We start from the raw sequence: 57,176 nt of genomic DNA on the forward strand, positions 1-57,176 counted from the left end.
ACGACACCGCCCTGACTGCTGAGATCAGGTGTGCACCCGCTGCCCGGTCAGGGGAGGGGCTGGCTACCAGGGGGATGGCTACCAGGGACGGGGGAGGGTGAGGTCGCGCGGGTCGTCGACCGGCGCCCAGCTGCCGTCGACGTGGTGGTACGCGAACGCCGGCCCGTCCGTGGCCAGCCGCCGCACCGCCGCGAGCAGCCGGTCCACGTGCTCGAGGGTGTTGCCCAGTCCGACGCTGGCCCGCACCGCCGTGGCCGGGGCGCCCGGCCCGTCGAGCAGGGCGTCCACGAGCAGGTGGGCGCAGAACTTGCCGTCGCGCACCCCGATGCCCCACTCCGCGGACAGGGCCGCCGAGACCAGCGAGCTGTCCACGCCGTCGATCGTGAAGGTGGCCACGCCGACCCGGTCGTGGTCCTCGCCGAACACCGACCACGTGGTGACGCCCTCGATGGCCGCGAGCCCGGCGCGGAGCCGGTCCGCCAGTGCCGCCTCGTGGGCCTCGACGGCCGCCCGGTCCCGGGCGATCGTCGCGCAGGCGGCGGCCAGGGCGATGGCTCCGATCACGTTGGGGCTGCCGGCCTCGTGGCGGGCGGCACCGGCCTGCCACTCCACCGTCCGCTCGCCGACCCGGGCCGTCGCGCCGCCGCCCTTGAGGTAGGGCGCGGCCTCGTCCAGCCAGTCCGCCCGTCCCACGAGGGCGCCGGTGCCGAAGGGGGCGTACAGCTTGTGCCCGGAGAGGGCGACGTAGTCGACGTCAAGGGCGCTGATGTCGACGAGACGGTGGGGTGCGAGCTGCGCGGCGTCGAGGACGACGCGCGCGGCATACCGCTTGGCGATGGCCACGACCCGCTCGACCGGCCACAGCTCGCCGGTGACGTTTGAGGCGCCGGTGACCACGACCAGGCGGGGGCCGTCGCTGGTGCGGGCGTGCTCGGCCAGGGCGTCCTCGAGCAGGACCAGGGCGTCCTCGATACTGCCCGGCACCGGCAGGCGGACCGTGCGACGCGGGTCCCACGGCAGCAGGGCCGCGTGGTGCTCGGACTCGAAGACGAAGGTCGTCGTACGCCGCGGGAGCGCCCGGGCCAGCAGGTTGAGGGAGTCGGTGGTGTTGCGGGTGAAGACGACCAGGTCGTCCTCGCGGGCGCCGACGAAGGAGGCGACCTCCTCGCGGGCCTGCTCGTACCACGCGCTGGTCACCCGGGAGGCGTAGCCGTTGCCGCGGTGGACCGAGGAGTAGGTGCGCAGCGCGCCGTCGACCGCGGTCCGGACCGCTTCCAGGGCCGGCGTGCTCGCGGCGTGGTCGAAGTTCGCGTAGTCGACCACCGTCCGGTGCAGCGTGGGCACGCCCAGGTCCGCCTGGACCGTGGGCGGCAGCGGGGTCAGGACGTCGGTCGGCAGCGCGGGGACCGGCCGCAGGTGGTCCCGGGCCGGGGTGGCGGGCGCCGCGGGGGTGGTCGGGGCGGCGGGAGTGCCGGGGGTCGATGTGGCCGGGGCGGCCGACGTGGCGGGGACGCCCGCAGCCGCCGGCGGGGCGGGGGAGTGGTGGCGGCGTCGGCTGATGGTGGCGATCGACAACGAAGTCAGCTCCTCGCTGGTCCGGTGGACCGTCGAGGCCGGCTGGGGCCGTCAGGTCCGCGCTTGCCGGCACCGCGGGCGCGGGCCGACCGGGTCGTCACCCGGAGCACCCCGCCGCGAAAGGAGGGTTGCCGGCCAGCAAGCCGGGGCTTGACGCTGGCACTCATGACCTGCGTCGACCGTAGCGGGGCGCCATCGCAAATGCCCACCACTCGGGCACGACTTCCCGGGATGTGAGACCCGAGCGGGGTGGGCGGCCCGGTCGAGGGGTCGGCCGGGGCCGGCGCGGCGAGCCGGTCGAGGGACCGCTCCCTGGGCGCGACACCAGGTCCACGGAGGACGCGCCGCGCCGCGAGGCGCGTGTGACGCGTGATGTCGTCGGGGCGATCGCGTAGCCTGCGAAGGTGGCGACCCGCACGACTTCCTCCTCGCGCTCGAGCTCCTCGAAGCGCGCCGGCGCCGCACGCCCGGCCGCCAAGACCGCCGGCCGGCCCGCGGCCGGGACCGCTGCGGCCCGTAAGCCGGCGGCGCGCAAGACTGCGGCTCGCAAGCCGGCCGCGCGCCCCGCTCCGCGGGCCGGGGGCCTGCCGCTCCCGGTCCGTGCTGCTCGTGGCGCCTGGATGGGGCTGGCCCACCTCGCCGGCGGCGCCGTGCGCAAGGTCGGCCACAGCGCCCGCGAGCTCGAGCCGGAGCACCGCCGCGACGGGATCGGCTTCGCGCTCATCGCCCTGGCCATCGTGGTCGCTGCCCGCGAGTGGTGGGGCCTGCGCGGCCCGGTCGGTGACGTCGTCCACGCCGTCGTCGCCGGCACGTTCGGCCGGGTCGGCCTCGCCGTGCCCCTCGTGCTGATCGCCCTCGGCCTGCGCCTGCTGCGCGCCCCGCAGGAGGCCTCCTCGACCAACCGGATCGGGATCGGCCTCACCGCCCTGACCTTCGCGGCCGCCGGTCTCGTGCACCTCACCGCCGGGGTGCCGACCCCGCCCGACGGCGCGACCCGCATGCGTGAGGCGGGCGGCATCATCGGCTACCTCGCCTCGAGCCCGCTCGTGGCCGGTATCACGGTCTACGGCACGGTCCCGATCCTGCTGCTGCTGGGTGCCTTCGGGCTGCTCGTCACCACCGCCACTCCGGTCCACATGGTCCCGGCGCGGCTGGGCGAGCTGCGCGACTGGATGCTCCACCGCAAGACCGAGGTCGAGCCGGAGCCCGAGCCGGAGGCGCAGCCCAAGCGGCGCCGCCGCGCGGTCGCCGACGGCGGGCTCGACGGGGACGAGGCGTTCGAGCAGGCAGCGATCGTCGCCCGGGAGGCCAAGGCCAAGGGCTACCGGCCGGGGGAGAAGCGCCCCACCCCGCCCGGCACCCTCGCCCCCGGCGAGGACGCCGCCGCCGCGGCACTCGCCGCAGCCAAGGCCGGCGCCGGCGCTGCTGCCGCCTCGGCTGCGGCAGCCGGAGTGCCGGCCAAGGCGCCCCTGGAGCCGCCGCCCACGACCCCGTTGCCGCAGCGGGTGGAGCAGCTTGCCCTCGCCGGGGACGTCACCTACACCCTGCCGGACAACGCGATCCTGGCCCCGGGCTCGCCGCACAAGGCCCGCAGCGCGGCCAACGACAAGGTCGTGGAGTCGCTCACCCAGGTGCTCGAGCAGTTCGAGATCGACGCCCAGGTGACGGGCTTCATGCGCGGGCCGACGGTGACCCGCTACGAGGTCGAGCTCGGGCCGGGCATCAAGGTCGAGCGCGTCACCGCGCTCTCCAAGAACATCGCGTATGCCGTCGCCTCGGCCGACGTGCGCATCCTCAGCCCGATTCCCGGCAAGTCCGCCATCGGTATCGAGATCCCCAACACCGACCGCGAGAAGGTCAGCCTCGGCGACGTGCTGCGCAGCCAGACGGCGCGCAACAACGAGCACCCGATGGTCATGGGTGTCGGCAAGGACGTGGAGGGCGGCTACGTCATCGCCAATCTCGCCAAGATGCCGCACCTGCTCGTCGCCGGCGCCACCGGAGCCGGCAAGTCCAGCTTCGTGAACTCGATGATCACCTCGATCCTCATGCGCGCCACGCCGGACGAGGTGCGCATGGTGCTGGTGGACCCCAAGCGCGTCGAGCTCACCGGCTACGAGGGCATCCCGCACCTCATCACGCCGATCATCACCAACCCCAAGAAGGCCGCCGAGGCGCTGCAGTGGGTGGTCCGCGAGATGGACACCCGCTACGACGACCTGGCGGCGTTCGGCTACAAGCACGTCGACGACTTCAACAAGGCGGTCAAGGCCGGCAAGGTCAAGCCGCTGCCGGGCTCCGAGCGGCAGATCCAGCCCTACCCCTACCTCCTCGTCATCGTCGACGAGCTCGCCGACCTGATGATGGTGGCCCCACGCGACGTCGAGGAGTCGATCGTCCGCATCACCCAGCTCGCGCGCGCCGCCGGCATCCACCTTGTGCTCGCCACCCAGCGCCCCTCGGTCGACGTCGTCACCGGCCTGATCAAGGCCAACGTGCCCTCACGCATGGCGTTCGCGACGTCCTCGCTGGCCGACTCGCGGGTTGTCCTGGACCAGCCCGGCGCCGAGAAGCTCATCGGCCAGGGTGACGCCCTCTTCCTGCCGATGGGCGCGAGCAAGCCGATGCGCGTGCAGGGCGCGTGGGTCACCGAATCCGAGATCGAGCAGGTCGTCGCCCACGTCACCGAGCAGCTCAAGCCCAGCTACCGCGAGGACGTCACCGTCGTCGCGGCCAAGAAGCAGGTCGACGACGACATCGGCGACGACCTCGACCTGCTGCTGCAGGCCACCGAGCTCGTGGTCACCACGCAGTTCGGGTCGACCTCGATGCTCCAGCGCAAGCTGCGGGTCGGCTTCGCCAAGGCGGGCCGGCTCATGGACCTGCTCGAGTCCCGCGGCGTGGTCGGTCCCTCGGAGGGATCCAAGGCCCGCGACGTGCTGGTCAAGGCCGAGGACCTGCCCACGACCCTCGCGCTGATGCGTGGTGACGAGGTCCCCGACCGTGAGCCGGTCTACGACGGCCAGGCCGAGGGCGGTGCCTCCCCGGCGCCGCTGGGCGGCCCCACCCGGGACTCGCTGGCCCCCGAGGGCTACGAGGAGGTCGAAGCCGATGACGAGGACGCCTGGGGCCTGACCGGTCGCGACTGAGCCGGCCCTTGCCGGGGCCGACCTCGGCCCTGACGTGCGTGCAGGGGACGCCGGCACGGGGTGATGGCCCGACCACCCTCGGGCCGGCTGACGGCCCGACCGCCCCCACGAGGCGACGGCCCGGGAATACCGGGTCGGGGTGTCGGCCTTGGCTCCCTTGTGACCGCGACCGCCAGAGGACCTCAGACCGAGCCGAGCACCGCCGCGACGCCGGAACCGATGGCACCGTCGGCCACGGGGCCGGCGACAGCAGCGCCGGGTCAGCCGCCCACCGGTCGCGGCTACCTGCGACTCGTCCTCGTGCTCGGCGCGCTGATCGCGCTGGGGCCGTTGACGATCGACATGTACCTCCCGGCGCTGCCGAGCCTGACCGCCGACCTGCACACGACGGCGTCCGGCGCGCAGGCCACGATCACCGGGATGCTCATCGGCCTCGGTGCCGGCCAGCTGGTCATCGGCCCGCTCTCGGACGCCTGGGGCCGCCGGGCGCCGTTGATCGCCGGCATGGTCGTCCACCTTGTCGCATCGGTGCTGTGCGTGCTCGCCCCCACCGTCGGCCTGCTCGTGGCGGCCCGCGTGCTCCAGGGCTTCGCCGGGGCCGCGATCTCGGTGGTCTCCCTCGCGGTGGTGCGGGACCTGTTCTCCGGCAACGCCGCCGCGACCCTGCTGTCCCGGCTGATGCTCGTCACCGGCATCGCGCCCATCCTGGCGCCGAGCCTGGGCGGGTTCATCCTGTCGGTCACCACGTGGCGCGGGATCTTCGCAGTCCTCGGCGGCGCCGCGTTCGTCCTGCTCTGGGTCGCCGTCTTCGGCCTGCGCGAGACGCTGCCGCAGGAGCGCCGTCGCCCCGCCCGCCCCACGGCGGTGCTGCGGACCTACTCAGGCCTGCTGCGGGACCGGGAGTTCATGGCGCTGGTGCTGGTGTCCGGGCTCATCTTCGCCACGCTGTTCGCCTACATCTCCGGGGCGTCCTTCGTCCTGCAGGGCGTCTACGGCCTCAGTCCCCGGCAGTTCGCGCTCGCCTTCGGCGCCAACTCCCTCGGCCTGGTCCTGGCCACGCAGGTCAACCCGTGGCTCGTGGCCCGCTTCGGCCCGCGCCGGATCCTGCAGACCGCGGTGCTCGTGGCCACGGGCGCGGCTGTGGTCCTGCTCGCCGGAGGGCTGCTCGGGGTCGGTGGCATGGCGGCCGTCCTCGCGCCGTTGTGGGTGATCATCGCCTGCGCCGGCTTCTCGTTCCCCAACACGCCGGCCCTGGCACTGAGCCGCCACGGCGAGTCCGCCGGCACGGCAGCCGCCCTGCTCGGGGCGGCGCAGTTCGTCATCGGCGGCGTCGCCGCCCCGCTGGTCGGTGCCTTCGGGACCGGCTCGGCGGTGCCCATGGCCGCGGTCATGGTCGTGGCCACCACCTTGGCCAGCATCCTGCTCCTGACCGCGGTGCGCGGCGGGGCCGCCGAGCCGGTCGCGGCCGCCGACGTCGAGGTCGACGCCGCCACCGCGGAGGCCGAGCTCGCCTGCGCCGGCGTGTGACCGGCATACCGGCTGGTGGGTCACGGGCTGGTGGGTGACGGGCTGGTGCGTGGCCCGGGCGCGCCGTGGTGCGTTGACGCGACCTTGACGCGATGTTGATTCCTTGGTCCCTGTCGGAACGGGCTGCGCGGGCCTAGAACGAAGGCATGACCCGTGAGCTTGCCCGTGAGCGCCTGACCTGGCTGGGCGCGGTCGTGGTGCCCTTCCTCGTCTGCCTCGCCGCGGTGCCCTGGCGGGACACCCTCGCGAACACCAGCGTCGCGCTGGTCCTGGTGATCGTCGTCGTGGCGGTGGCCAGCCTGGGCCGGCGCTGGCCGGGCATCGTCGCGGCCGCCTCGGCCGGGATCTGGTTCGACTTCTTCCTGACCCAGCCGTACCAGCGCCTGACCATCGTCTCCGGTGATGACGTCGAGACGTTCATGTTGCTGCTCGCCGTCGGCGTCGCCGTCACCGAGGTGGCGCAGTGGGGTCGTCGCCAGCAGTCTGCGGCCTCGCGTCGCGAGGGCTACCTGCAGGGGCTGGAGACGATCGCCCGGGCCGCTTCGGCGGGGACCAGCTCGCCCTCGTCCCTGGTCCAGGACGCGTGCGAGCACATGGCCGACGTGCTCCACCTCGACCGCTCCCGCTTCGTCTACGACTCCGGCCTGGGCCGCCCCCGCATCGAGGCCGACGGCCGGCTGCGCATCGGGTCGGCCACGCTCGATGCGGACGTCCTCGAGCTTCCGGTCGAGGACGAGACCGAGCTGGTCGTCGAGAGCGGCGGGCGGTTCATGGGCCGGTTCCTGATGACGCCGCTGGCGGGCGCGGCGACCACGCGCGCCGAACGGCTCGTGGCGGTGGCGCTGGCGGCCCAGGTCGGAGCCACCCTGCGCGCCTACGCCGACAGCCACCCCGCCCGGTGAGCCGCGGGGCCAGGTCGGGTCCTGGGGCCGGATACGTCCGGTCGGTCAGAACCCTGAGCCCGATCAGACCGTGAGCCCCTCAGACCTTGAGCCGGTAGCCGATGCCCGGATCGGTGATGAGGTATCGCGGGTGGCTGGGGTCGGGCTCGAGCTTGCGCCGCAGCTGGTTGGCATAGACGCGCAGGTAGTTGGACTCCCGACCGTAGGCGGGACCCCAGGCTGCGCGCAGCAGCTCGGCGTGCGGCACCAGTCGCCCCGGGCTCTGGGCGAGCGCGGCGAGCAGCCGCCACTCGGTGGGGGTCAGCCGGATCTCCTGCCCGTCCCGGGTGGCGCGGTGGTCGCCGAAGTCGAGAGTGAAGGCGTCGGTGACGACCACCGGGGCCTCGGGCTCCTCGCCCGGGCCGCGGCGGACCGCCGCGCGGATCCGCGCCAGGAACTCGTCCATCCCGAACGGCTTGGTGACGTAGTCGTCGGCGCCGGCGTCCAGCGCCTCCACCTTGTCGTCGGACTCCTGGCGCGCCGAGAGGACCACCACCGGCACCTGTGAGTTCTGGCGGATGCGCTGGAGCACCTGGACGCCGTCCATGTCCGGCAGGCCGAGGTCGAGCACGACGACGTCGGGGGTGCGCTCATCCATCACCTGCAGCGCGGAGCGCCCGTCGCCGGCGGACTCGACCTCGTAGTCACGCGCCCGCAGGTTGATCGTCAGCGTGCGCACGATCTGCGGCTCGTCGTCGACCACCAGCACGAACGTCATGAGGCCTCCCTGCCCACGGCGCCCCTGGTCGGGGCAACCTCCGGTGCCAGCTCTGGTGACATCACCTGTGCCTTCTCCGGTGCCTTCTCCGGTGCCTTCTCCGGTGCCTGCTCCGGCGGCAACGTGCCAGCGGGCTGGTCGCCGGCCACGGGCAGCTCTATGACGATGGTCAGCCCGCCGCCGGGGGTGTCCTCGGCCGTCAGCGTGCCGTTCATCGCCTCGGCCAGGCCACGCGCCACGGCCAGGCCCAGCCCGACGCCGGTGCCGCGGGGCACGTCACCGAAGCGCTGGAAGGGGGCGAAGATGCCCTCCTTGGCGCTGTCCGGGACCCCGCTGCCGCGGTCCACCACGCGCAGCTGGAGGTGGCCGCCGATCCGGCTGGCGTTGACCACGACCTCCTGGCGGCCGGGGGAGTGGCGCAGGGCGTTCTCCAGCACGTTGGCGAGGACCCGGTCCAGCAGCCCGGCGTCGGCCAGCGCCGGGGGGAGCTCGTGCGGGATCCACGTGCGGACCCGCTCGCCGTCGGGCAGGGCGGCGACCGTGCCCGTGACCACCTCGTCCAGGTGCACGGGAGCCAGGTGCGGCGCGATGGTCCCGGACTGGAGCCGCGACATGTCCAGCAGGTTGCCGATCAGGGCGTTGAGCCGGTCAGCCGAGGTCTCGATGGACTCCAGCAGCTCGGCCTCGTCCGCCGCCGACCAGGTGACGTCCGTCTGCCGCAGGCTGGACACCGCCGCCTTGATGCCCGCCAGCGGCGTGCGCAGGTCGTGCGACACGGCCGCGAGCAGCGCGGTCCGGGTGCGGTTGTCCTTGGCAAGGGCGCTGGCAGCCCGTGCCTCCTCGACCAGCTCCTCCCGTGTCAGGATCGCCGCGGCGTGGGAGGCGAAGGCGGAGACCAGTCGCCCCTGGCTGGCCGGGGGCACCCGCCCGGTCATGATCAGGAACGTCGTGTCGTTGACCCGCGAGCGCACCTCGGCGCTGTCGACCAACGTCACCTCGAAGCCTTCGGTGGCGGCCAGCACCTCCCACGGCTCACGCACCGAGTCCCGTCGCACCACGGCGGCGGTCCGCATCGAGAAGGTGTCCCTGGCCTGCTCCAGCAGGGTGGGCAGCTGTTCGGGCGTGCCCAGCAGCGAGTGGGCCAGCTGCGCCAGGATCCTCGACTCCCGTTCTGCCGCAAGGGCTTTGGAGGCGCGCAGTGCGCTGAGGTGCACCACTGACGCCACGGAGACTGCCACCAGAACGAACACGACGACGGCCAGCGCGTTGGCGGGGTTGTCGATGGTGAACGTGTGCAGCGGCGGCGCGAAGTAGTAGTTGAGCAGCACGCTGCCGGCGACGGCGGTGAACAGGGCCGGCCAGATACCGCCCACGAGGGCCGAGGCCACGGTGAGGGTGAGGAACAACAACATCTCGAACGGCAGGTCGTGGTGCGCGCGGGTCGAGGCAAGGGCCCACGTCAGGAGCGGCAGGCCGACCAGCGCCATGAGCCATCCGCTGATCGTCCGACCACGGCTGACCGTCCAGTCCGGCAGGACCTGCTGAAGGCCCCGGTGCCGCAGGTCGTGGCTGACCATGTGGACGTCGATCTCGCCCGACCCGGAGACGATGGACTCCCCGACACCGCGCCCGAGCACGGACTGCCATCGGGGGCGGCGACTGACGCCGATCACGATCTGGCTGGCGTTGACGCCTCGGGCGAACTCCAGGACGGCCTCGGCCACGTCGTCCCCGGTGACCGTGTGGAACGTCCCGCCCAGCTCCGCCGTGAGCCGGCGTTGCTCGGCCAGCTGCTCCAGGCTCGCCCCGACCAGGCCGTCCGACCGTGACACGTAGACCGCCACGAGCTCGCCGCCGGCGCCCCGGGAGGCGATCCGGGCGCCACGCCGCAGCAGGGCGTCGGACTCCGGCCCGCCGGTCAGCGCCACGACCACGCGCTCGCGCGCCGGCCACGTCTCGGAGATGCCCTGGTCGTGGCGGTAGCGCTCGAGGGCCTCGTCGACCCGGTCGGCCACCCACACCAGGGCGAGCTCCCGCAACGCCGACAGGTTGCCGACCCTGAAGTAGTTGGACAGCGCCGCGTCGACCTTCTCCGCGGCGTAGACGTTGCCGTGTGCCATGCGGCGGCGCAGGGCCTCGGGGGACATGTCGACGAGCTCGATCTGGTCGGCGGACCGCACGACGTCGTCGGGCACCGTCTCGCGCTGACGCACCCCGGTGATCGACTCGGTGACGTCGTTGAGCGACTCCAGGTGCTGGATGTTGACTGTGGAGATGACGTCGATGCCGGCGTCGAGGACGTCCTCGATGTCCTGCCAGCGCTTCTCGTGTCGGGAACCCGGCACGTTGGTGTGGGCCAGCTCGTCGATCAGCACGACCCGGGGTCGCCGGGCGAGGACAGCGTCCACGTCGAGCTCGCGGAAGGAGGCTCCTCGATACTCGACCTCGCGGGTCGGGACCACCTCGAGCCCCTCGAGCAGCTGGGCGGTGAAGGCGCGCCCGTGTGCCTCGACCAGGCCGACGACGACATCGGTCCCGCGCTCCCGGCGCCGGTGGGCCTCCGAGAGCATGGCCACGGTCTTGCCCACCCCGGGGGCCGCCCCGAGGTAGATGCGCAGTGTGCCGCGTGCCATGGACTGATTCTCGCCCTACACCGCGGCCCGCCGCGCGCGCGAGGCGGCGGTGGGTCGCGGCATACAGGGCTGTTCGGTCACCGGGGAGCTGTCCGTGTCACCTTGAGCCGGGCGAGGCCAGCGAGTCGAGCGCGAGGTTGAGCTCGAGTACGTTGACCCGCGGCTCGCCCAGGAAGCCAAGGCTGCGTCCCTGGCAGTGCGCTCGGACCAGCTTCGTGACCTGCGCGCTGGTCAGCGACCGGGCGGCGGCGACCCGGGGCACCTGCCACAGCGCGTAGGCGAGGGAGATGTGCGGGTCGAGTCCACTGGCCGAGGCCGTCAGGGCGTCGGCCGGGATCGCGCCGGTCGCCTGCGGGTTGGCCTCGAGCAGCGCCGACCTGCGGTCCGTCACCGCCTTGACCTGACGTGGGTCGTCGGCGGGCAGGTTCGACGCAGCGCTCGCGTCGCCGGCGTAGTCGACCGCGGACGGACGGCCCTGGAACCACTGCGCCCCGGTGAAGCCCTGGCCGACCAGGCTCGAGCCGATGACGCTGCCGCGGCGCTCGACGAGGGAGCCGTTGGCTGCCGACGGCGCCACGACCTGCCCTACCCCCCAGAGCACGGCGGGGTAGAGCACCCCGAGCGTCAGGGTGAGCAGGAGCATCATCCGGGCCGAGGCGCCCAGCTGTCGCAGGAAGGAGGTCACGTCAGGTCAGCCCAATCCGGGGAGGTTCGAGACGAGCAGGTCGATGAGCTTGATCCCGATGAACGGGGCGATCACGCCCCCGAGTCCGTACACCAGCAGGTTGCGCCGGAGCATCGCCCCCGCGCCGACGGGTCGGTAGCGAACTCCTCGCAGCGCCAACGGAATCAGCGCCACGATGATGAGGGCGTTGAAGATGACCGCCGACAGCATCGCGGACTCGGGGCTGTGCAGCCGCATGATGTTGAGGGCGCCCAGCCCCGGGAAGACGGCCAGGAACATCGCCGGGATGATCGCGAAGTACTTGGCCACGTCGTTGGCGATCGAGAACGTCGTCAGCGCACCACGGGTGATCAGCAGCTGCTTGCCGATCGCCACCACCTCGATGAGCTTGGTGGGATCGGAGTCGAGATCGACCATGTTGCCTGCCTCCTTGGCGGCCGACGTGCCGGTGTTCATCGCGACGCCGACGTCGGCCTGGGCCAGGGCCGGTGCGTCGTTGGTGCCGTCGCCCATCATGGCCACGAGGCGGCCGCCCTCCTGCTCCTTCCTGATCAGTGCCATCTTGTCCTCGGGCGTGGCCTCGGCGAGGAAGTCGTCGACACCGGCCTCCTTGGCGATGGCCGCGGCGGTGAGCGGGTTGTCGCCGGTGATCATCACGGTGCGGATGCCCATGGCGCGCAGCTCGCGGAACCGCTTGCGCATGCCCTGCTTGACGACGTCCTTGAGATGGACGACGCCCAGCACGACCGCCGGCCCGTCACCGTCGCGGCGGGCGACGACCAGCGGGGTGCCGCCGGACTCGCCGATGTGGTCGACGACCTGCTGCAGCCCCGCCGGCACCCGGGCGCCGCTCTCGAGCACCCACTGCGAGACCGACGTGGTGGCACCCTTGCGGATCCGCACGCCCGAGGGCAGGTCCACCCCGCTCATGCGGGTGGCCGCACTGAAGTCGACGAACTGCGCGCCGTCGGTGGCCAGCTGCTCACCGGAGACCGCATCCTGCTCCGGCAGGTGCGTGCGGGTCAGGTCGACGATCGAGCGCCCCTCCGGAGTCCCGTCGGCCAGGCTGGCCAGGTATGCCGCGTGGGCCAGCTCGGTGTTCGTGGCCCTGCCGATGGTGACGATCTCCGTCGCGTGCCGGTTGCCGAGCGTGATGGTGCCGGTCTTGTCGAGCAGCAGCGTGGAGACGTCGCCGGCGGCCTCGACCGACCGGCCGGACATCGCCAGCACGTTGTGCTGGACGAGGCGGTCCATGCCGGCGATGCCGATGGCCGACAGCAGGGCGCCGATGGTGGTCGGGATGAGGCAGACCAGCAGCGCCACCAGGACGATGATCGACTGCTCCCTGCCGGAGTACGCCGCCAGCGGCTGGATCGCCATCACCGTGACGAGGAAGACGAGGGTCAGCACGACGAGCAGGATGTTGAGCGCGATCTCGTTGGGGGTCTTCTGCCGAGCGGCGCCTTCGACCAGGGCGATCATCCGGTCCAGGAACGTCTCGCCGGGCTTGGTGGCGACCTTCACGACGATCCGGTCCGAGAGCACTGTGGTGCCGCCGGTCACCGCGCAGCGGTCGCCGCCGGACTCGCGGATCACCGGGGCGGACTCGCCGGTGATGGCGGACTCGTCCACGGTCGCGACGCCGTCGACGACGTCGCCGTCGCCCGGGATGACCTCGCCGGCCTCCACGACCACGCGGTCGCCGATGTGCAGCTCGGAGCCGGCCACCGTCTCGGTGCCGCCGTCTGCGAGCAGCCGCCGGGCGACCGTCTCCTTGCGGGCCTTGCGCAGCGTCGCGGCCTGGGCCTTGCCGCGGCCCTCGGCCACGGCCTCGGCGTAGTTGGCGAAGAGGACCGTGACCCACAGCCACGCGGCGATCGAGATCGCGAAGGTCGAGGGGTGCAGCACCGACAGGACGGTCGTGCTCAGCGACCCGACCCAGACCACGAAGATGACCGGGCTGTGGAACAGGTGGCGCGGGTCGAGCTTGACGAACGCCTGCGGAATGGTGGCCACCAGGGTGTGGCGGTTCATGCGAGGGCCTCAGCAATCGGTCCGAGGGCGAGGGCTGGGAAGAAGGTCAGGCCGGCCACGATGACGGCGATGCCGACGAGCAGGCTGACGAAGAGCGGCGTGTGCGTGGGCATGGTGCCGGCGGTGACGGGGCGTCTCTGCTGGGCGGCGAGGGACCCGGCCAGGGCGAGGAGCAGGACGATCGGCAGGAACCGGCCGAGGGCCATGCAGACCCCGAGCGTGAGGTTGAAGAACGGGCTGTCGGCGGTCATCCCGGCGAATGCGCTGCCGTTGTTGTTGGACGCCGAGGCGTAGTTGTAGAGCATCTCGGTCAGGCCGTGCGGGCCACTCGCCAGCAGCGCTGCGCGGCTGCCCGGCAGGGCCAGGGCCAGGCCGGTCCCGGCCAGGACGAGCACCGGCATGACGAGCGTGGTCAGCGCGGCGAGGGTGATCTCCTTGCGCCCGATGGTCTTGCCCAGCCACTCCGGGGTGCGCCCGACCATGAGGCCGGCGATGAAGACCGACAGGGCGACGATGACCAGGGCGCTCGCCAGGCCGGAGCCGACGCCGCCGGGGGAGATCTCGCCGAGCAGCATGTGCAGTGCCAGCAGGCCCCCGCCGAGCGGGCTGTAGCTCTCGTGGAAGGAGTTCACGGCGCCGGTCGAGGTGCCCGTGGTCGACACCGCGAAGATCGAGGACGACCAGACGCCGAAGCGCTGCTCCTTGCCCTCCATCGCCCCGGTCACGGCGCCGGCGGCGTGCGTCTCGGCCCACAGCGTGAGGCCGAGCACCGTGGCCCACAGGGACGCCATCAGCCCGAGGACGGCGTAGCCCTGACGGCGATCGCCGACCATGACGCCGTAGGTGCGCGGCAGCGAGAACGGGATCGCCAGCAGGAGGAAGACCTCGAAGAGGCTGGTCAGTGCGTTGGGGTTCTCGAACGGGTGGGCCGAGTTGGCGTTGAAGAAGCCACCGCCGTTGGTGCCGAGCTCCTTGATCGCCTCCTGGGAGGCGACGAGGCCGCCCTCGATGACCTGCTTCGCGCCACCCAGTGTCGTGACCGTCGTCGGCGCGTCGAGGTTCTGGATGGTCCCGCCGATGATGAGCACGACAGCGGCAACAGCGGCGAGCGGCAGCAGGATGCGCGTGGTGGCGCGGGTCAGGTCGACCCAGAAGTTGCCGAGCCGGTCGGTGCCGACCCGGACGAGGCCGCGGATCAGGGCCACGACCACCGCGAGCCCCGTGGCGGCGGAGGCGAAGTTCTGCACGGTCAGGCCCAGCGCCTGCGTCACTGCCGTCACTCCGGTCTCCCCGGAGTACGCCTGCCAGTTCGTGTTGGTCACGAACGAGATGGCGGTGTTGAACGCCGTGTCCACGTGCATCCCGGACGCTCCCCGCGCCAGCGGCAGGCGCAGCTGGACCAGGATCAGCACGAAGAGCAGCAGGAAGCCCGCGACGGCGAAGGCCACGACCGACACGGCGTAGGTGGTCCAGCGCTGCTCGGCGGAGGGGTTCACCCCGACGACCCGGTAGAGCAGCCGCTCGGCGCGCCAGTGCTTCTCGTCGGCGAAGACGCGGGCCATCCAGTTGCCCAGGGGGACGTGGACGACGGCAAGCGCCACCACGAGCACTCCGATGGTCAGGAGCCCGCTGAGGGTGTCGCCCATCAGAACCTGTCCGGCCGGATGAGGGCGTACACGAGGTACACGATGAGGGCGCCGGCGATGATCCCGGCGACGAGGTTCTCTGTCACCCCCTCAGTACAGCCCCGCTCCCTGCCGCAGGAGCCCTCCGTTGACGCGGCACTGATGCGCCTTGACGTGATCTTGATGCCAGCCCGGAACCGTTGGCCCCGCAGGGCGTTCGGGCGGTGCGTCAGCTCCCCTGACGGTCCAGCTGCTCGTATGTCGCGAGGCTGGGTCCGCGGCTCGCCTGCAGCTCGCGCGCGCCCTCCTCGACCTCCCGCATCACCCGCAGCACGTTGCCGCCGGCCAGCTTGACCAGGTCCTCGTCGGACCAGCCGCGGTCGGCGAGGGCGGCCAGCAGGCGCGGGTAGCCACTGACGTCCTCGAGCCCGACCGGGTAGGTCTCGGTCCCGTCGTAGTCGCCGCCGAGGCCGATGTGGTCGATGCCGGCGACCTCGCGCACGTGCTCGCAATGGGCCACGACGTCCTCGAGGGTGGCCGACGGCTTGGGGTGGGCGACCCGGTAGTCCTGGGTGAACCCCCGGAACGCCTCGTAGTCGGTGGCCTTGACGCCCACCTCGGCCGCCGCGGCCGCCGCCACCCGGCGCCACTCGGCGACGACGGGGGAGACGAACTCCGGCACGAACGTCACCATGCAGACGCCCTCGTTGTCCCGCAGTGAGGTCAGCACGTCGTCGGGGACGTTGCGCGGCACGTCGCAGAGCGCCCTCGCCGAGGAGTGGCTGAAGATCACCGGCACCTCGGTGACCTTGAGCGCGTCGCGCATCGTGTCGGCCGAGACGTGGGACAGGTCCACCAGCATGCCCAGCCGGTTCATCTCGCGGACCACCTCGACGCCGAAGGCCGAGAGGCCGCCGAGCACCGGCTCGTCGGTGGCCGAGTCCGCCCACGGGACGTTGTCGTTGTGGGTCAAGGTCATGTAGCGCACGCCGAGGACGTAGAGCATCCGCAGCGCAGCCAGGGAGCACCCGATCGAGTGCCCGCCCTCGGCGCCCATGAGGGAGGCGATCCGCCCGGAGGCGAAGACGCGCTCCACCTCGTCCGCGGTGCGCGCGAAACCCAGCTCACCGGCATACCGGCCGGTCATCTGGTGCACCGCGTCGACCTGCTCGAGGGTGGCGACCACGGCCGCGTCCCCCTGCAGGGTGCTGGGGACGAAGACCGACCAGAACTGCGCCCCGACCCCGCCTGCGCGCAGGCGCGGCACGTCGGTGCTGGTCGTGCCGACCGGGCCGGCGATGTCGAGGCGCTCGAAGTCGTAGCCGGCCTGCTCGCGGGCCTCCCACGGCAGGTCGTTGTGCCCGTCCACCAGCGGGTGGTGGCGCAGCAGCTCGGTGACGCGGGCGAGGGCGGCGGGGGAGTCGGGCATTCCGTCATTCAACCGCAGCCCATCTATGGTTGACGCCATGACCTCCCTGCCTTCCCCCACTGCGCGCAGCGTCGCCCTCGTGACGCTCGGCTGCGCCCGCAACGAGGTCGACTCCGAGGAGCTGGCCGGTCGGCTGGCCTCCGAAGGCTGGACTCTGGTGGACGACGCCGCCGAGGCCGACGTCGCCGTGGTGAACACGTGCGGGTTCGTCGAGCAGGCCAAGAAGGACTCGATCGACGCCCTGCTCGAAGCCTCCGACCTCAAGGGGGAGGGTCGCACCCAGGCGGTCGTCGCCGTGGGGTGCCTGGCAGAGCGGTATGGCGAGCAGCTCGCCTCCCAGCTGCCCGAGGCCGACGCCGTGCTGGGCTTCGACTCCTACACCGACATGTCCAGCCACCTGTCCGCGATCCTGAACGGGCACAAGCCCGCCTCGCACACCCCTTCGGACCGGCGCCGGCTGCTGCCGCTGTCCCCGGCCAGCCGCCAGGAGGGCTCGGGGTCGGTGGCCCTGCCGGGTCACGGCTCGGCGCCGGGGGCGGCCCCCGAGACGAAGGCCCCCGAGACCGTCACGATCGAAGGCCCGGTCCCCGCGAGCGGGCCGCGCGTCATCCGGGCCCGGCTCGACGGCCGTCCGTGGGCGCCGCTGAAGATCGCCTCCGGCTGCGACCGGCGGTGCGCGTTCTGCGCGATCCCGATGTTCCGCGGGGCGTTCGTCTCGCGCCGCCCCTCCGACGTCCTCGCCGAGGCACGCTGGCTCGGCGAGCACGGGGTCAAGGAGATCTTCCTCGTCAGCGAGAACTCCACGTCCTACGGCAAGGACCTCGGCGACCTGCGCCTGCTGGAGACGATGCTGCCCGAGCTCGTCGCCGTCGACGGGATCGAGCGGGTGCGGGTGTCCTACCTCCAGCCGGCCGAGATCCGCATGGACCTGCTCGACGTCATGGCGGCCACGCCGGGGGTCGTGCCCTACTTCGACATCTCCTTCCAGCACGCCAGCGAGCCGCTGCTGCGCCGGATGCGCCGGTTCGGCTCGCGCGAGGCGTTCCTGGAGCTCATCGACCAGGTGCGGGCCCGCGCCCCCCTGGCCGGTATCCGCTCCAACGTCATCGTCGGCTTCCCCGGCGAGACCGAGCAGGACGTCGCCGAGCTGGAGGCGTTCCTGAGCGCCGCCCGCCTGGACGTGACCGGCGTGTTCGGCTACTCCGATGAGGACGGCACCGAGGCCGAGACCTACGACGGCAAGCTGCCCGAGGAGGTCGTGGCCGAGCGCCTGGCGCACTTCACCTCTCTGGTGGAGGAGCTGAACCTCCAGCGCGCCGAGGAGCGGATCGGCGAGGTGCTCGAGGTGCTCGTGGAGGAGGCCGACGACGAGGAGGTCAGCGGTCGCGCCGCGCACCAGGGGCCAGATGTCGACGGCGTGACGCTGCTCGAGCTCGCCGAGGGGGCGCCGCTCCCGGCGGTCGGCGACCTCGTGACGGCTCGCGTCATCGCCACCGAGGGGATCGACCTGGTCGCGGAGCCGGTGTGAACGCCGCCCTGCCCACGCCCGACGGGCCCGCTCCCGACCCGGACGAGCCGGTCGTCCTCGGCGAGCCCCCGCAGCAGCCGAGCCCCTGGAACATCGCCAACGCGCTGACCGTCCTGCGGATCCTGCTCGTGCCGCTGTTCGGCTGGCTTCTGCTGCTCGACCACGGGACCCAGGCGAAGTGGCGGATCGCCGCCGCGCTGGTGTTCGGCGTGGCCTTGCTGACCGACCGCATCGACGGTGACATCGCCCGGCGGCGCAACCTGGTCACCGACTTCGGCAAGGTCAGCGACCCGATCGCCGACAAGGCGCTCATGGGCATGGCCCTGGTCGGGCTGTCCCTGCTCGACGAGCTCCCGTGGTGGGTGACCATCGTCGTGCTGGCCCGCGAGCTCGGCATCACCGTGCTGCGCTTCTTCGTCATCCGGCACGGCGTCATCCCCGCCAGCCGTGGCGGCAAGCTCAAGACCGGTGTCCAGGCCGTCGCCATCGGGCTGTACGTCCTGCCGCTGCCCGGCCCCTGGCATGCGGTCGCCGTGGTCGCGATGGCGCTCGCCGTCATCGTCACGGTCCTCACCGGTCTGGACTACGTCGCCCGGGCGCTCACCCTGCGCCAGACCAGCCCGCGCGCCGAGGCCAAGCGGGCCCGCCGCGCGGCGCGGGAGGCGGCCAAGGCGGCCGAGCAGGCAGCGGCGAGCGGGCGCGAGACGCCATGACCGACCTGGGGGGAGTGGGCGACCGGTCCGCAGCCGGCCAGGACCTGTATGCCGCGTCGGCAGACCTGGTCTCCCGGCTCACCGCTCGGGGCGAGACGGTGGCCAGCGCGGAGTCGCTCACGGGTGGGCTCGTCGCCGCATCGCTGACCGACGTGCCCGGCTCCTCGGTCGTGGTCCGCGGCGGGGTGGTCGCCTACAACAGCGAGGTCAAGGCGGGCGTCGTCGGCGTCGATGCCGGCCTGCTGGCTGCGGTCGGAGCCGTCGATGCGACCGTGGCCGAGCAGATGGCGTGCGGCGTCCGGGACCGGCTGGGGGCGACCTATGGCCTGGCGACGACCGGCGTGGCCGGGCCTGACCCGTCCGAAGGGAAGGCGGTCGGCACCGTGTTCGTGGCGGTTGCCGGGCCGCACACCACCCGCGTGCGCTCGTTGCTGCTGGAGGGGGACCGGCCCGCCATCCGTCGTCAGTCCGTGGCCGCGGTCCTGGAGCTGCTGGCGCAGGAGCTGCTCGACGAGCGTGACCTCGGTAGTGGTGGCACCGGCCCGTAGTGGCAACAACAACGGCGGCAGCTCGGGCCGGCGGGTGCGTGCGCCTTGGTCGGCATGCTCGCCGAGGCAGCGATGGTGTCCCTGGTGCCACGTGCTGATGGCCGTCCGCGGTCGCCAGGGTGTCGTCGGATAGGACCGGGGAAGAGGACTTGCACCCCGGGAGTTGACCCTGACGTGGGAGGGCAATCGCCGGTCCCGCAGGCGCTACCCCGAGGCGTCGCGGTACCGTGGGGCAGCATCGCAAGTCCGAGCCGTGAGAAGGAGGCGTCATGATCTTGCTTCGTCGTGAACTCGGTGACGTTCTCCGTGAGCAGCGTCAGGCTCAAGGTCGCACCCTGCGCGAGGTCTCTGCCTCGGCGTCGGTCTCGCTCGGCTACCTGAGCGAGGTGGAGCGCGGTGAGAAGGAGGCCTCCTCCGAGCTGCTCGCCTCGATCTGCGGTGCCCTCAACCTGCCGCTGTCGCAGGTCCTCAGCCACGTCTCCGACCGGGTTGCCGAGTCCGAGGCGATGAGCGCTCCGGTGGCCCTGCCGGTCACGCCGATCTCCGGCCGCCTGGTCTCCGCCTCCGCCGCCTGATCGTCACGCAGGCTGACCGTCGGGCCGCCTGAATCACGCCGCCTGATCGCCCGCGTCGTGCGATATTCGCGCCGCGTGGTGGTCGGGCCGCCAGATCTCCCGCGCCGGGTGATGGCCGCGCCCGTGTGACCATCGCGCCGTGTGACCATCGCGCCGCGCGGTGGTCGGCCGCCTGATCGCCTGGGTCGGGTGATGGCCGCGGCGGGCCGGGTGATCCACGCGCCGTCTGATGGTCGGGCCGCCAGATCGCCCGCGTCGGGTGATGGCCGCGCCGCCTGAAGGTCGAACTGGCGAACGAATGCGTCCTGTCTGATCTTCGCGCGAGGGGTCCGTGCCAGCCCACCCTGTGCTGGGGTCAAACCGGCCTTCGGGCATTCCGCTGGCCCTGCCGTCGATCGGCCGGGTGCGGGGCGGGTGCCCTAGAGGTGCCAGGTGACGCCGGTGTCGGTGACCGTGGCGGTCAACCCTCGCTGGTGCACGATCGTGTGGTGCCGCCCGCACAACAACGCCGCGTTGAGCCGGTCCGTGGGCCCGCCGTCGACCCAGTGGGTGACGTGGTGCCCGTCGCACCACCACGGCGGGACCGTGCAGCCCGGGATCGTGCACCCTTGGTCGCGCAGCCACAGGTACCTCAGCTGCGCCGGCGTGAACAGCCGCCGGGCCCTTCCCAGGTCGAGGATCTCCCCGTCGGTGCCGCGGGTAACCGGGATGATCCCGGCGTCGCAGGCGATCCTGCGGACCGTCTCCGGGCCCAGGAGGGTCCCGTTCCCCAGCACCGTCCCGGCCCCGCAGGCGTCCCGCAGCTGCTCGTGGTCCATCGTCACGTAGACCATCGCCTTGGGCTGGGAAGAGACATCCTCCCCCGCGGCCGCCGACCGCCGGCACACCTCCACCAACGCATCCCCGCGTCGCTGGTCCGAGCTCCTGAGGTCGCTGACCCCGTCCGCGGGTTGCGGCGCGGACAGCGGCCCGATTGCCGCCTCCAGCACGCTCGCGCCCTCGGGGTCCAGCCGCAGCAGGTACTCGACCATCCCGTCATCGCTGCGGGGCTGGGACAGGCTCACCCCGTGCTTGAGCCGGTCCTGACGCACCTGGAACTCCCCCTCCCGGCCGTGCTCGGCGATGATCCGCTCCCGCAACCCCCGCACCCCCGACGGCCCCTCGGTCGCCGCCAGGTGCAAGAACCCCTCCCACACCGTCGGCATCGCCTCACGTGTCAACCGCGGCGCCAGCTTGTGCATCTCCGCCAGCGCCACCGCCGCCCCACGCACCCCGACCCGCCCCGACAGCGCGCACGACCGCAGCCGCTGCACACTCCCGTGGTCGAGCACCTGCCCAGCAGCCACCGGCCGCCCCGTGCACGCCGTGGCCACGGTGACCAGGTCCTTGACCCCACCACAGCGATACGACGGAGCCCACTCCAGCACCCACGCCGCCGCCGACGCGTGCGACGAGGTCACCTCGCCGCGCTCGACCGCCTCACCCAGCACCGTCACCTGGGCCGCCTCGACCAGGCGCCGCAACTCATCCAGCCCGCCCATCGCCGGCCCCAGATCCGACCCCTGGCACTCATGGACGACCTCGACCAGCCCGGTCAGCGCGCGCACCGCGGCTCCCACCGCGGCGAACCGCTCCGCGAACGACGCGACGTCGCCACCAGTGCCCTGCGCGCCCGCAGCCGCGGGGAGATCCCCGCAACCGGGCACACCACCGGAGCCGCTGGCCGCGGCCCCTTGGTGACGATCCCCCTGGTGCATGATTCGAACATACATTCGACCACTGACAGGCCTTCGTCCTCGACATGGCTCGCCGACCGGACTTCGGCGCGGCCTCGCCGACCGGCATCTGGCCTTGACGCCCCCGCCGTGTGCCGCCCCCGGCCCCTGCCTCACGGGCCCCGGGACGACCCGCGGCCGTGCGGGTGCTTCGCCGGCTATCTTCACCGGACGCCGAGCGCAGCTCGGCATGCGGCACGCACGCTTGTCCGGTGCGGGCATACGGACTGGGTTCTGTCGTGATCGTGGGGGCGGGCGGGCTACCGGCGGTAGCCGCCGGGGGACCGCCGCCGGCTGGAGCCCAGCGGGCGCTGGGGGCTGCCGTCGTCGGTCGGCCCGAGCCCGCCCTGGCAGCTCGGGCAGTAGAACATCGTGCGGTCCTGCGGGGGCTCGCCGATCATCGCGACGCGGATTGCCTGACCGCAGCGGCGGCACGGACGGCCGGACCGCGCGTGGGCGTAGCTCGTCTCACCGGGTCGGGTGCTCCCGGTGCTGGTCTGGACGGCACCGCGCCGTGCGACGTCCAGCAACCGGCTGGCCCGCTCCACGAGGCCGGTGAGGGCGGCGTCGCTGAGCTCGCCGACCGGGGTCCACGGGTGCAGCCGCTGGAGGAAGAGGGACTCGGCGGCCCAGAGCGTGCCGATGCCGGCGAGGTTGCGCTGGTCCAGCAGGGCGGCGCCGATGGGGGTGTCCGGCGACCGGCGCAGGTTGCTCAAGGCCAGCTCGGCGTCCCAGTCGGGGCCCAGCAGGTCGGGGCCCAGGTGCCCGACGAGGGAGCTCTCGTCGGCGGTGCGGACAAGGTCGAGCATGCCCAGACGCAGCCCCAGGGCGGTCCATCGCTCGGTGCCGAGGACTGCGCGCAGCCGGTCGTTGGACAGCTGTCGTCGCGTGAGTGACGCCGTGGCCTCGACGCGCCACTGACCCTCCATGCGCAGGTGGCTGTGCAAGGTCACGCCGGAGTCGAGGCGTTGCAGGATGTGCTTGCCCCGGCTGAGCACTTCGAGGGTCGTGGCACCGCGCAGGTCAACGGTGGCCAAGGCCGGCCAGCGCAGGTCGGCCACCTCGAGGGGCTGGCCGCTCAGCGCCTGGTCGAGGCGATGTGCGGTGCGCCAGACGGTGTCGCCCTCAGGCACAACCCGCCTCCACCACCGCGGGCGTGCCCCACCAGGCGGTGCCGACGGAAAGAACAGACTGGTGCGTCATCGACGGAGCCGTAGACCGCGCGGTGTGGCGTGGAACCCGGCCTCGGCCAGCGCGGCGGCCAGCGGGTGGTCGGAGCCGAGCACGGCACCGCCGTCAGCCTTCTCCACCGTGAGGCGACCGAGGGCCCCCTCGCGCACCGCCAGCGCCAGTGCGTCGGCGGCGGCCTGGAGGACGGCCGGCTCCTCGGACCAGGACAGCAGCGTCTTGCCTCCGCGCTCGACGTAGATCGCCAGCGCGCCATCGACGAGGACCACCAGGGCGCCGGCCTTGCGCCCCGGCTTGTGTCCGGCGGTCTCACCGGCCCGCTCGGGCCAGTGCAGCGCCGCGCCGTAGGGGTTGGCGGGGTCGGAGGCGGCCAGGACGACGGCTGCAGGCCCAGCCGGGGTCCGCGGACCGCGACGCCCCGCTGCCCACGCGCCGGCACCGGGAGCCGAACCCGCGCGAGCGCCGGGTCCAGCACCAGAGCCAGGTCCGGAACCGAACCCTCCAGAGCCGCGCACGGGCGCACCGGGGGCGTCCGACCCCCACGGGTCTGCATTGCCCATCGCCGCAGGAGCCCACGACTCCTGGGTCTCCGGCAGCGGCCGGCTGAACGCCCGCAGTCGGTCGACCGCCCCGGTCGTGGCGAACTGGGCCGCACCCAGGCCCTCGACGAAGTAGCCCCGCCGCACCCGCCCGGACTCCTCGGCGGCGGCGAGCACGCGGTAGACGCCGGCGAACCCGCCGGTCACGCCCTCGGCAACCACGGACCCGCGCGTCACGACGCCGTAGCGGTCGAGGAGCACCTCGGCCGTGGCGTAGGACCGGACCGTGGCGTCCGGCTCGACCTCGGGAAGCAGCGACCACCGGCCGGCGGCCGTGGGCGGCCCGGAGCGCGCGGGGAGAGCCGGCCGCCCGCCGGCCGGGCGTCGCCCACCCGAGAGCGCGCCGAGGCTTCCCATACGGCCGGAGTAACGCGTCGAACGCGGGGCAGTACGTCGGGGCTTGTGCGCCGTGCGGCCACCGGAGAGCAGCGCGCGCAGCGGCGTCAGGGTGTCGTTGGAGACGTGACCCGACCACACGAGGTCCCAGAGCACCTGGGTCAGTGCGGCGTCGTCGGTGCTGCCGACCGCGTCGGAGAGCGTCCGGAAGAAGAACGCGCCGCCACCTGCGAGGGCGTCGAGGACCGCCCGGTGCATCTCGTCCAGCTCCAGGGAGGCGTCGGGCTCGGCCAGGGTCAGGTGCGCGGTCTCGGCCAGGTGCAGCGAGACCCAGCCGTCGTCGCCGGGCAGGGCGGCGTGACCGCGCCAGATCACCTCGCCGGAGGCCGTCAGCTCGTCGAGCAGGGCCGGGGAGTAGTCGCTGACCCGGCTCGGCAGCACCAGCGTCTCGACGGCGCTGGCCGGCAGCACCGCGCCGGCGAGCTGCTCGACCGCTCGCATCACCCCCTCGACGCCGCGGAGCCCTGACCCGACTCCCTGCCAGGCGGGCAGGAACCGGGCCAGGTCGACCGGCGGCACCGGCTCCACCTCGGCACGCAGCGCCGCGAGCGACCGGCGGCGCAAGGTGCGCAGCACCTCGGCGTCGCAGTAGTCGGTGCCGTGGGCGCCTCCGCCGGCCTCGACGGGGCGCAGCTCGCCCTCGATGAGCCGGCCGGCGCCGACGAGGCGCTGCACGGCGACCCCGACGACCGCGGTGCCCAGCCCGAACCAGGTCGCCACGTCGTGCAGGGTGAACGGGCCGTGCGTGCGGGCGTATCGGGCGACCAGGTCGCCGAGCGGGTCCGGCACCGCCTCGAGGAAGACCTCGGGCACCCCGACCGGCACGGCCACCCCAAGTGCATCCCGCAGCCGTCCGGCGTCCTCGATCGCGGCCCAGCGCTCCTCGCTGGCGACCCGCACCCGGATGAGGCGCCGGTCGCTCTCCAGGTCGACCAGCCAGCTGGAGACCTCCTTGGTGCTGGCGCCCTCGACACAGCGCTCGTGGATGGCCCCCAACGGCAACGCCCCCAGCACCCGCACGAGGTCGGCCACGTCCTCGGCGTCCCGTGCCCGCCGTCCCTCGGCCAGGCGCTGCAGCTCGGCCTCGGTGCGCGCCAGCTCGGCCGGGTCGAGCAGGTCGCGCAGGGCGGCTCCCTCGCCTCGGCCCAGGAGCTCGGCCAGCAAGGTGGGGTCCAGTGCCAGAGCCGCCGCGCGGCGCTCGGCCAGCGGGGAGTCGCCCTCGTAGAGGAACTGCGCGACGTAGCCGAACAGCAGGGACCGTGCGAACGGCGAGGGTGTCGGCGTCTCCACCTCGACGAGCCGCACCGACCGCGACCCGATGTCTCGCATGAGCGAGGACAGTCCCGGCACGTCGAAGACGTCCTGGACGCACTCGCGCACGGTCTCGAGGATGATCGGGAACGAGGCGTACTTGCTGGCCACCTCCAGCAGCTGGGCCGCCCGCTGGCGTTGCTGCCACAGGGCCTGTCGGCGGTCCGGCCGGCGGCGGGGCAGCAGCAGCGCCCGTGCCGCACACTCGCGGAACCGGGAGGCGAACAGCGCGGAGCCGCCGATCTCGGCGGTGACGAGGTCATGCACCTCGTCGGGGTCGAGGGCGATCAGGCCGAGCAGCTCGGCCCCCACCGTCGCCGCCCCCTCCTCGAACTCGATGTCGGGCAGCCGGAAGACGATGCCGTCGTCGCCGTGCATCGCCTGCACATCGACGCCGAAGCGCTCCCGCATCCTGGCCGAGACGCACAGCGCCCACGGCGCATGCACCTGCGCGCCGAACGGGGAGTGCACCGCCACCCGCCAGTCGCCCAGCTCGTCGCGGAACCGCTCCACGACGATCGTCCGGTCGTCGGGCACGTGCCGCGTGGCTTCCCGCTGCTCGTCCAGGTAGGTCAGCAGGTTGTCGGCGGCCCACTCGTCCAGGCCGGTCGCGCGCACCCGCTCGCGCGCCGCCTCGGGCTTGGCCGCCACGATCTCGCGGACGAACTCGCCCACCGCGCGACCCAGCTCGGCCGGCCGGCCCAGCGAGTCGCCCTTCCAGAACGGCAGCTTGCCCGGCTGGCCCGGCGCCGGGGTGACCAGCACCCGGTCGTGCGTGATGTCCTCGATCCGCCAGGCGGAAGAGCCGAGCGTGAACACATCACCGACACGCGACTCGTAGACCATCTCCTCGTCGAGCTCGCCGACCCGGCGGCCGGTGCCCTCCCCGGTGGCGAGGAACACGGCATACAGGCCGCGGTCGGGGATGGTGCCCCCGGAGGTGACCGCGAGCCGCTGGGCGCCCGGCCGCCCGCTCAAGGTGCCGCTGATGCGGTCCCAGACCAGGCGTGGGCGCAGCTCGGCGAACTCGTCGCTGGGATAGCGCCCGGAGAGCATGTCGAGCACGGACTCCAGGATCGAGCGCGGCAGCGTGGCGAAGGGGGTCGCCCGGCGGACCAGCGCCTCGAGGTCGTCGACCGCCCACTCGTCCATCGCGGTCATCGCCACGACCTGCTGGGCGAGCACGTCGACGGGGTTGGCGGGCACCCGCAGCGACTCGATGCCCCCGGCGCGCATCCGGTCCACGACCACCGCGGTCTGGACGAGGTCGCCGCGGAACTTCGGGAACACCACGCCCCGCGAGACCGCGCCCACCTGGTGCCCGGCCCGACCGACCCGCTGCAGGCCACTGGCCACGCTCGGAGGCGACTCCACCTGGACGACGAGGTCGACCGCACCCATGTCGATGCCGAGCTCCAGGGAGCTGGTCGCGACGACGGCCGGCAGGCGCCCGGCCTTGAGGTCGTCCTCGATGAGCGCGCGCTGCTCCTTGCTCACCGAGCCGTGGTGCGCCCGGGCCAGCACCGGCGCCGCGCCGCGGCTGGCACCCGCCTGTGCCATCAGCTCTGCGGGGGTATGCCGTGCCGTCGCCTCCGCGGGCGGCTCACGGTCCCCCTCGCCGGCGGCTTCCGCCGCGGCCTCCAGACGCTCCTCCCAGATCTCGTTGAGCCGGGCGGTGAGCCGCTCGGCGAGGCGCCGGGAGTTGGCGAAGACCAAGGTGGAGCGGTGCTCGGCGATGAGGTCGACGATCCGCTCCTCGACGTGGGGCCAGATCGAGGCGCGTCGCTCGGCGCCCGCCGCGGGGCCGGACAGGTCGCCGGTGACCTCGCCCAGCGACGACATGTCGGCGATGGGGACGACCACCTGCAGGTCCCACTCCTTGGTGGACTCCGGCTGCACGATCGAGACGGGCCGGCCGCCGGCGAGGTAGCGCGCCACCTCCTCGACCGGACGCACGGTCGCCGACAGGCCCACGCGCTGGGCCGGCTTGTCCAGCAAGGCATCCAGCCGCTCCAGGCTGAGGGCCAGGTGGGCCCCGCGCTTGGTGCCGGCGACGGCGTGGACCTCGTCGAGGATCACCGTCTCGACGCCCGCGAGGGACTCGCGCGCCTTGGACGTCAGCAGCAGGAAGAGCGACTCCGGGGTCGTGATGAGCACGTCGGCCGGCTGCCGGGCGAAGACGCGGCGCTCGGCCGCGGTGGTGTCGCCGGAGCGCACCGCCACGCTGACCTCCGGCTGCGGCAGGCCGAGGCGGCTGGCGGCGTGGCCGATGCCGACCAGGGGGGAGCGCAGGTTGCGCTCCACGTCGACGGCCAGTGCCTTCATCGGGGAGATGTAGAGGACCCGGCAGCGCTTGAGCGCCTCCGCCGGCGGGGGAGTGGAGGCCAGCCGGTCCAGGGCCCACAGGAACGCCGAGAGCGTCTTGCCCGAGCCGGTCGGCGCCACGACCAGGGTGTGGTCGCCGGAGCTGATCGCGTCCCACGCGCCGGCCTGGGCGGTCGTGGGCGCGGCGAAGGAGCCCCGGAACCACTCGCGGGTGGCCGGGGAGAAGCGGTCGAGGACGTCGGCGCTCATCGTGGGAGACAGCCTGCCACCCGCCGCCGACAGCGGCGCGACGCCGACCGCCGAAACCTCGTGGACCCCCGGGGAGTCGTCGTCCTAGCCTCACGCCCATGACGAGCCCCGTTGGCCTGACCATCCGCACCCAGGACAGCACGGACCCGGCCGACCGGGCCTGCGTCCGCCGGGTCGTCGAGGGTGCCTTCGGGGAGGAGGGGGCACGGGTGGCCGACCTGGTCGAGGCGCTGCAGTCCTCCGACGCCTTCGCTGACCGCCTCTCCTTCGTCGCCGCGCGGGAGGGCGTGGTCGTCGGCCACGTCATGCTCACCCGCGGGTGGGTGGACGCTGCGCCCCGGCTCGTCGAGGTCCACGTCCTCAGCCCGCTGTCCGTGGCCCCGGAGCACCAGCGGACAGGTGTCGGCGGAGCCCTCGTCGCCCACGCCGTGGCGGCCTCCCGCGCCGCCGGCACCCCCGCGGTCTTCCTCGAGGGAAGCCCGGCCTACTACTCCCGGCTGGGTTTCGAGCCGGGCGCGGCGCACGGCTTCACCTCCCCGAGCGTGCGCATCCCGAAGGCCGCCTTCCAGGTCGTGACGGGCCCGGCGCGCGAGCCGTGGATGACCGGCGCTCTGGTCTACCCGGACCGGTTCTGGGCCATGGACTGCGTCGGGTTGCGCTGACCCCGTCGCCGGTCCATCTCCCGCCACTCCGGCCGCAGCCCCGGCAGCAGCGTGGTGACGAAGTAGAGCCCGCCGGCGACCGCCAGGGCCGGGGAGAGGCCGACCAGCGCGATCGCGGCGCCGGCACTGACCCCGCCCAGCGGGATGCCGGCCCAGCACACGGCGTCGGTCAGCGAGCTGACCCGCCCGATCAGGTGCCGGGGGATGCGCTCGAGCATGACGGCCCCGATCACCGGGTTGATGAACCCGGCGCCGAACCCGGCCACCGCCCCGACCCCGACGAGGACCGGCACCGGCGCGCCGAGGGCCAGCGCCACGTAGCGCGGCGCCCCGCACAGGGTGAAGCCGACCAGGTAGGTCAGCCGTCGGGGCAGCCGCGCCGACCATGCCGTCGCCAGGAGGCTGCCCACGGTCGCGGTCAGGCCGAACGTCGACCCGAGCAGGCCGATCAGCTCCGGGCCGTGGCCGTGGTCGCGCACCCAGACCGGCAGCAGCACGGTGCCGTAGGCCGCGTCGAGCCAGTTCGTCACGGCGACCATCGCGACCGCCGCCCGCAGCAGGGGCTCGGAGCGCAGGAAGTCCCAGCCCTGCCGCAGCCGGTGCAGGTATGCCGCCTCGCTCACCTCCTCGTGGGGCGGGCTGTGCCGCGGCGCTGTGGCTCCGACGAGCAGGGCCGCGACGGCGAAGCTGACGGCGTCGGCCAGCACCGCGCTCACCGGGCCGATGGCGCCGATGAGCACGCCGGCCAGGCCCGGCGCGATGATCGAGGCCGTGCGGTTGGCCGTGCCCTCCAGGCCGGTGATCCGCTCCAGCGCCAGGCCGGTGGCGTCGGCGACCGCCGGCACGAGGGAGGCCTTGGCGGCGTCGCCGGGGCCTCGGGCGCAGCCGAGGACCGCGACCAGGCCCAGCAGGACGGGCAAGGTGAGCTGGCCCGTCGCATACAGCAGGGGGATGAGCCCGGCGACCACGGCGCTGACGACGTCGGCGGTCACACTGACGACGCGTGGTCCGCGGCGGTCGATCAGGGGACCGCCGAGGGCCTTGACCAGGACGTAGGGCGTCAGCTCGAACAGCACGACCAGGCCGGTCTGGGCGGCCGAGCCCGTGGTCGTGAGGACGAACCAGGGCAGCGCGATGGCCGAGACCCGCGTGCCGGCGATCGAGATGACCGAGGCCGTGAGCAGGCCGTAGAGGCTGCGCCGGGAGGGGTGGGTGCCCGTCGCCGGGCCGTCGACCCGGCTCACGACCCGCTGCCGGGAGTGACGAACTCCTGCAGCTGCAGGGTGACCCGCCTGGCGCCGCGAGGGGCCGGGTCGGGGGAGTCGGCGCCGCGGTAGCGCGCGATGACGGCCTCGAGGTCCTGGAGCAGGGAGGCGGCCTCCTTGGCGGTGAGGCGCAGGCCGTAGTTGCTCAGGGTGGTCGCGTCGTCCCACGCCTTCGGCAGCGTGGGCAGCTCGGCGATCGCCTGACGCATGTTGGAGGCGTAGACCTCCGCGACGGCGCCGAGGTAGGCGCCCTCCACATCCGCGTTGTCCGGGCCGTGGCTGCCCTGCATGTAGGTGCGACGGTGGGCCGCCCTCCACCAGCGGTCCCGGGCGTTGCCCCGCTCCGCATCCTCCACGACGAGGCCGGCGCCCGCGAGCTGGCGCAGGTGGTAGCTGGTGGCGCCGGTGTTGACGCCGACGCGCTCGGCGAGCTGCGTGGCGGTGGCCGGGCCATGCGCCCGGAGCAGGCTGAGCAGACGCATCCGCAGGGGGTGGGCCAGGGCCTTCATCGCCGAGGCGTCGAGGACGAGGTCGCGCTCGGGGTCGGGTTCGAAGCTGCGTGCCATGGGTCGAGGGTAGATCGCAAAGATGTATTTGCAAAGAGAGTTGTGCAAAGTTTCCGCGGAGATCCCGAGGGCGCGCCGGGGCGGGGTCTGGGAGTCGGGGTGCTCCCGGCCTCTGTGCGAGACTCGCCCGGTGCGGTTGAGCGACTTCTGGCGGCTGATGGACGACGAGTTCGGGGAGGGCTATGCCCGCTCGCTCGCCCGCGACCACGTCCTCGGGGCACTCGGCAACCGCACTGCGATGCAGGCGCTCGAGTCCGGCATCGGGCCCCGGGAGGTGTGGGTCGCCCTGTGCGACGACATGGACGTCCCGCAGGCCCGCCGGCTCGGCAAGGACCACAAGCCTCGTAAAACTGGTTGATCCCCTGTCGGAGGTCGCCACTAGCGTGGGGTGCTGTGACGGGGACCGATGACAACAGCCTGATCAGCGCTCGCGGACTGACCAAGACCTTCGGCGACTTCACCGCCGTCGACGGCATCGACTTCGGGGTCCGGCGGGGGGAGGCGTTCGGCTTCCTCGGCCCCAACGGGGCGGGCAAGTCCTCGACCATGCGGATGGTCGGCTGCGTCTCCCCGGCCACGGGCGGTGAGCTGCGGATGTTCGGCCAGGACCCCGCCACGCACGGCCCGGACATCCGGGCCCGGCTCGGCGTCGTGCCCCAGCGCGACACCCTCGACGAGGAGCTCACCGTCGAGGAGAACATCTGGATCTACGGCCGCTACTTCGGCCTGTCCCGGCGCGAGGTGCGCTCGCGGGCCACCGAGCTGCTCGAGTTCGCCCAGCTCACCGACCGCGCCGGCTCCAAGGTCGAGCCGCTCTCCGGCGGCATGAAGCGGCGCCTGACGATCGCCCGCTCCCTCATCAACTCACCCGAGATCCTCCTGCTCGACGAGCCCACCACGGGCCTGGACCCGCAGGCACGCCACGTGCTGTGGGACCGGCTGTTCCGGCTCAAGCGCTCCGGGGTGACCCTCGTGCTGACCACCCACTACATGGACGAGGCCGAGCAGCTCTGCGACCGCCTCGTGGTCATGGACCACGGCCGGATCGTCGCGGAGGGCTCGCCGCGCTCCCTGATCGAGCAGTACTCCACCCGCGAGGTGCTCGAGCTCCGCTTCGCCGAGGACGACCACGGCGCCTACGCCGACAAGCTCTCCGGCGTCGGCGAGCGCACCGAGGTGCTGCCCGACCGCCTGCTGGTCTACACCGACGACGGCGACGAGGCCGGCGCGGCAGTCCACCGCCTCGGCCTGCAGCCGCTGTCCTCCCTGGTGCGCCGCTCGACCCTCGAGGACGTCTTCCTGCACCTCACCGGCCGGACGCTGGTCGACTGATGTCCGTCCTCGCCCCGACCGCGACCCGGCCCCAGCGATGGCGACCGGTCTTCGGCTACTGGCTCACGGCCTACAAGCGCACCTGGCGCGGCTCGATCTTCGGCCGGTTCCTCTCCCCGCTGCTGTTCCTGCTGTCCATGGGCCTGGGCCTGGGCAGCCTGGTCAACCACTCCGCCGGCGGGGTGGACGGCGTGCCCTACCTGCAGTTCGTCGTGCCGGGCATCCTTGCGGCACAGGCGATGTGGGTCGCGATGGGGGAGTCGACCTACCAGGTGCTCGGCGCAATCCGCTGGCAGATGCAGTACCACGCGATGCTCGCCACGCCGATCGGTGTCGACGACCTGCTGCTCGGGCACCTCGCCTACGTGGCGGCCCAGGTCACCGGCGCCACGGTCATCTTCATGGCGGTCGGCGCCTGCTTCGGCGCGTGGGCCTCGTGGTGGGTCCTGCTCGCGCTGCCGGTGACCCTGCTGACCGGCATGGCGTTCGCGGTGCCGATCTTCGCCTTCTCCGCCACGCAGGAGGGCGACTCCGGCTTCAACATCCTCTTCCGGTTCATCATCACGCCGCTGTTCCTGTTCTCCGGCACCTTCTTCCCGGTCAGCCAGCTGCCGGTGTGGCTGCGGCCCGTGGCGTGGGTGACCCCGTTGTGGCACGGCGTCGAGGCCAACCGCTCGCTCGCGCTCGGGGTCCCGGACCTGCTGGCGGTGCTGGGTCACACGGCATACCTGCTCGTGTTCATCGCGGCCGGCGCCTGGGTGGCGCGCCGCACCTTCCGGGGGAGGCTCGTCACATGACCGCGCAGGACACGCTCGCCCGCCCGTCGGCCGCCTCGCGGGTGGCGCGGCTGCTGCCGGTCCCCGCGGGGGCCGGCATGGCGCGGATCCTCGTCGAGCGCAACGTCATGAGCTTCCGCCACGGCTGGATCGCGATCATCACCGGCTTCGCCGAGCCGGTGTTCTACCTGTTCTCCCTCGGCATCGGCCTGGGCTCGCTCGTGCGCACGGTCACCACCGACGGCGGGTCGGTGGTGCCCTACGCGCACTTCGTCGCCCCCGCGCTGCTGGCCAGCTCGGCGATGAACGGCGCGGTCTTCGACTCCACGTTCAACGTCTTCTTCAAGCTCAAGTACGCCAAGCTCTACGACTCCGTCCTCGCCACGCCGCTCGGGCCGCGCGACGTGGCGGTGGGCGAGATCGGCTGGGCGCTCATCCGCGGATCCCTGTATGCCGCAGCGTTCCTCGCCGTCGCGGTCGTCGCCGGCACCGTGCACTCGTGGTGGGCGCTGCTGGCGGTGCCGGCCGCGACGCTGATCGGGTTCGCGTTCGCGGCGGTGGGCATGTTCGCCACCACGTTCATGCGCTCGTGGGTCGACTTCGACTATGTCACGCTGGCGATCCAGCCGATGTTCCTGTTCTCGGCCACGTTCTTCCCGCTGGCGACCTACCCGGGGGCGGTGCAGTGGGTGGTTCAGCTGACGCCGCTCTATCACGGCGTCGCGCTCGAGCGGATGCTCATGCTCGGCGAGGTGGGCCCGACCCTGCTCCTGCACGTCGGCTACCTCGTCGTGATGGGCCTGCTCGGCCTGGTCGGCACCGCGCGCCGGATCGAGAAGCTGCTGCTGTCCTGAGCCTGCGCCGTGACGGCCTGCGCCGTGACGGCCTGCGGCCGGTGAGAACGGCCACAGGCCCGGCATCCGGGCGGCTCCGGCCGCTCTCGCGGGCTAGGTTCGCGATGTGGGGAGAGGTTCGGGGGTGTCGTCGGCCGACGTCCTGTCTGCGGTCGAGCGGCGTGCGGCCGCAACGGGATTCGCACTCGACCCTGCCCAGCGCGCCGTCGCTCCGGTCCTCGCCGACCTCGTCGCGGCGGCAGGGTTGGCGGCGGGGCGGGGGTGGCGCCTCGGCGCTCGTCACCGGTGGGGGCGCCTCCCCGGTGGGCGGTCCCGTTCGGGGGTCTACCTGTGGGGTGGCGTGGGGCGGGGCAAGACCTGGCTGACGGATGCAGTCGTCGCGGCCGCGCCGCCTGACCAGGTGCTCCGCGTGCACTTCCACGAGTTCTTCCAGCAGCTGCACGCCGCCCTCGGGCGTCACCGCGGCCGGGCCGGGGCCATGGCCGCCGCGGTCGAGGACCTGCTGCTCGGACGCCGGGTGGTGGCCTTCGACGAGCTGCACCTGCACGACCCCGGTGACGCGATGCTCCTGGCCCCGTTGCTCCGGGAGCTGGTGCGGCGCAGGGTGGTGCTGCTGGCGACGTCGAACTACGAGCCGGAGCAGCTGCTGGCCAACCCGCTCCACCACCACGTGTTCGAGCCGGTCATCGCCCTGATGCGCGAGCACCTGCACGTGCTCGAGGTGGACGGCGGCCGGGACCACCGGGCGACCCGCGTGGGGGTCGCGGATCGGGGCGCGGGAGCGTCGCCGGCGTCCGGAGGGGGTTTCGCGGCAGGCGCGTGGCTGGTCGGTGAGGGCGCGGCATACCTGCTGGAGAACGGGTTCGCTCCGCGCGGCGGAGCCGTGGTGCTGCCGCTGGGCAGCCGGGAGGTGCGGGCGCGCGCGGTGGCCGACGGCACCGTCTGGTTCGGCTTCGAGGAGCTGTGCGAGGGCAGGCTCTCCGCGATCGACTACCTCGACCTCGCGGGACGCTTCACCACGTGGGTCGTCCTCGACGTGCCGCCGCTGGGTGACGCCTCGGAGATGGCGCGGCAGCGGTTCGTTGCGCTGGTCGACGTGCTGTGCGACCGGGACCGACGGCTGGTGCTGGCGGGTGCCCCGGCGCCGGAGACCCTGTTCGGCGGGAGCGACCTGCCGCCGGACATTGCCCGCACGGCGAGCCGGCTGCAGCTGCTCGAGCGAAGTGGGGACGAGCCCCGGCGTGTCGCGCGCCCGGGACTGTCCGTCGAACATCTGTACGGGTAGAGTTGTCCACATGGGGTGGCCCGCAGGTCCCACCGTCCACAGGCTCCGGCCGGGTGGTCGAGGCCTGTCGGTGCCCACACCTAACGTCTGACCCGACAACCGATGAGAGCAACGGTGCGGGTCGAAGGTAGACGGCCGACCCACGAGCAGAAAACACAGGTGTGACATGGCAGCAGCTGGAGCCGACCGCAGCAAGTCCCTTGACGCGGTGATGGCGCAGATCGAGAAGCAGCACGGCAAGGGTGCGGTCATGCGCCTCGGCGACGACGTGCGTCCCCCCATCGAGGTCATCCCCACGGGCGCGATCGCCCTCGACGTCGCCCTCGGCATCGGCGGACTGCCCCGCGGCCGCGTCGTCGAGATCTACGGTCCGGAGTCCTCCGGTAAGACCACGGTGGCGCTGCACGCGGTCGCCAACGCGCAGAAGAACGGCGGCATCGCGGCGTTCATCGACGCCGAGCACGCCCTCGACCCGGAGTACGCCAAGAAGCTCGGCGTCGACACCGACGCCCTCCTGGTCAGCCAGCCCGACACCGGTGAGCAGGCGCTGGAGATCGCCGACATGCTGATCCGCTCCGGCGCCCTCGACATCATCGTCATCGACTCCGTCGCCGCGCTCGTGCCGCGGGCCGAGATCGAGGGCGAGATGGGTGACAGCCACGTGGGTCTGCAGGCCCGCCTGATGTCCCAGGCCCTGCGCAAGATCACCGGTGCCCTCAACAGCACCGGCACCACGGCGATCTTCATCAACCAGCTCCGCGAGAAGATCGGCGTGATGTTCGGCTCGCCGGAGACCACCACCGGTGGCAAGGCGCTGAAGTTCTACGCCTCGGTCCGCCTCGACGTCCGCCGCATCGAGACGCTCAAGGACGGCTCCGACGCGGTCGGCAACCGCACCCGCGTCAAGGTCGTCAAGAACAAGGTCTCCCCGCCGTTCAAGCAGGCCGAGTTCGACATCATCTACGGCCACGGCATCTCCCGCGAGGGTGGCCTCATCGACATGGGCGTCGAGCACGGCTTCGTCCGCAAGGCCGGCGCCTGGTACACCTACGACGGCGACCAGCTCGGCCAGGGCAAGGAGAACGCCCGCAACTTCCTGCGGGACAACCCCGACCTCGCCGACGAGCTGGAGAAGAAGATCAAGGAGAAGCTCGGCGTCGGCCCGCAGGTCGACAAGCCGGCTGACAAGGACGTCCCGGTCGACTTCTGAGCGTCTTCGTGAGCTCCATGAGCGACAAGCACGACACCGCCAGGGCAGCCCTCGAGGCTGCCCTGGCGGCGACGTCCGGGGGATCCGGCGGGGCTGCGCCGGAACCCACACCCGCCTGGCACGACCCCCGACTCGGCTCCTCCGCTCCCGAGTGGGCGCTGCCGGCCCCGGCCGACCAGCGCGCCCGGGACGCCGACGGCAGCGGCACCCGTGTCGACCGCCCGGCGCGGGAGGACAGGGACGGCAGCAACGAGGGCGCCAACCGCGGCGGGTGGGGCGACCACCGCGGTCGCGACGAGGACGGCGGCGAGCGGCGGGCCCGGGGTGGCCGCCGCGGAGGGCGCCGGTCCCGCCGTGGCTCGCAGGTGCCCGCCGACCCCGAGGGTGACCTGCAGGGCCGGGACCACGAGCCCGACCACCGCGACGTGGCGCGCCAGATCGTCCTGCGCCAGCTGGCGATGGCACCGCGCAGCCGCCAGCAGCTCGAGGACAAGCTGCGCCAGCGCAACTGTCCCGACGAGGTGGCCGCCGAGGTGCTCGACCGGATGACCGAGGTCGGACTCGTCGACGACGTCGCCTACGCCGAGATGCTCGTGCGCTCCAAGCAGGCCGAGCGTGGCCTGGCCCGGCGCGCCCTCGCGCAGGAGCTGCGCACCAAGGGCATCGACGCCGAGATCGCCGCCGAGACCCTCGAGGGGATCGACGAGGACGCCGAGCGGGCCCGCGCCCGTCAGCTGGTCGACAAGAAGCTGCGCACCATGCACGGCCTCGGCGTCGACGTGCAGACCCGGCGCCTGGCCGGGATGCTCGCACGCAAGGGCTACTCCTCCGGCATGTCCTACGCGGTGATCCGCGACGCGATCGCCGACTCCGAGGAGTACCTCACCGACTGACCCGGGGCCCACTCCGCCGGTCCTGGCAGCCCGTACCCTTGGAGGCGCCATGACGACGCAGAAGACTTATGACGTGCGCACCCACGGGTGCCAGATGAACGTGCACGACTCCGAGCGCCTGGCGGGGCTGCTGGAGACCGCGGGCTACGTTGACCTCAACAGCCTCGCAGCGGCCGAGCGCCCCGAGGTGGCCGACGTCGTCGTCTTCAACACCTGCGCCGTGCGCGAGAACGCCGACAACAAGCTCTACGGCAACCTCGGCCAGCTGCGTCCGGCCAAGACCCGCAACCCCGGGATGCAGATCGCCGTCGGCGGCTGCCTGGCCCAGAAGGACCGCTCCACCATCGTGGAGAAGGCGCCCTGGGTCGACGTCGTGTTCGGCACCCACAACATCGGCGCGCTGCCGGCGCTGCTCGACCGCGCCCGGCACAACAAGGCCGCCGAGGTGGAGATCCTCGAGAGCCTCGACGTCTTCCCCTCGACGCTGCCCACCCGCCGCGACTCCGCCTACAGCGCCTGGGTGTCGATCTCGGTGGGCTGCAACAACACCTGCACGTTCTGCATCGTCCCGAGCCTGCGCGGCAAGGAGATGGACCGCCGCCCCGGCGAGATCCTCGCCGAGATCGAGGCACTCGTCGCCCAGGGCGTCGTCGAGGTCACCCTGCTCGGCCAGAACGTCAACACCTACGGCGTGGAGTTCGGCGACCGCCTGGCCTTCGGCAAGCTGCTGCGCGCGTGCGGCCAGATCGAGGGTCTGGAGCGGGTCCGCTTCACCAGCCCGCACCCGGCCGCGTTCACCGACGACGTCATCGCCGCCATGGCCGAGACGCCCAACGTCATGCCGAGCCTGCACATGCCGCTGCAGTCCGGCTCCGACCGCGTCCTCAAGGTGATGCGCCGCTCCTACCGCAGCGAGAAGTTCCTCGGCATCCTCGACAAGGTCCGCGCCCAGATCCCCGACGCGGCGATCACCACCGACCTGATCGTCGGCTTCCCCGGTGAGACCGAGGAGGACTTCGCCGACACCCTCGAGGTCGTGCGCCGGTCCCGCTTCTCCAGCGCCTTCACGTTCCAGTACTCCATCCGCCCCGGCACGCCCGCCGCGACGATGGAGGACCAGATCCCCAAGGCCGTCGTGCAGGAGCGCTACGAGCGGCTCATCGCCGTCCAGGAGGAGGTCTCCTGGGCCGAGAACCGCACCCTTGAGGGGCGCACCGTCGAGGTCCTCGTGGCCACCGGTGAGGGCCGCAAGGACGCGGCCACCGAGCGCATGTCCGGTCGCGCGCGCGACAACCGCCTCGTCCACTTCTCCGTGCCCGAGGGTGCCGAGCGCCCGCGCCCGGGCGACGTGGTCACCGTCGAGGTCACCTACGCCGCCCCGCACCACCTCGTCGCCGACTCTGGGGTGCAGGGCGGCGCCTATGCCGTGCGCCGCACCAAGGGCGGCGACGCCTGGGAAGCGTTGCAGGACAAGGGTCCTGCGGCCAAGCCTGCCGTCGCCCTCGGTATGCCGTCCCTGGGCAAGCCGTCCACGCCGCCTCCCGCGGCCCGAGCCTGCGGCTGATCGGCGCCGTCGATGATCGTCTCCGCCGCGGTGGTCCCGTGGCCGCCCGCCCTGGTCCCCGAGCTGATGGGCCGGGCCGCCTCAGAGCTCGAGCCGCTGCGCCATGCGGCGGACCGGGCCCTGTCCGGCCTGCTCGGAGCCCGCGATGCCGCCTCCGCAGGTGCGGCCGACCCCTCCAGTGCTGCCGGTGACGGTGGTCCCGCAGCGATCCGGCGCGTCGTCGTGGTCGCCCCGGGGGAGCCGGCCGAGCACGCCGCCGCCGGCGAGCTGAGCTTCGCCGACTTCGGCCGCGACGTGCGGGTGCCTGCCCTGCCCGGGGCCGGCGGGCCGGTGTCCGCGGACCTACCCACCCCGGTCATGGTCGCCCGCTACCTCGCCAGCCGGGTGTCGACCTGCGACGCCGGCGTCGCCCGGACCTGGGCGGCCGCCCGGTGGCTGACCGTCGACGAGGCAGGTGCCCCGGCACTGGCCGAGACGCTGCGCGACGACCCCGAGCCGATCGCCCTGCTGCTGCTGGTCGACGGCGCCGCCAGCCACGGCCCGAAGGCCCCGCGGGCGGAGGACTCCCGCGCCGGCGCGTTCGATGAGTCCGTCGCCGACGCGCTCGCTGCCGGCGACGCCGGGCGACTGGCCGCGGTCGACCTCGACCTGGCCCGCGAGCTCGGCGCCGAAGGCGCCTACCTGTGGCCGTTCCTGGCCACAGCCACAGCCACAGCCACCGCCACGGCTGCGGCGTCAGCCACCGCCACGGCCGCGGCAACGACGGCAGCGGATCGCTGGCAGGGGGACGTGCTCTGGCGGGGCGAGCCCTACGGCGTCGGCTGGACCGTCGCCCTGTGGCGTCGTGGCTGAGCGCCGCGCCCCCCAGCCGTCCTCGGTGATGCCGCTCGTCGCCGTCGTCGGCCCGACCGCCAGTGGCAAGTCCGAGCTGGGACTTGCCCTGGCCGAGCGGCTCGGCGGCGAGATCATCAACGCCGACGCGATGCAGCTCTACCGCGGCATGGACATCGGCACGGCCAAGCTCCCCCTGGCCGAGCGCCGGGGGATCCCGCACCACCAGCTCGACGTGCTGGACGTGCGCGAGGAGGCGAGCGTCGCGGCATACCAGCGGGAGGCCCGAGCCGACGCGGCGGCGATCCGGGCGCGCGGGGCGGTGCCGATCTACGTCGGAGGCTCCGGGCTCTACCTGCGCGCGGCGCTGGATCGCCTGGAGATCCCACCGACCGACCCGGCCGTGCGGGCCCGCCTCGAGGGCGAGCTGCACGCGATGGGCGTCGCCACGATGTACAAGCGGCTCAAGGGCTCCGATCCCGTTGCGGCGCGGTCGATCGAGCCCAACAACGGCCGTCGGGTCGTGCGTGCCCTCGAGGTCATCGAGCTCACGCACAAGCCGTTCTCGGCGACCATGCCGACCCGGGAGCACCTCGAGCCGACGGTGACGATCGGGCTGCACGGCCCCCGGCCCGAGCTCGACGAGCGCATCGCCGCCCGCGTGCACCGGATGTGGGACCAGGGCCTGCTCGAGGAGGTCGTCGGGCTCGACCGTGTCGGCCTGCGCGAGGGACGCACCGCCAGCAAGGCGCTCGGCTACAGCCAGGCCCTGGCGCACCTCGACGGCACCCTGACGATGGACCGGGCCATCGAGGACACGATCGTCGCGACCCGCAAGTTCGCCCGGCGGCAGGAGTCGTGGTTCCGCCCGGACGAGCGGATCACGTGGCTGCCGTGGGGCACTCCGGACCTGCTCGTGCGTGCCCTGGAGGTTCTGCGCGCGCGACTGGTGGACAATGGCGCGCGATGACTGACAACGGCCTGCGGTTCTCCAAGGGGCACGGCACGGAGAACGACTTCGTCCTGGTGCCCGACCTCGACGGCACCCTCGACCTGTCCGTCGAGCAGGTGCGCCTGCTCGCCGACCGCCGGGCCGGGATCGGCGGCGACGGCGTGATCCGGGTCGTGCCGACCGACCTGGCCGACGAGGCCCACGTGCGCAGCCAGGGCGGTCGTGCCCGGTGGTTCATGGACTACCGCAACGCCGACGGCAGCTCCGCCGAGATGTGCGGCAACGGCACCCGCGTGTTCGCCGCCTACCTTCGCCGGGAGGGGCTGGAGACCGCCGACGAGTTCGAGATCGCCACGCGCGCCGGGGTCAAGACGATCCGCGTCGAGGGCCACCTCTTTGCCGTCAACCTCGGCGACTGGAAGATCGCCGACCCCGACGCCGCCCTGGCCGACGGCTACGACGCGCTCGTCAAGGTCGCCCACCACGACCCGATGCCCGGTCTCAGCCTGGACCTGGGCAACCCCCACACCGTCGTGGCGCTGCCGGACACCGCCGACCTCGAGAGCCTCGACCTGACCAGAGCCCCCGAGGTCAACCCGCTCCCGCCGCAAGGCACCAACGTCGAGTTCGTCCGCCCGCTCGGGCCCGGTCACATCGCCATGCGGGTCCACGAGCGAGGCGTGGGCGAGACCCGCTCCTGCGGCACCGGTGCCGCGGCCGCTGCCCTGGCCACGCGCTGGTGGGCGGGGGAGAGCGCCGACAACGACGTGTGGCGGGTCGACGTGCCCGGCGGCACGTTGCGGGTGCGTGCGCTGCCCGGCCAGCAGGTCGAGCTCGCCGGCCCGGCCGTGCTCGTGGCCGACGGGGTGCTCACCCTCGGCTGACGCGCCATGACCGGCGGCAGCTCCTCTGGCAGGCCCCGCGGCAGGGTGGCGTCGGCATGACCGAACCGCACCGCGGACCCGACCCGCGGGACCCCGCGGACGAGGCCGTGCAGGCCGTGGACGCAGCCTTCGCCGCCACGCCCCGCACCCGCTTCCTGCCGCCGGCACAGCACCGGTTCGCCGCGCTCGACCTGCCGCTGCCCATCGGGCAGGGGCAGACCTGCTCCCAGCCCTCGACGGTCCGGCGCATGCTCGAGCTGCTCGACGTCCGCCCCGGCCACCACGTGCTCGACGTGGGGGCGGGATCGGGCTGGACCACCGCGCTCCTGGCCCGGCTCGTCGGGCCGTCCGGCACCGTCGTCGGGGTCGAGCTCGAGCCCCTCCTCGCGGAGCAGGCCGCCGCCCGCGTGGCCGCCACCGGCCTGGGGTGGGCACGGGTCGAGCAGTCCGTCCCCGGCCGGCTCGGCTGGCCCGCGGCGGCCCCCTACGACCGGGTGCTGGTCTCCGCCGCGGCCGAGACGATCCCGCAGGACCTGCTCGCCCAGCTGGCGGAGGAGGCCGTGATGGTCCTGCCCGTGGCCGGCCTGCTCACCCGCGTCGCGCTCTCGCCCGGCGCGGAGCCCGAGGTCACCACCCACGGCCACGTCCTGTTCGTGCCACTGCGCTGAGCCGGGTCGTGCGGCTGCGCTGAGCGGCGTGTGCTCCGTGCTGCTGAGCCGCTTCCGGGTGCGGGGGAGCGGGGCCGCGGCTAGCGTCCCGATATGACCCGGTCGTCCCACGTGCCCAGATCTGTCCTGTTCGCCGGTCTGGCGGCTGGCAGCCTGTGTGTCGGGCTGCTTGCCCCCACCAGCGCCGTCGCCCAGAGCGCCACCCACGAGCGTGGCGGGGCCCGGCCCGCGCCGCAGCAGCCCAAGGTCCCCGTCATGACCGGCTCCGGCGGCGCCGTCGCCTCGGTCGACCGGGACGCCAGCCAGGTGGGGCTAGACGTCCTCGCCCGGGGCGGCAACGCGGCCGACGCCGCGGTGGCCACCGCCGCGGCGCTGGGCGTCACCGAGCCGTACAGCGCCGGCATCGGCGGTGGCGGGTTCCTCGTCTACTACGACGCCAGGAAGCACATGGTGCGTACGATCGACGGTCGCGAGACCGCGCCGAAGTCGTTCACCGACAAGACCTTCACCAACTCCGACGGCTCGCCGATGGACTTCAACACCGTCGTGAACTCCGGGCTGTCCATCGGCGTCCCGGGCACGCCCGCGCTGTGGGCCAAGGCCGCGCACGACTTCGGCACCCGCAGCTTCGGCGACCTCATGGCCCCGGCGGAGTTGTTGGCGCGCAACGGTTTCGTCGTCGACCAGACCTTCCACGACCAGACCGCGGCCAACGCGGCGCGGTTCAGCAAGTTCCCTGAGACCGCCAAGGTCTTCCTCCGCGACGGCCAGGCGCCGGCGGTCGGCTCCACCTTCACCAACCCCGACATGGCCAAGGCCTACGCCGAGCTGCGCCGCCACGGGGTCGACTCGGTCTACCGCGGCGCCCTGGGCGCCGCCATCGCCGCCGAGGCCCAGCACCCGCACACCGACGGCAGCACCGTCATGGGCGGGCAGATGACGCGAGGCGACCTCGCGGCATACCGCGCCCTGGGCAAGGACCCGATCCACTCCACCTACCGCGGACTGGATGTCTACGGCATGCCGGTGCCGAGCTCCGGCGGCATCACGATCGCCGAGATCCTCAACCTGCTGCATGCGTACGAGAAGCAGACCGGCGTGCCGCTCAAGGACGTCAGCAATCTCGACTACCTGCACCGGTTCAGCGAGGCGTCGGCCACGGCCTTCGCCGACCGCAACCGCTGGATCGGCGACGTGTCGGGCGTGCCGGTCAAGGAGCTGACCAGTACGGGCTTCGCCGCCGAGCGGGCCTGCGGGTTCGACCCGGCCAAGGCCCAGCCGCGGCCCATCGCGTTCGGCAGCCCCGACGGCAGCTACACCAGCTGTGCGCCCGGCCACACCGCCCAGGCCCAGCCCTACGAGGGCCTGTCGACCAGCCACCTCGTGACGGCCGACCGGTGGGGCAATGTCGCCTCCTACACCCTGACCATCGAGCAGACCGGCGGCTCGGGCATCACGGTGCCGGGCTGGGGCTTCCTGCTCAACAACGAGCTCACGGACTTCGACTTCACCCCGCTGACGGCCGGCGTGCCCGACCCGAACCTGCCCGGCTCCGGCAAGCGGCCGCGCTCGTCGATGAGCCCGACGATCCTGCTCAAGGACGGCAAGCCGTTCCTCACGGTCGGCTCGCCCGGCGGCGCCACGATCATCACCACCGTCGCGCAGGTGCTCACCGAGTACCTCGACCGCGGGATGCCGCTGGTGGACGCCATCGCCGCGTCGCGGCTGTCCTCCCGCAACGGCAAGGAGGGCGCCGAGCCGGCGATCCTGAACGGCCCGGACGGGGCTGCGCTCACCGCGATGGGCCACACGCTCACCTCGGCCGGCAACCCGCCGGAGATCGGGGCGGCCACGGCGATCCGGACCTTCGGGCGCGACTGGTTCCAGGCCGCAGCCGAGACCAGCCGCCGCGGTGGTGGGTCAGCGATGGTCCTGCGCGCGGCGCACAGCTAGCACGCGGAACCCCTTCGAGGTCGCGTAGCGCTCGACGGTGAACTCGCCCGGCCACCGGTCGGCGAGCTCACCGTCGAGCCACTTCTGCAGCGAGTCCGAGCCGAGGTTCTTCTGCACGACGAGGTATGCCGTGCCGCCGTCTTCCAGCCGCGGCAGCCAGGTCAGCAGCATCTCGTGCAGGACGGCCTTGCCCACCCGGATCGGCGGGTTGGACCAGATCGTCGTGAACCGGACGTCCGAGGGCACCTCCTCGGGGGTGCAGGCGTGGAAGGACCTGACTCCGATCGAGCGGGCGTTGTCGGCGGCCAGCGCCAGCGCGCGCCGGTTGACGTCGACCGCCCACACGGTGGCGTCGGGGGAGCGCAGGCCCAGCGTCAGGGCGATCGGGCCCCAGCCGCAGCCGAGGTCGAGCAGGTGGCCGGTCGGCGAAGGGGCCGGGGCTTCCTTCAGCAGCACGGTCGTGCCGATGTCGAGCCGGTCGGGGCAGAAGACCCCCGGCGCGGTGTGCACGGTCACCCGGCGACCGGCGAGCTCGACGTCGAGGGTGCGCCGCTCGGCCGCGCTGGCCGGCTCGGCGGTGAAGTAGTGGTCGTGCGCGTCGGCGGTGCTGTGGTCGCTGCTCATCACCGCACACGGTAGCGACGCGGCGACCACCACCCACGCGCCGAGGTCGTCGAGACCCCGTGCTCCGTTCAGGCCGCTTTGCTCCGTTCAGGCCGCTTCCGCGGCCCGGATCGTGCCTCGGAAGCGGCCTGAGATGAGCAAACCGGCCTGGGGTGAGCACGGACGGCTGGGTGACGACACGGCACGCCGGCATAAACCCCGGGCCGGGGTGGTTTGAAAAGGTGTCGCCCGCCTCCCGGAAGGGGTGGGACCCTAGGGAGAACATGACGAACGAACGCACTGACCTTTTCGAGTTCCGCGCTACCGCCCTCGCCGACGACGACTCGTGGCACGAGCAGGACGCGGACTTCCGTTTTGACGGGGACCAGCTCGACCGGGAGGAGCGCGCGGCCATGCGCCGCGTCGCCGGCCTCTCCACCGAGCTGGAGGACGTCACCGAGGTCGAGTACCGCCAGCTGCGCCTCGAGCGCGTCGTGCTCGCGGGCGTCTGGACCGAGGGCAGCGTCGAGGACGCCGAGAACTCCATCCGCGAGCTCGCCGCCCTCGCCGAGACCGCCGGCTCCACCGTGCTCGCCGGCGTGATCCAGCGCCGCCAGCGCCCCGACGCCGCGACGTTCCTCGGCTCGGGCAAGGCCGAGGAGCTGCGCGACATCGTCGTCTCCGAGGGCGCCGACACCGTCGTCTGCGACGGCGAGCTGACCCCGGGCCAGCGCCGCGCGCTGGAGGACGTCGTCAAGGTCAAGGTCATCGACCGGACCGCGCTGATCCTCGACATCTTCGCCCAGCACGCCAAGAGCCGGGAGGGCAAGGCCCAGGTCGAGCTGGCCCAGCTCCAGTACCTCCTGCCGCGCCTGCGTGGCTGGGGTGAGTCGATGTCCCGCCAGGCCGGTGGCCAGGCCGCCGGCGGTCAGGGCATGGGCTCGCGTGGTCCCGGTGAGACCAAGATCGAGCTCGACCGGCGCCGCATCAACACCCGCGTGGCCAAGCTCAAGCGCGAGATCAAGGACATGAAGACCAACCGCGACACCAAGCGGTCGAGTCGTCGCCACCACGGGGTGCCCAGCGTGGCCATCGCCGGCTACACCAACGCCGGCAAGTCCTCCCTGCTCAACCGGCTCACCGGTGCCGGGGTCCTCGTGGAGAACCAGCTGTTCGCCACCCTCGACCCGACCGTGCGCCGCGCCGAGACCGAGGACGGCCGGGTCTACACGCTTGCCGACACGGTCGGCTTCGTCCGCGCGCTGCCCACCCAGCTCGTCGAGGCGTTCCGCTCCACGCTGGAGGAGGTCGGTGACTCCGACCTGCTGCTGCACGTGGTCGACGGCTCCCACCCCGACCCCGAGGGCCAGATCACGGCCGTGCGCGGCGTCCTGTCCGAGGTCGGCGGTGACAAGATCAAGGAGGTCATCGTCGTCAACAAGGCAGACGCCGCCGACCCCGAGGTCCTCGACCGGCTGCGTCGCCACGAGAAGCACTGCGTCGTCGTCTCGGCCCGCACCGGCGAGGGCCTGGACGAGCTGCGGGCCCTGATCGCCGAGGAGCTGCCGCGGCCGGACATCCCGGTCACCGTGCTGCTGCCCTACGACCGGGGCGATCTGGTCAACCGCCTCCACCGCGAGGCCGACGTCATCGAGAGCGAGCACACCGAGCACGGCACCCGGGTGCACGCGAAGGTGGGCCCGACCCTGGTCGGTGAGCTCACGGCATACGCCGTCTGAGACGGGCCGGCCGGGACAGGCCGGTATGACGGGTGGGGACGGGCGCTGCGCCCGTCCCCTTCGTCGTCCGTGGGCGTGGGGACGGGGCGGGGGAGTGGGTGCGGGGCACTAGTCTCGGGGCCATGGCCCGCCCTGATCTCGACGCCCTCCTGCACGCCGCCGTCCAGGGCGTCGGCGGCGTCGAGCGGCCCGGCCAGGTGCAGATGGCGCACGCGGTCGAGCACGCGATCGAGGCCGACGAGCACCTGCTCGTGCAGGCCGGCACGGGCACCGGCAAGTCGCTGGCCTACCTCATCCCGGCGGTGGCGCACGCGTTCGACAAGTCCAAGCCCGCCGTCGTCGCGACGGCCACGCTCACGCTGCAGGCACAGATCGTCGACCGCGACATGCCGCGCCTGGCCGAGGCGATCGCGCCGATCCTGGGCCGCAAGCCGACCTACGCGCTGGTCAAGGGCCGGCGCAACTACTTGTGCCAGCACAAGCTCGTCGGCGGGTTCCCCGAGGACGAGGAGGAGGGCCTGCTCTCGGTCGGACAGGTCGACGCCAACCTCTCGCGGCTCGGTGCCGAGGTCGTGCGGCTGCGCGAGTGGTCCGAGGTGACCCAGTCCGGCGACCGCGACGAGCTGGTCCCCGGCGTCTCCGAGCGGGCCTGGCGGCAGGTGTCGGTGTCGGCGCACGAGTGCCTGGGCAGCAAGTGCCCGGTGGTCACGGAGTGCTTCGTGGAGCAGGCACGGGAGGCCGCGCGCGGGGTCGACGTCGTCGTGACCAACCACAGCTTCATGGCGATCGACTCCTTCGAGGGCCGGCAGATGCTGCCCGAGCACGACCTGCTCATCGTCGACGAGGCGCACGAGCTGGTCGACCGGGTCACCTCGACCGTGACCGACGAGCTGACCGCGTCGATGATCGCGGCGGCCGCCAAGCGGGCCGGCCGGCTGGCCCAGACCGAGCCGGTCACCGAGGCCTCGGTGCTCTTCCAGGGGATCCTGGACGACCTGCCCGAGGGGCGGCTCATGGGCCTGCCGGACACGCTCTCCCTGGCGCTGACGCGGGTGCGGGACACGGCGCGGGCGGTGCAGACCGAGCTCAAGCCCGCGAAGCCGGAGGACAACGACGGTGCGCGGCAGGTGGCGCGCGCCGCGATCGACGAGATCCACGAGAACGCCGAGCGCATCCTCGAGGGCCGCGAGCTCGACGTGGTGTGGGTCAGCCGCGACCCGCGTCGCGGCTCCGTGCTGCGGGTCGCGCCGATGAGCGTGGCGATGCTGTTGCGCGACAAGGTGTTCGGCGACCGGACCGTGGTGATGACCTCGGCGACACTGGAGCTCGGCGGCACCTTCGACGCCGTCGCCGGCACGCTCGGCCTGCGCGGCGAGGGCTCGCCGGACTGGCAGGGCCTGGACGTGGGCAGCCCGTTCGACTACCCCAAGCAGGCGATCGCCTACGTCGCCAAGCACCTGCCGGCGCCGGGGCGCGACGGCATCGCCGACGCCACGCTCGACGAGATCGAGGAGCTCATCCGTGCCTCGGGCGGGCGGGCGCTGGGCCTGTTCTCCTCGATGCGGGCCGCGGTGGCGGCGACCGAGGCGATGCGCGAGCGGTTCGGCGACGAGATCGACTTCCTGTGCCAGGGCGAGGACCAGACGGCGACGCTGGTGCGCCAGTTCGCCCGCGAGCCCGCGACCTGCCTGTTCGGCACGCTGTCGCTGTGGCAGGGCGTCGACGTGCCGGGCTCCTCGTGCCAGCTCGTCATCATCGACCGCATCCCGTTCCCGCGCCCGGACGACCCGCTGGCCTCGGCGCGCTCGCAGGCGATCGCCCGCATGGGCGGCAACGGGTTCATGGCCGTCTCCGCGACGCACGCCGCCCTGCGCCTCGCCCAGGGCGCCGGCCGGCTCGTGCGTCGCGGCGACGACCGGGGCGTGGTCGCCTTCCTCGACTCCCGCATGATGACCGCGCGGTATGCCGGGTTCCTCCAGCGCTCGCTGCCCCCCTTCTGGCCCACGACCGACCGGGCGATGGTGCTGGCGGCGCTGAAACGGCTCGACGAGACGGCGCCCGCGCCGCTGCCGGTCCACGAGCCGGCGCTGCGCGGCATGGCCGGTGCGGTAGAGGGCACGTCGATGGCGCAGGCGTCCCGGCCGGTGGCCCCGGCGCCGCCGGTGGCTCCCTCGCCGCGCACGGCCGTCACCCAGGGCCGGGCCTGGTCGGGCGAGGAGGACGAGGAGCTGCGCGACGGCGTCGACGCCGGGCTCGACCTGGCCGAGCTGGCCGACCACTTCGAGTGCGAGCCCGAAGTGGTTGCGGCGCGCCTGTCGCTGCTGGGCCTCGAGCTCTCCGACGCGCCGCGGATGTCCTTCGACTGACTGTGCTCTTCCGTGGCCGGTTTGCTCATTTCAGGCCGCTCCCAGCCGCCGCAGAGGGTGGCAAAACCGGTCTGAGTCGAGCAAACCGGCCTGAAATGAGCACGAGGCTCTGGTGCGGGCGCGGCCTGTCGTGGCGGCGTGAAAGGGTTGGCCCCGTGACGATCGCTGCCCCCGCGACTGCCGTCCCGGCATACGTGCTCATCTCCGGTCCCGAAGGGGTCCTGGCCGAGCGCGCGCTGGCCTCCACGCTGGAGGCGCTGCGCGGGGCGCAGCCCGACATCGAGGTGATCCGGCTCGCGGCGCAGACCTACAGCGCCGGTCAGGTGTCGATCCACGCCAGCCCGAGCCTGTTCGGCGGCGCCAAGGTGATCGTCGTGCAGGACCTCGACGAGGCGGGCGAGGAGCTGCAGGAGGACCTGCTGGCGCTGCTCGCTGCGCCCGTGGACGACCTGTGGCTGGTGGTCACCCACAAGAGCGGGGCGCGCGGCAAGAAGGTCCTGGACACGCTGAAGAAGTCCGGTGCGCGGGTGCTGGAGTGCCCGGCGATCAAGACCGACCGCGACAAGTCCGACTTCATCACCCACGAGTTCCGCGCCGCGCGGCGCAAGGCGACCCCGGACGCGGTGCGGGCGCTGATCGAGGCGGTCGGCAAGGACGTGCGCGAGCTCGCGTCGGCGGCGGCCCAGCTGGTCGCCGACACCGAGGGCGTCATCGACGAGTCGGTCGTGCAGCGCTACCACGGGGGCAAGGTCGAGGCGACCGGCTTCCGGGTGGCCGACGCGGCGGTGGCCGGGCAGGCGGCCGAGGCCCTGCGGCTGCTGCGCCACGCGATCTCCACCGGGGTCGACCCGGTGCCGATCGTGGCCGTGCTCGCCAGCCAGCTGCGCCAGCTGGTCAAGGTCGGCTCGGCCGGGCGGGGGTCCAGCGCGCAGCTGGCCAAGAGCCTGGGCATGGCGCCGTGGCAGATCGACAAGGCACGCCGGGCGCTGACCGGCTGGGACGGCGAAGGCCTCGGCCACGCGATCCAGGCAGTGGCCGCGGCGGACTTCGAGGTCAAGGGCGGCGGTCGTGACCCGGTCTACGCGGTGGAGCGGGCGATCCTGACCATCGCGCAGTCGCGCCAGGGTCGCTGACGTCCGGCGTCGGCCGCGCGTTTTGGCCGCCGGGTGTGCACGCTGCTAGATTTGGTGGTCGCGTGCGCGCCTAGGTCGTGTGCGCACGTCGCTTTACCCAGCGCGGCTCAACCACGGGTGCCCCACGCCCAGTCCCGAGACGCGCTGCCGCCCTCAACGGCAACACCGACCTGTCAGAACTTCCAGAAAGAGTCCTCGTGGCAAACATCAAGTCCCAGATCAAGCGGATCAAGACCAACGCGGTGCGTACCGAGCGCAACCGCGCGGTCAAGAGCGAGCTTCGCACGTGGATCCGCAAGTTCCGTGAGGCTGCGGCCACCGGCGACGCCGCCGCGGCCAACGACGCCCTGAAGGTTGCGTCCACCAAGCTGGACAAGGCCGTCTCCAAGGGTGTCATCCACAAGAACCAGGCGGCCAACAAGAAGTCGGCCATGGCCAAGAAGGCTGCGTCTCTCTGACCCGGCCGGTCTGAAGTCTGAGCGCGAGGGCCGCCACCCGGGAGGGTGGCGGCCCTTCGTGCTGCCCGGCCGCGGTCAGGCGCGGCCGGCGGCGCGCATCGCCCGGCGCACGTCGGTGAACCGCGTCTCGTCCAGGGTGGCGCCCTGGCGCCGGACCGCATCCGGGTCGAGCCGGAGGACCCGGTCGACGCGCACCTCGCTGGGCCGGCGCTGCCCGTCCCAGGCGCCGGTGCCGATGTCGACCCACCGGCGCCCGTGCCGGGCCTCGTCGGCGGCGTCGCGGTCATGGTCCTTGCTGGTGAGCATCAGCCCGAGCAGCCACTCACCGTCCCGGCCGACGACGAGCACCGGTCGGTCCTTGCCGCGGCCGTGGTCCTCCTCGAACGGCACCCACGCCCACACGATCTCGCCGGGGTCGGCCCGCTGGTCGTGCCGCGGCTCGTAGGACACCTTCACGCGCCCCTGGAAGTCCCCCGGGTATGCCGCGCCACCCGGTCCCGTCGCAGGTTGCCTCCGCGGGGTGGCCGGGGGAGTGGTGCGCCGGGTGGTGCCCCCACCCAGGAGCCGGGAGAGGGCGGAGAGCAGGCGGGAGCGCGTCATGGCCGACAACCTAACGCCGGTCGGCCCCGGCCCAGCCGCGGCGGTCGGCGAGCAGGCGCAGGAACGCGCGCGCCATGAGGTGCTGGTGCTGGCGCAGCGCCGGGGTGCACCCGGGCGGGGGCGGCGCGTCGAGGTCGGACAGCATGTAGACCGCGACGGCGGCCAGGAACGCGTCGACCGCATCGGCGTCCACCCCGGCGAACAGCGGCGACCGCGCGACGAGTGCCTCGACGTCGACGCCCTGCCAGGCCATCAGGGGCAGCAGCCCGGCGAGGTCCAGCCAGGCCGGTCCGGTGGCCACCCAGTTCCAGTCCACGATCCAGGCCGCGCCGGAGCCGTCGACGAGAAGGTTGTCCGGTCGCAGGTCCCCATGGACCAGGCTGGTCCCGCCCAGGCCGCCGGCCGCCCGCGACAGCCGGGCCAGCTCCGGCCCGTGCTCGACCAGCAGCGGTGAGATGCCGGGCGGCGGCGCGAGGGAGCCTTGGTCGAGTGCCGCCGCCGTGGCGAGGATCCGCGGGTCGGACAGGTCCTCGGCCACGGTGCCGAGGTCCAGCGACGCCGGGGCCGGGGTGCCGGCCTGGGCGAGGCGCCGGCACGCCGCGTGTGCCGCCTCGACCTCGGCCCGCGTCCAGGGGTGTCCGGGCAGGTGCCCGTCGATGACGCCCAGCAGGAGCACGCGCCAGTCCTCGCTGTCGCCGTGGCCGACCATGGTGGGAGCCGGCACGCCGGTCGGCAGTGCGGCAAGCACCCGCGCCTCCTGCGCCAGCGCCCCGTGCACGTGAGGCGTGTCGGCCGCGGCAGCCTTGGCGAAGACCTGGCGACCGTCGCGCAGCCGCAACCGGCCGGCATACGCGCCGGTGAAGCCGGTGCTCACGGCGGGGGAGGAGTCGACGACGGGGCTGCCGGCGACGCGACCGACCGTCTCGTGCACGTGCACCGGCAGCGAGTCCCACTGCGGGCGCGCGGAGGTGCGGCGGTAGTCGACGTCCTCGACGGTGTCCTGGGTCCCGTGCATGCGCCCGGAGTCTGCCGTCGGCGCCCGGGGTGCGGCAACGAAATTGCCGGGTCCGGGATGACATCGGGGCCGGTCGTTGTTCGCCCCTCCGGGCGATGTGAGCGCCCGACCTGACCCAGACGTACGACGAGAAGCGAGCAGACCGACGTGACCGAGGCCGCCACCATGCTGGAGACGACCCCGAGCCAGGCTGCGGTCCACCGACCCCGGCACACCAACCTGGCGATCCTCGCGCTGGCGATCGGGGGGTTCGCCATCGGCACCACCGAGTTCGTCACGATGGGCCTGCTGCCCGAGATCGCCCGCGGCGTGGGCATCTCGATCCCGACGGCCGGGCATGTCGTCTCCGCCTACGCCCTGGGCGTCGTCGTCGGCGCCCCGCTGATCGCCACGCTGGCGGCCCGGGTCAACCGCAAGACGGTGCTGCTCGCGCTGATGGTGGCCTTCGCCGTCGGCAACATCGGGTCCTCGCTCGCCACGAGCTACCCCACGCTGATGCTGGCCCGGTTCGTCTCCGGCCTGCCGCACGGGGCATTCTTCGGCATCGGCGCCGTCGTCGCGGCCGGGTTGGTCGAGGCGCACCGGCGCACCTGGGCGGTCTCGATGATGCTGGCCGGGCTGACCGTCGCCAACATCGTCGGGGTGCCGCTGACGACCTGGATCGGGCAGCACGTCGGGTGGCAGTGGCCCTACGCCCTCGTCGGGCTGATCGCGCTGGCCTGCGTGGCCGCCACGTGCGCGTGGATCCCGCACCAGCCGGCCGACCACGGCGCCTCGATGGGCGCCGAGCTGCGCTCGCTGAAGCGGCTCCAGGTCTGGCTCGCCCTGCTCATCGGGACCGTCGGCTTCGGCGGCATGTTCGCGACGTACTCCTTCATCGCCCCCACGATGACCACCCTCGCCGGCTTCTCGGCGTCGGCGGTGCCGGTGATCCTGGCGGTCTACGGCGTCGGCATGACGACCGGCGCCTTCCTCTCCGGCCGGGTCGCCCAGCGCGGCATCCTGCGCGGCATCGTCCTGTCCCTGGCCGCGATCGCGGTGATCCTGGGCCTGTTCGGCTTCGCCGCGCACAGCCCGTGGACGGCGGTGCCGGCGGTCTTCCTGCTGGGCCTGGTGCCCACGATCCTCGTGCCGATGCTCCAGACCCGGCTCATGGACGTCGCCCACGAGGGCCAGTCGCTGGCCGCGGCGCTGAACCACTCCACCCTCAACATGGCCAACGCCCTCGGCGCGTGGCTGGGCAGCCTCGTCCTCGCCGCCGGCTTCGGCTACGAGTGGCCCAGCCGGGTGGGCGTCCTCCTGGCCGTCGCCGGCCTCGGTATCGCGCTCTGGTCCGGCCTGCTCGAACGTCGCCAACGCGCCGTCCCCGCCTGAAGGGTCATCTCCCCTCCGCGCCGTCCCGTGGGGCGACGGCGTCAGGCGGGCCAAGCTCGCGCTGCCCCTGCTGCTCCTGGGTGCTCTGCCGAGGTTCCTGACGCTCTGCCGCGGCTGCAACCGCGGCAGAGCGTCACGTTCCTCGGCACAGCGTGTCAACGATGGTTGACACGTGGCGACTGTCAACTTATGTTGACGGCATGTCGGAAGCAACGAAGCTGGCCACCGCCGCAGCCGCCGGGGACCCCCGGACCGGGCTGCGGGCCGTGGCGGCGCTGCGCCGGCTGCTGGAGCAGCTCGAGGCCACCCAGGTGGCCAGTGCCCGCTCGCAGGGCTGGTCGTGGCAGGAGATCGCGGATGTCCTCGGCGTGAGCCGGCAGGCCGTCCACAAGAAGCACTCCGCTCGCCGGGGCATTCTCGGCGGACGCACGGATCGGGAGGCGTGATGTTCGAGCGGTTCACGAAGCGGGCCCGTCAGGTCGTCGCCCAGGCGCTGGAGGAGGCACGCGCCGACCGTCGAGCGGAGATCCATCCGGAGCACCTCCTGCTGGCGCTGGTGCGCGACCCCGACTGCCTCGCGGTCCGGGTGATGACGGGGCTGGGCGCCGGGCCCGAAGCCGTGCGGCTGGCCGTCGAGGCGCGTCGCGAGGCTCGGCCGAGCGGCCTGGCCGAGTCCGACGCCGCGGCGCTGCGGGCCATCGGCATCGACCTCGACGAGGTGCTCCGCTCGGTTCAGAGCAACCTGGGTGGTGGGCTGGGTGACCCGATCCCTGCCGAGGAGCTGGGGCGACCCGGCCGGCGGGGGCGCAGGCCGTTCGCACCGGACGCGCGCAAGGTCCTGGAGCTCGCGGTGCGCGAGGCCATCTCCCTCAAGCACGGCTGGATCGGCACGGAGCACCTGCTGCTCGGGCTGATGCGGCTCGACCGGGGGCCCGCGGCCGATGCGCTCGCCGAGCTCGGCCTGCGCCAGCGGGAGGTTCGCACCGCGGTCGTGGAGGCCCTGCGCGCCACCGGCTGAGCCCCTGTGCGCAGCTTGCGGTCGCCCGGGACGGGTCCCGGCGACCACAACCTGCGCACAGCGCCGGACAGGCTGGGAGGTGGGTGGCACGGCATACCGCGGCGGTCTGGTCCGCGCGGGGTGCGCGGCATGAAAGACTGAGCCGTTCGTTCCCTAGGCAGATGAGGTAAGCCCCACCGTGTCACCCATGGCCCGCACCGCGCTGCAGCCCCACGCGACGCCGCCGGACCTCATCCGGAACTTCTGCATCATCGCGCACATCGACCACGGCAAGTCGACGCTGGCCGACCGCATGCTGCAGATCACCGGCGTCGTGGACGAGCGGGCGATGCGCGCGCAGTACCTCGACCGCATGGACATCGAGCGCGAGCGGGGCATCACGATCAAGTCCCAGGCCGTGCGGATGCCGTGGGAGGTCGAGGGCGAGACCTTCTGCCTGAACATGATCGACACGCCCGGCCACGTCGACTTCACCTACGAGGTGTCACGCTCGCTGGCCGCGTGTGAGGGTGCCGTGCTGCTCGTCGACGCCGCGCAGGGCATCGAGGCGCAGACCCTGGCGAACCTCTACCTGGCCATGGAGAACGACCTCACGATCATCCCGGTCCTGAACAAGATCGACCTGCCGGCCGCCCAGCCGGAGAAGTACGCCGAGGAGCTCGCCGGGCTGATCGGCTGCGAGCCCGAGGACTGCCTCAAGGTCTCCGGCAAGACCGGCATGGGCGTCGAGCCGCTGCTGGACCAGATCGTCAAGCAGCTGCCGGCACCCGTGGGCGACGCCGACGCGCCGGCCCGCGCCATGATCTTCGACTCGGTCTACGACACCTACCGCGGCGTCGTCACCTACGTGCGCGTGGTCGACGGCAACCTCAACCCGCGCGAGAAGATCTCGATGATGTCGACCCGGGCCACGCACGAGCTGCTCGAGATCGGCGTCATCTCGCCCGAGCCGATGCCGTCCAAGGGCCTCGGCGTCGGCGAGGTCGGCTACCTCATCACCGGTGTGAAGGACGTGCGCCAGAGCCGGGTCGGTGACACCGTCACCAACGCCGCGAAGCCCGCCGCGGAGTCCCTCGGGGGCTACCGCGACCCCAAGCCGATGGTCTTCTCCGGCCTCTACCCGATCGACGGCTCGGACTACCCCGACCTGCGCGACGCCCTCGACAAGCTCAAGCTCAACGACGCGGCGCTGGTCTACGAGCCCGAGACGTCGGCGGCGCTGGGCTTCGGCTTCCGCGTCGGCTTCCTCGGCATGCTCCACCTGGAGATCGTGCGCGAGCGGCTCGAGCGCGAGTTCGACCTCGACCTCATCTCGACGCTGCCCAACGTGGTCTACGACGTGACGCTGGACGACCGCAAGGAGGTCGTCGTCACCAACCCCAGCGAGTTCCCCGACGGCAAGATCGCCTCGGTGCGCGAGCCGGTCGTGCGGGCCACGGTGCTGGCGCCGAGCGAGTTCATCGGCGCGATCATGGAGCTGTGCCAGCAACGGCGCGGCACCCTGCGCGGCATGGACTACCTGTCCGAGGAGCGCGTCGAGATGCGCTACACGCTCCCGCTGGCCGAGATCGTCTTCGACTTCTTCGACCAGCTGAAGTCCAAGACCCGCGGCTACGCCTCGCTGGACTACGAGCCCGACGGGGACCAGGAGGCTGACCTGGTCAAGGTCGACATCCTGCTCCAGGGCGAGCAGGTCGACGCCTTCAGCGCGATCGTGCACAAGGACAAGGCCTACGCCTACGGCGTGATGATGGCGGGCAAGCTGCGCGAGCTGATCCCGCGGCAGCAGTTCGAGGTGCCGATCCAGGCCGCTATCGGCGCCCGGATCATCGCCCGCGAGACCATCCGCGCCATCCGCAAGGACGTGCTCGCCAAGTGCTACGGCGGTGACATCACCCGCAAGCGCAAGCTGCTCGAGAAGCAGAAGGAAGGCAAGAAGCGGATGAAGATGGTCGGCCGCGTCGAGGTGCCGCAGGAGGCCTTCATCGCCGCGCTGTCCAACGAGGCGGTCCAGCCCGACAAGGGCAAGAAGTAGCCCTGCCGGCTGCTCTGGCCGACCTGCCGTGACCACCCTGCGATGAGCGACGCTGCCCCCGTGACGGCGCCGGACGGGTTCGAGGCCGAGCCCTTCCGGCGCCGCACCACCTCCTTCACCCGCCTCGACGGCCGGCTCAACCTGCGCCACCAGGGTGCGTGGGACCGCTACAGCGGTGACTTCGTGCTCGACGTGCCGCGGGCCGAGGCGCACACCTCGGTCGAGCCGACCTTCCGGCTCGACCAGGAGGGGGCCTTCGGGCGCCTCGCACCACTGGTGGTCGAGGTCGGCTCGGGCGCCGGCGACGCGGTGGTGCACGCGGCGGCCGCGCGGCCCGATGCGGACTTCCTCGCCGTGGAGGTCTACCGGCCCGGCATCGCCCAGACCTTGGCCAAGGTCGGGGCGCTCGGCCTGGCCAACGTCCGCGTCGTCCAGGCCGACGCCGTCGACGTCCTCGGCAGCATGCTCGAGCCCGGCTCGGTCGAGCAGGTGTGGGTGTTCTTCCCCGACCCGTGGCCCAAGAGCCGCCACCTCAAGCGCCGGCTGGTCACCCCGGAGCTCGCCGACAGCATCGCTGGATGCCTTGCGCCGCAAGGGATCTGGCGTCTGGCGACGGACTGGGCCGACTACGCCGTGCAGATGCGCGACGTCGCCGAGGCCTCGCCGCACTTCACCAACCGGTATGCCGGGCAGCTCGCCTCCGCGGACGACCCGCGCGGCGGCTTCGCGCCGCGCTTCGAGGACCGGGTGATGACGCGCTTCGAGCGCAAGGGCCTCGCCGTGGGCCGGACGGTCTTCGACCTCTGCCTCGAACGCGCCTGAGGTCCGCCCAATCCGGGTACGTTGCCGGCATGTCCGACTTCACGATCAAGGCGCTCACGCCGGAGACGTTCGACGACTTCGCCGCCCTCGTCGAGCGGAACAAGGGCATGTTCGCCAGCTGCTGGTGCACGCACTTCCATCCCGACTGCGCGGAGAAGGGCGTGACCGCAGAGGGCAACCGGACGCTCAAGCAACGTCTGGTGGCTGACGGGGTCGCACACGCGGCGCTGGTCTACGACGGCGACCGGGCCGTCGCCTGGGCGGAGTACGGGACGCCCGAGGAGCTGCCCAGCATCCATCACCGCAAGGAGTACCTGGCCACGGCCGAGCGACTGCCCGACTACCGGGTCACCTGCATCCTGGTCGAGCGCGGCCTGCGCGGTCAGGGCCTGGCTGCGATCGCCCTGCGCGGAGCGGTCGAGCTGATCGCGCGGGCCGGCGGCGGCTTGGTCGAGGGCTACCCCCACGACACCGGCGGGGTCCGGAAGAAGAACTCCTCGTTCCTCTACAACGGCACCCGCGCGATGTACGAGCGCGAGGGCTTCACCTACGACCGGCCCAAGGGTCAGGGCAACTGCGTGATGGTGCGCGAGGTGCCCCCGAGCACGCGCGACTGAACCGGTCCAGCGCTCCAGGGTCCCCGAGACCCGATGTGGACGGGTGGGAAACGGGTGGCCGGTTGTCGGTCGGCGGCGGGAGACTGGGCGCCATGCCCACCCTGCTGACGGTCAACCGCGTCCACGGGCTCCTGCCCAGCCCGAAGGGCGGGCAGACGGCCATCGACAAGCGACCGGT

At 72.8% G+C, this 57,176-nt stretch carries 48 protein-coding genes and 1 riboswitch (1 of these 49 cut by a window edge); of the genes, 32 read left to right on the plus strand and 16 right to left on the minus strand.

Going from position 1 to position 57,176, the window contains the following annotated elements; translation table 11 throughout:
• Positions 1-78: 78 nt before the first annotated feature.
• Entirely contained in the window at positions 79-1,575 is a 1,497-nt protein-coding gene (locus tag AC3ANM_RS18285; RefSeq protein ID WP_488285838.1) for an aminotransferase class V-fold PLP-dependent enzyme, read from the minus strand.
• Between the two features lie 54 nt (positions 1,576-1,629).
• Positions 1,630-1,746, minus strand: a riboswitch (SAM riboswitch).
• A gap of 233 nt (positions 1,747-1,979) precedes the next feature.
• On the opposite strand from AC3ANM_RS18285, the gene AC3ANM_RS18290 reads away from it, so the two are divergent.
• From AC3ANM_RS18290 to AC3ANM_RS18300, 3 genes are all read left to right on the plus strand, one after another.
• Entirely contained in the window at positions 1,980-4,724 is a 2,745-nt protein-coding gene (locus tag AC3ANM_RS18290) for an FtsK/SpoIIIE family DNA translocase (RefSeq protein ID WP_488285839.1), read from the plus strand.
• A 219-nt stretch (positions 4,725-4,943) separates the two neighbouring features.
• On the plus strand, positions 4,944-6,251 hold the full coding sequence (locus AC3ANM_RS18295) for a multidrug effflux MFS transporter (RefSeq protein ID WP_488285840.1): 1,308 nt from the start codon (positions 4,944-4,946) through the stop codon (positions 6,249-6,251).
• Between the two features lie 146 nt (positions 6,252-6,397).
• Positions 6,398-7,153, plus strand: coding sequence for a DUF4118 domain-containing protein (locus AC3ANM_RS18300; protein WP_488285841.1), 756 nt, complete (start codon positions 6,398-6,400; stop codon positions 7,151-7,153).
• A 79-nt stretch (positions 7,154-7,232) separates the two neighbouring features.
• Here AC3ANM_RS18300 and AC3ANM_RS18305 read toward each other — a convergent pair whose 3' ends face one another.
• The 7 genes from AC3ANM_RS18305 to AC3ANM_RS18335 form a co-directional block, all read right to left on the minus strand.
• On the minus strand, positions 7,233-7,910 hold the full coding sequence (locus AC3ANM_RS18305; RefSeq protein ID WP_488285842.1) for a response regulator transcription factor: 678 nt from the start codon (positions 7,908-7,910) through the stop codon (positions 7,233-7,235).
• Complete coding sequence (locus AC3ANM_RS18310) at positions 7,907-10,543, minus strand: ATP-binding protein (protein ID WP_488285843.1); 2,637 nt, start codon at positions 10,541-10,543, stop codon at positions 7,907-7,909. Before AC3ANM_RS18310 ends, AC3ANM_RS18305 begins: the two co-directional genes overlap by 4 nt.
• Before the next feature lie 97 nt (positions 10,544-10,640).
• A complete protein-coding gene (gene kdpC, locus AC3ANM_RS18315; RefSeq protein WP_488285844.1) occupies positions 10,641-11,228 on the minus strand; it encodes a potassium-transporting ATPase subunit KdpC in 588 nt (195 codons plus the stop codon).
• A 6-nt stretch (positions 11,229-11,234) separates the two neighbouring features.
• Positions 11,235-13,262, minus strand: coding sequence for a potassium-transporting ATPase subunit KdpB (gene kdpB, locus AC3ANM_RS18320; protein ID WP_488285845.1), 2,028 nt, complete (start codon positions 13,260-13,262; stop codon positions 11,235-11,237).
• Positions 13,259-14,908, minus strand: coding sequence for a potassium-transporting ATPase subunit KdpA (kdpA, locus tag AC3ANM_RS18325; RefSeq protein WP_488285846.1), 1,650 nt, complete (start codon positions 14,906-14,908; stop codon positions 13,259-13,261). The genes kdpB and kdpA overlap by 4 nt, the downstream gene beginning before the upstream one ends.
• Positions 14,908-14,994 carry a K(+)-transporting ATPase subunit F gene (gene kdpF / locus AC3ANM_RS18330; protein WP_488287979.1) on the minus strand — a complete coding sequence of 29 codons (87 nt, stop codon included), beginning with the start codon at positions 14,992-14,994 and terminating at the stop codon, positions 14,908-14,910. Before kdpF ends, kdpA begins: the two co-directional genes overlap by 1 nt.
• Positions 14,995-15,116: 122 nt before the next feature.
• On the minus strand, positions 15,117-16,316 hold the full coding sequence (locus tag AC3ANM_RS18335) for a dipeptidase (RefSeq protein WP_488285847.1): 1,200 nt from the start codon (positions 16,314-16,316) through the stop codon (positions 15,117-15,119).
• A 37-nt stretch (positions 16,317-16,353) separates the two neighbouring features.
• Here AC3ANM_RS18335 and rimO point away from each other — a divergent pair, with 37 nt between their 5' ends.
• The 4 genes from rimO to AC3ANM_RS18355 all read left to right on the plus strand — a co-directional run bounded on the left by rimO (position 16,354) and on the right by AC3ANM_RS18355 (position 19,680).
• Positions 16,354-17,844: a 30S ribosomal protein S12 methylthiotransferase RimO gene (gene rimO / locus AC3ANM_RS18340; RefSeq protein ID WP_488285848.1), complete on the plus strand. Its 1,491-nt coding sequence runs from the start codon at positions 16,354-16,356 to the stop codon at positions 17,842-17,844.
• Entirely contained in the window at positions 17,841-18,557 is a 717-nt protein-coding gene (pgsA, locus tag AC3ANM_RS18345) for a CDP-diacylglycerol--glycerol-3-phosphate 3-phosphatidyltransferase (protein WP_488285849.1), read from the plus strand. Before rimO ends, pgsA begins: the two co-directional genes overlap by 4 nt.
• On the plus strand, positions 18,554-19,105 hold the full coding sequence (locus tag AC3ANM_RS18350) for a CinA family protein (protein WP_488285850.1): 552 nt from the start codon (positions 18,554-18,556) through the stop codon (positions 19,103-19,105). The genes pgsA and AC3ANM_RS18350 overlap by 4 nt, the downstream gene beginning before the upstream one ends.
• Positions 19,106-19,374: 269 nt before the next feature.
• A complete protein-coding gene (locus tag AC3ANM_RS18355) occupies positions 19,375-19,680 on the plus strand; it encodes a helix-turn-helix domain-containing protein (protein ID WP_488285851.1) in 306 nt (101 codons plus the stop codon).
• 419 nt (positions 19,681-20,099) lie between these two features.
• On the opposite strand, the gene AC3ANM_RS18360 is transcribed toward AC3ANM_RS18355, so the two are convergent.
• The 3 genes from AC3ANM_RS18360 to AC3ANM_RS18370 all read right to left on the minus strand — a co-directional run bounded on the left by AC3ANM_RS18360 (position 20,100) and on the right by AC3ANM_RS18370 (position 27,523).
• Positions 20,100-21,437, minus strand: a complete 1,338-nt coding sequence (locus AC3ANM_RS18360) for an HNH endonuclease signature motif containing protein (RefSeq protein WP_488285852.1) — start codon at positions 21,435-21,437, stop codon at positions 20,100-20,102.
• A 278-nt stretch (positions 21,438-21,715) separates the two neighbouring features.
• A complete protein-coding gene (locus AC3ANM_RS18365) occupies positions 21,716-22,588 on the minus strand; it encodes an Fpg/Nei family DNA glycosylase (RefSeq protein WP_488285853.1) in 873 nt (290 codons plus the stop codon).
• Between the two features lie 66 nt (positions 22,589-22,654).
• Positions 22,655-27,523 (minus strand): ATP-dependent helicase, encoded by a 4,869-nt coding sequence (locus AC3ANM_RS18370; protein WP_488285854.1) that lies wholly within the window; start codon positions 27,521-27,523, stop codon positions 22,655-22,657.
• Positions 27,524-27,621: 98 nt separating this feature from the next.
• Here AC3ANM_RS18370 and AC3ANM_RS18375 point away from each other — a divergent pair, with 98 nt between their 5' ends.
• The gene (locus AC3ANM_RS18375) at positions 27,622-28,185 is read left to right on the plus strand and encodes a GNAT family N-acetyltransferase (protein ID WP_488285855.1); all 564 of its coding nucleotides are present in this window, start codon (positions 27,622-27,624) and stop codon (positions 28,183-28,185) included.
• On the opposite strand, the gene AC3ANM_RS18380 is transcribed toward AC3ANM_RS18375, so the two are convergent.
• Positions 28,140-29,429: an MFS transporter gene (locus AC3ANM_RS18380; RefSeq protein WP_488285856.1), complete on the minus strand. Its 1,290-nt coding sequence runs from the start codon at positions 29,427-29,429 to the stop codon at positions 28,140-28,142. The genes AC3ANM_RS18375 and AC3ANM_RS18380 overlap by 46 nt on opposite strands.
• Positions 29,426-30,016, minus strand: a complete 591-nt coding sequence (locus AC3ANM_RS18385) for a winged helix-turn-helix domain-containing protein (protein WP_488285857.1) — start codon at positions 30,014-30,016, stop codon at positions 29,426-29,428. Before AC3ANM_RS18385 ends, AC3ANM_RS18380 begins: the two co-directional genes overlap by 4 nt.
• A gap of 130 nt (positions 30,017-30,146) precedes the next feature.
• Here AC3ANM_RS18385 and AC3ANM_RS18390 point away from each other — a divergent pair, with 130 nt between their 5' ends.
• The 13 genes from AC3ANM_RS18390 (at position 30,147) to ggt (ending at position 43,218) form a co-directional block, all read left to right on the plus strand.
• On the plus strand, positions 30,147-30,374 hold the full coding sequence (locus AC3ANM_RS18390) for a DUF3046 domain-containing protein (RefSeq protein WP_488285858.1): 228 nt from the start codon (positions 30,147-30,149) through the stop codon (positions 30,372-30,374).
• Between the two features lie 35 nt (positions 30,375-30,409).
• Complete coding sequence (locus AC3ANM_RS18395; RefSeq protein ID WP_488285859.1) at positions 30,410-31,348, plus strand: ABC transporter ATP-binding protein; 939 nt, start codon at positions 30,410-30,412, stop codon at positions 31,346-31,348.
• Positions 31,348-32,145, plus strand: coding sequence for an ABC transporter permease (locus AC3ANM_RS18400; protein ID WP_488285860.1), 798 nt, complete (start codon positions 31,348-31,350; stop codon positions 32,143-32,145). Before AC3ANM_RS18395 ends, AC3ANM_RS18400 begins: the two co-directional genes overlap by 1 nt.
• On the plus strand, positions 32,142-32,978 hold the full coding sequence (locus AC3ANM_RS18405; protein WP_488285861.1) for an ABC transporter permease: 837 nt from the start codon (positions 32,142-32,144) through the stop codon (positions 32,976-32,978). The genes AC3ANM_RS18400 and AC3ANM_RS18405 overlap by 4 nt, the downstream gene beginning before the upstream one ends.
• A gap of 124 nt (positions 32,979-33,102) precedes the next feature.
• Positions 33,103-34,263, plus strand: coding sequence for a cell division protein ZapE (gene zapE / locus AC3ANM_RS18410; RefSeq protein ID WP_488285862.1), 1,161 nt, complete (start codon positions 33,103-33,105; stop codon positions 34,261-34,263).
• Between the two features lie 166 nt (positions 34,264-34,429).
• Positions 34,430-35,473, plus strand: coding sequence for a recombinase RecA (recA, locus tag AC3ANM_RS18415; protein WP_488285863.1), 1,044 nt, complete (start codon positions 34,430-34,432; stop codon positions 35,471-35,473).
• Positions 35,474-35,490: 17 nt separating this feature from the next.
• On the plus strand, positions 35,491-36,366 hold the full coding sequence (locus AC3ANM_RS18420; protein WP_488285864.1) for a regulatory protein RecX: 876 nt from the start codon (positions 35,491-35,493) through the stop codon (positions 36,364-36,366).
• Positions 36,367-36,415: 49 nt separating this feature from the next.
• The gene (gene miaB, locus AC3ANM_RS18425; protein WP_488285865.1) at positions 36,416-37,930 is read left to right on the plus strand and encodes a tRNA (N6-isopentenyl adenosine(37)-C2)-methylthiotransferase MiaB; all 1,515 of its coding nucleotides are present in this window, start codon (positions 36,416-36,418) and stop codon (positions 37,928-37,930) included.
• A 12-nt stretch (positions 37,931-37,942) separates the two neighbouring features.
• The gene (locus AC3ANM_RS18430) at positions 37,943-38,782 is read left to right on the plus strand and encodes a class III extradiol ring-cleavage dioxygenase family protein (RefSeq protein ID WP_488285866.1); all 840 of its coding nucleotides are present in this window, start codon (positions 37,943-37,945) and stop codon (positions 38,780-38,782) included.
• Positions 38,783-38,810: 28 nt separating this feature from the next.
• Positions 38,811-39,731 carry a tRNA (adenosine(37)-N6)-dimethylallyltransferase MiaA gene (gene miaA / locus AC3ANM_RS18435; RefSeq protein WP_488287980.1) on the plus strand — a complete coding sequence of 307 codons (921 nt, stop codon included), beginning with the start codon at positions 38,811-38,813 and terminating at the stop codon, positions 39,729-39,731.
• On the plus strand, positions 39,728-40,597 hold the full coding sequence (gene dapF, locus AC3ANM_RS18440) for a diaminopimelate epimerase (RefSeq protein ID WP_488285867.1): 870 nt from the start codon (positions 39,728-39,730) through the stop codon (positions 40,595-40,597). The genes miaA and dapF overlap by 4 nt, the downstream gene beginning before the upstream one ends.
• Before the next feature lie 56 nt (positions 40,598-40,653).
• Complete coding sequence (locus AC3ANM_RS18445) at positions 40,654-41,265, plus strand: protein-L-isoaspartate O-methyltransferase family protein (protein ID WP_488285868.1); 612 nt, start codon at positions 40,654-40,656, stop codon at positions 41,263-41,265.
• A gap of 93 nt (positions 41,266-41,358) precedes the next feature.
• Positions 41,359-43,218, plus strand: coding sequence for a gamma-glutamyltransferase (gene ggt / locus AC3ANM_RS18450; protein WP_488285869.1), 1,860 nt, complete (start codon positions 41,359-41,361; stop codon positions 43,216-43,218).
• Here the strand turns inward: ggt and AC3ANM_RS18455 are convergent.
• Positions 43,186-43,842, minus strand: a complete 657-nt coding sequence (locus AC3ANM_RS18455) for a class I SAM-dependent methyltransferase (protein ID WP_488285870.1) — start codon at positions 43,840-43,842, stop codon at positions 43,186-43,188. The genes ggt and AC3ANM_RS18455 overlap by 33 nt on opposite strands.
• 263 nt (positions 43,843-44,105) lie before the next feature.
• On the opposite strand from AC3ANM_RS18455, the gene hflX reads away from it, so the two are divergent.
• The 4 genes from hflX to rpsT all read left to right on the plus strand — a co-directional run bounded on the left by hflX (position 44,106) and on the right by rpsT (position 49,517).
• Positions 44,106-45,560, plus strand: coding sequence for a GTPase HflX (hflX, locus tag AC3ANM_RS18460; RefSeq protein ID WP_488285871.1), 1,455 nt, complete (start codon positions 44,106-44,108; stop codon positions 45,558-45,560).
• 122 nt (positions 45,561-45,682) lie between these two features.
• Positions 45,683-47,926, plus strand: coding sequence for an ATP-dependent DNA helicase (locus AC3ANM_RS18465; protein WP_488285872.1), 2,244 nt, complete (start codon positions 45,683-45,685; stop codon positions 47,924-47,926).
• A gap of 155 nt (positions 47,927-48,081) precedes the next feature.
• A complete protein-coding gene (gene holA / locus AC3ANM_RS18470) occupies positions 48,082-49,059 on the plus strand; it encodes a DNA polymerase III subunit delta (protein ID WP_488285873.1) in 978 nt (325 codons plus the stop codon).
• 197 nt (positions 49,060-49,256) lie between these two features.
• Positions 49,257-49,517 (plus strand): 30S ribosomal protein S20, encoded by a 261-nt coding sequence (gene rpsT, locus AC3ANM_RS18475; protein WP_488285874.1) that lies wholly within the window; start codon positions 49,257-49,259, stop codon positions 49,515-49,517.
• Positions 49,518-49,592: 75 nt separating this feature from the next.
• Here the strand turns inward: rpsT and AC3ANM_RS18480 are convergent, their stop codons facing one another.
• Together AC3ANM_RS18480 and AC3ANM_RS18485 are read right to left on the minus strand one after the other, a co-directional pair.
• Complete coding sequence (locus AC3ANM_RS18480; RefSeq protein ID WP_488285875.1) at positions 49,593-50,117, minus strand: type II toxin-antitoxin system PemK/MazF family toxin; 525 nt, start codon at positions 50,115-50,117, stop codon at positions 49,593-49,595.
• Positions 50,118-50,127: 10 nt separating this feature from the next.
• The gene (locus tag AC3ANM_RS18485) at positions 50,128-51,132 is read right to left on the minus strand and encodes a phosphotransferase family protein (RefSeq protein WP_488285876.1); all 1,005 of its coding nucleotides are present in this window, start codon (positions 51,130-51,132) and stop codon (positions 50,128-50,130) included.
• Positions 51,133-51,297: 165 nt separating this feature from the next.
• Here AC3ANM_RS18485 and AC3ANM_RS18490 point away from each other — a divergent pair, with 165 nt between their 5' ends.
• The 7 genes from AC3ANM_RS18490 to AC3ANM_RS18520 all read left to right on the plus strand — a co-directional run.
• The gene (locus AC3ANM_RS18490; protein WP_488287981.1) at positions 51,298-52,506 is read left to right on the plus strand and encodes an MFS transporter; all 1,209 of its coding nucleotides are present in this window, start codon (positions 51,298-51,300) and stop codon (positions 52,504-52,506) included.
• Between the two features lie 200 nt (positions 52,507-52,706).
• A complete protein-coding gene (locus AC3ANM_RS18495; RefSeq protein ID WP_488285877.1) occupies positions 52,707-52,952 on the plus strand; it encodes a helix-turn-helix domain-containing protein in 246 nt (81 codons plus the stop codon).
• Positions 52,952-53,524 (plus strand): Clp protease N-terminal domain-containing protein, encoded by a 573-nt coding sequence (locus AC3ANM_RS18500; RefSeq protein WP_488285878.1) that lies wholly within the window; start codon positions 52,952-52,954, stop codon positions 53,522-53,524. The genes AC3ANM_RS18495 and AC3ANM_RS18500 overlap by 1 nt, the downstream gene beginning before the upstream one ends.
• Before the next feature lie 187 nt (positions 53,525-53,711).
• A complete protein-coding gene (gene lepA / locus AC3ANM_RS18505) occupies positions 53,712-55,559 on the plus strand; it encodes a translation elongation factor 4 (protein WP_488285879.1) in 1,848 nt (615 codons plus the stop codon).
• A 42-nt stretch (positions 55,560-55,601) separates the two neighbouring features.
• Positions 55,602-56,381 (plus strand): tRNA (guanosine(46)-N7)-methyltransferase TrmB, encoded by a 780-nt coding sequence (trmB, locus tag AC3ANM_RS18510; RefSeq protein WP_488285880.1) that lies wholly within the window; start codon positions 55,602-55,604, stop codon positions 56,379-56,381.
• Between the two features lie 29 nt (positions 56,382-56,410).
• A complete protein-coding gene (locus AC3ANM_RS18515; RefSeq protein WP_488285881.1) occupies positions 56,411-56,998 on the plus strand; it encodes a GNAT family N-acetyltransferase in 588 nt (195 codons plus the stop codon).
• A gap of 92 nt (positions 56,999-57,090) precedes the next feature.
• On the plus strand, positions 57,091-57,176 hold the start of the coding sequence (locus tag AC3ANM_RS18520; protein ID WP_488285882.1) for an MOSC domain-containing protein. The gene runs 583 nt beyond the window's last position; only the first 86 of its 669 coding nucleotides appear in the window; it begins with the start codon at positions 57,091-57,093; its stop codon lies off the right edge, out of view.

This window comes from Oryzihumus sp. JJN4-3R (assembly GCF_057747915.1).

Excerpts from the sequence above, each read along its gene's own strand:
- AC3ANM_RS18295 (WP_488285840.1), top strand. The coding sequence starts at position 4,944 with ATGGCACCGTCGGCCACGGGGCCGGCGACAGCAGCGCCGGGTCAGCCG.
- AC3ANM_RS18300 (WP_488285841.1), top strand. The coding sequence starts at position 6,398 with ATGACCCGTGAGCTTGCCCGTGAGCGCCTGACCTGGCTGGGCGCGGTC.
- AC3ANM_RS18305 (WP_488285842.1), bottom strand. The coding sequence starts at position 7,910 with ATGACGTTCGTGCTGGTGGTCGACGACGAGCCGCAGATCGTGCGCACG.
- AC3ANM_RS18310 (WP_488285843.1), bottom strand. The coding sequence starts at position 10,543 with ATGGCACGCGGCACACTGCGCATCTACCTCGGGGCGGCCCCCGGGGTG.
- kdpB (WP_488285845.1), bottom strand. The coding sequence starts at position 13,262 with ATGAACCGCCACACCCTGGTGGCCACCATTCCGCAGGCGTTCGTCAAG.
- kdpA (WP_488285846.1), bottom strand. The coding sequence starts at position 14,908 with ATGGGCGACACCCTCAGCGGGCTCCTGACCATCGGAGTGCTCGTGGTG.
- AC3ANM_RS18335 (WP_488285847.1), bottom strand. The coding sequence starts at position 16,316 with ATGCCCGACTCCCCCGCCGCCCTCGCCCGCGTCACCGAGCTGCTGCGC.
- rimO (WP_488285848.1), top strand. The coding sequence starts at position 16,354 with ATGACCTCCCTGCCTTCCCCCACTGCGCGCAGCGTCGCCCTCGTGACG.
- AC3ANM_RS18350 (WP_488285850.1), top strand. The coding sequence starts at position 18,554 with ATGACCGACCTGGGGGGAGTGGGCGACCGGTCCGCAGCCGGCCAGGAC.
- AC3ANM_RS18355 (WP_488285851.1), top strand. The coding sequence starts at position 19,375 with ATGATCTTGCTTCGTCGTGAACTCGGTGACGTTCTCCGTGAGCAGCGT.
- AC3ANM_RS18360 (WP_488285852.1), bottom strand. The coding sequence starts at position 21,437 with ATGCACCAGGGGGATCGTCACCAAGGGGCCGCGGCCAGCGGCTCCGGT.
- AC3ANM_RS18370 (WP_488285854.1), bottom strand. The coding sequence starts at position 27,523 with ATGAGCGCCGACGTCCTCGACCGCTTCTCCCCGGCCACCCGCGAGTGG.
- AC3ANM_RS18375 (WP_488285855.1), top strand. The coding sequence starts at position 27,622 with ATGACGAGCCCCGTTGGCCTGACCATCCGCACCCAGGACAGCACGGAC.
- AC3ANM_RS18385 (WP_488285857.1), bottom strand. The coding sequence starts at position 30,016 with ATGGCACGCAGCTTCGAACCCGACCCCGAGCGCGACCTCGTCCTCGAC.
- AC3ANM_RS18400 (WP_488285860.1), top strand. The coding sequence starts at position 31,348 with ATGTCCGTCCTCGCCCCGACCGCGACCCGGCCCCAGCGATGGCGACCG.
- AC3ANM_RS18405 (WP_488285861.1), top strand. The coding sequence starts at position 32,142 with ATGACCGCGCAGGACACGCTCGCCCGCCCGTCGGCCGCCTCGCGGGTG.
- recA (WP_488285863.1), top strand. The coding sequence starts at position 34,430 with ATGGCAGCAGCTGGAGCCGACCGCAGCAAGTCCCTTGACGCGGTGATG.
- AC3ANM_RS18420 (WP_488285864.1), top strand. The coding sequence starts at position 35,491 with ATGAGCGACAAGCACGACACCGCCAGGGCAGCCCTCGAGGCTGCCCTG.
- miaB (WP_488285865.1), top strand. The coding sequence starts at position 36,416 with ATGACGACGCAGAAGACTTATGACGTGCGCACCCACGGGTGCCAGATG.
- AC3ANM_RS18430 (WP_488285866.1), top strand. The coding sequence starts at position 37,943 with ATGATCGTCTCCGCCGCGGTGGTCCCGTGGCCGCCCGCCCTGGTCCCC.
- miaA (WP_488287980.1), top strand. The coding sequence starts at position 38,811 with ATGCCGCTCGTCGCCGTCGTCGGCCCGACCGCCAGTGGCAAGTCCGAG.
- dapF (WP_488285867.1), top strand. The coding sequence starts at position 39,728 with ATGACTGACAACGGCCTGCGGTTCTCCAAGGGGCACGGCACGGAGAAC.
- AC3ANM_RS18445 (WP_488285868.1), top strand. The coding sequence starts at position 40,654 with ATGACCGAACCGCACCGCGGACCCGACCCGCGGGACCCCGCGGACGAG.
- ggt (WP_488285869.1), top strand. The coding sequence starts at position 41,359 with ATGACCCGGTCGTCCCACGTGCCCAGATCTGTCCTGTTCGCCGGTCTG.
- AC3ANM_RS18455 (WP_488285870.1), bottom strand. The coding sequence starts at position 43,842 with ATGAGCAGCGACCACAGCACCGCCGACGCGCACGACCACTACTTCACC.
- hflX (WP_488285871.1), top strand. The coding sequence starts at position 44,106 with ATGACGAACGAACGCACTGACCTTTTCGAGTTCCGCGCTACCGCCCTC.
- AC3ANM_RS18465 (WP_488285872.1), top strand. The coding sequence starts at position 45,683 with ATGGCCCGCCCTGATCTCGACGCCCTCCTGCACGCCGCCGTCCAGGGC.
- AC3ANM_RS18480 (WP_488285875.1), bottom strand. The coding sequence starts at position 50,117 with ATGACGCGCTCCCGCCTGCTCTCCGCCCTCTCCCGGCTCCTGGGTGGG.
- AC3ANM_RS18485 (WP_488285876.1), bottom strand. The coding sequence starts at position 51,132 with ATGCACGGGACCCAGGACACCGTCGAGGACGTCGACTACCGCCGCACC.
- AC3ANM_RS18490 (WP_488287981.1), top strand. The coding sequence starts at position 51,298 with ATGCTGGAGACGACCCCGAGCCAGGCTGCGGTCCACCGACCCCGGCAC.
- AC3ANM_RS18495 (WP_488285877.1), top strand. The coding sequence starts at position 52,707 with ATGTCGGAAGCAACGAAGCTGGCCACCGCCGCAGCCGCCGGGGACCCC.
- AC3ANM_RS18500 (WP_488285878.1), top strand. The coding sequence starts at position 52,952 with ATGTTCGAGCGGTTCACGAAGCGGGCCCGTCAGGTCGTCGCCCAGGCG.
- lepA (WP_488285879.1), top strand. The coding sequence starts at position 53,712 with ATGGCCCGCACCGCGCTGCAGCCCCACGCGACGCCGCCGGACCTCATC.
- trmB (WP_488285880.1), top strand. The coding sequence starts at position 55,602 with ATGAGCGACGCTGCCCCCGTGACGGCGCCGGACGGGTTCGAGGCCGAG.
- AC3ANM_RS18515 (WP_488285881.1), top strand. The coding sequence starts at position 56,411 with ATGTCCGACTTCACGATCAAGGCGCTCACGCCGGAGACGTTCGACGAC.